Origin of the sequence: Mesorhizobium sp. M0894 (genome assembly GCF_040319725.1) — a bacterium.
Taxonomy (GTDB): Bacteria; Pseudomonadota; Alphaproteobacteria; order Rhizobiales; family Rhizobiaceae; genus Mesorhizobium.
Map to the genome: position 1 here is coordinate 162,249 of NZ_JAMYOG010000010.1, position 54,158 is coordinate 216,406.

64 protein-coding genes and 1 pseudogene (2 of these 65 cut by a window edge) are annotated in these 54,158 nt (G+C 62.5%); 52 read left to right on the forward strand and 13 right to left on the reverse strand.

Translation table 11 applies throughout. The annotated features are described in order from the left end of the window. Together NKH91_RS20475 and NKH91_RS20480 are read right to left on the reverse strand one after the other, a co-directional pair. A protein-coding gene (locus NKH91_RS20475; protein WP_023718152.1) for a type II toxin-antitoxin system HicB family antitoxin crosses the window boundary here: on the reverse strand, positions 1-304 show its 5' portion. The gene continues 98 nt to the left of window position 1, outside the view; only the first 304 of its 402 coding nucleotides appear in the window; its start codon is at positions 302-304; its stop codon lies beyond the left edge, outside the window. 4 nt (positions 305-308) lie between these two features. Next, the gene (locus tag NKH91_RS20480) at positions 309-497 is read right to left on the reverse strand and encodes a type II toxin-antitoxin system HicA family toxin (protein WP_352496017.1); all 189 of its coding nucleotides are present in this window, start codon (positions 495-497) and stop codon (positions 309-311) included. 110 nt (positions 498-607) lie between these two features. Here NKH91_RS20480 and NKH91_RS20485 point away from each other — a divergent pair, with 110 nt between their 5' ends. The 14 genes and pseudogenes from NKH91_RS20485 (at position 608) to NKH91_RS20550 (ending at position 17,266) form a co-directional block, all read left to right on the forward strand. Further along, positions 608-1,180, forward strand: a complete 573-nt coding sequence (locus NKH91_RS20485; RefSeq protein WP_352844574.1) for a hypothetical protein — start codon at positions 608-610, stop codon at positions 1,178-1,180. 277 nt (positions 1,181-1,457) lie between these two features. Continuing rightward, complete coding sequence (locus tag NKH91_RS20490; protein WP_352844573.1) at positions 1,458-2,366, forward strand: hypothetical protein; 909 nt, start codon at positions 1,458-1,460, stop codon at positions 2,364-2,366. An 86-nt stretch (positions 2,367-2,452) separates the two neighbouring features. After that, the gene (locus tag NKH91_RS20495; protein WP_352496020.1) at positions 2,453-3,442 is read left to right on the forward strand and encodes a Coat protein; all 990 of its coding nucleotides are present in this window, start codon (positions 2,453-2,455) and stop codon (positions 3,440-3,442) included. A 213-nt stretch (positions 3,443-3,655) separates the two neighbouring features. After that, a complete protein-coding gene (locus tag NKH91_RS20500; protein ID WP_023718157.1) occupies positions 3,656-3,901 on the forward strand; it encodes a hypothetical protein in 246 nt (81 codons plus the stop codon). 287 nt (positions 3,902-4,188) lie between these two features. After that, positions 4,189-4,791, forward strand: a complete 603-nt coding sequence (locus NKH91_RS20505) for a phage connector family protein (protein ID WP_352496021.1) — start codon at positions 4,189-4,191, stop codon at positions 4,789-4,791. After that, positions 4,788-7,244 (forward strand): phage tail protein, encoded by a 2,457-nt coding sequence (locus NKH91_RS20510; RefSeq protein ID WP_352496022.1) that lies wholly within the window; start codon positions 4,788-4,790, stop codon positions 7,242-7,244. The genes NKH91_RS20505 and NKH91_RS20510 overlap by 4 nt, the downstream gene beginning before the upstream one ends. 246 nt (positions 7,245-7,490) lie before the next feature. Continuing rightward, complete coding sequence (locus tag NKH91_RS20515; RefSeq protein ID WP_352844572.1) at positions 7,491-8,156, forward strand: hypothetical protein; 666 nt, start codon at positions 7,491-7,493, stop codon at positions 8,154-8,156. 2 nt (positions 8,157-8,158) lie between these two features. Continuing rightward, positions 8,159-8,650: a hypothetical protein gene (locus NKH91_RS20520; RefSeq protein WP_352589734.1), complete on the forward strand. Its 492-nt coding sequence runs from the start codon at positions 8,159-8,161 to the stop codon at positions 8,648-8,650. Beyond that, positions 8,650-11,178, forward strand: a complete 2,529-nt coding sequence (locus NKH91_RS20525; protein ID WP_352844571.1) for a hypothetical protein — start codon at positions 8,650-8,652, stop codon at positions 11,176-11,178. Before NKH91_RS20520 ends, NKH91_RS20525 begins: the two co-directional genes overlap by 1 nt. Continuing rightward, a complete protein-coding gene (locus NKH91_RS20530; RefSeq protein ID WP_023723056.1) occupies positions 11,178-11,618 on the forward strand; it encodes a hypothetical protein in 441 nt (146 codons plus the stop codon). Before NKH91_RS20525 ends, NKH91_RS20530 begins: the two co-directional genes overlap by 1 nt. A 958-nt stretch (positions 11,619-12,576) precedes the next feature. Next, entirely contained in the window at positions 12,577-12,951 is a 375-nt protein-coding gene (locus tag NKH91_RS20535) for a hypothetical protein (protein ID WP_352844570.1), read from the forward strand. A gap of 157 nt (positions 12,952-13,108) precedes the next feature. Beyond that, positions 13,109-16,462 (forward strand): SGNH/GDSL hydrolase family protein, encoded by a 3,354-nt coding sequence (locus tag NKH91_RS20540; protein ID WP_352844569.1) that lies wholly within the window; start codon positions 13,109-13,111, stop codon positions 16,460-16,462. 89 nt (positions 16,463-16,551) lie between these two features. After that, positions 16,552-16,830 (forward strand): annotated as a pseudogene (locus NKH91_RS20545) (class I SAM-dependent methyltransferase); the annotation flags it as partial. Positions 16,831-16,927: 97 nt separating this feature from the next. Then, the gene (locus NKH91_RS20550; RefSeq protein ID WP_352844567.1) at positions 16,928-17,266 is read left to right on the forward strand and encodes a hypothetical protein; all 339 of its coding nucleotides are present in this window, start codon (positions 16,928-16,930) and stop codon (positions 17,264-17,266) included. On the opposite strand, the gene NKH91_RS20555 is transcribed toward NKH91_RS20550, so the two are convergent. From NKH91_RS20555 to NKH91_RS20575, 5 genes are all read right to left on the reverse strand, one after another. Further along, positions 17,249-17,803, reverse strand: a complete 555-nt coding sequence (locus NKH91_RS20555; RefSeq protein ID WP_352844565.1) for an acyltransferase — start codon at positions 17,801-17,803, stop codon at positions 17,249-17,251. The genes NKH91_RS20550 and NKH91_RS20555 overlap by 18 nt on opposite strands. A 167-nt stretch (positions 17,804-17,970) precedes the next feature. After that, complete coding sequence (locus tag NKH91_RS20560; protein WP_023723043.1) at positions 17,971-18,144, reverse strand: hypothetical protein; 174 nt, start codon at positions 18,142-18,144, stop codon at positions 17,971-17,973. A gap of 159 nt (positions 18,145-18,303) precedes the next feature. Next, on the reverse strand, positions 18,304-18,471 hold the full coding sequence (locus tag NKH91_RS20565; RefSeq protein ID WP_352844564.1) for a hypothetical protein: 168 nt from the start codon (positions 18,469-18,471) through the stop codon (positions 18,304-18,306). A 180-nt stretch (positions 18,472-18,651) separates the two neighbouring features. After that, entirely contained in the window at positions 18,652-18,801 is a 150-nt protein-coding gene (locus tag NKH91_RS20570) for a hypothetical protein (RefSeq protein ID WP_352844563.1), read from the reverse strand. A gap of 169 nt (positions 18,802-18,970) precedes the next feature. Next, positions 18,971-19,156, reverse strand: a complete 186-nt coding sequence (locus NKH91_RS20575; protein ID WP_023723040.1) for a hypothetical protein — start codon at positions 19,154-19,156, stop codon at positions 18,971-18,973. Between the two features lie 151 nt (positions 19,157-19,307). Here NKH91_RS20575 and NKH91_RS20580 point away from each other — a divergent pair, with 151 nt between their 5' ends. The 6 genes from NKH91_RS20580 (at position 19,308) to NKH91_RS20605 (ending at position 21,564) form a co-directional block, all read left to right on the forward strand. Beyond that, positions 19,308-20,099: an N-acetylmuramidase family protein gene (locus tag NKH91_RS20580; RefSeq protein WP_352844562.1), complete on the forward strand. Its 792-nt coding sequence runs from the start codon at positions 19,308-19,310 to the stop codon at positions 20,097-20,099. A gap of 1 nt (position 20,100) precedes the next feature. After that, entirely contained in the window at positions 20,101-20,313 is a 213-nt protein-coding gene (locus tag NKH91_RS20585) for a hypothetical protein (protein ID WP_023723038.1), read from the forward strand. Beyond that, positions 20,313-20,582 (forward strand): hypothetical protein, encoded by a 270-nt coding sequence (locus tag NKH91_RS20590; protein ID WP_023723037.1) that lies wholly within the window; start codon positions 20,313-20,315, stop codon positions 20,580-20,582. Before NKH91_RS20585 ends, NKH91_RS20590 begins: the two co-directional genes overlap by 1 nt. Further along, complete coding sequence (locus tag NKH91_RS20595; RefSeq protein ID WP_023723036.1) at positions 20,567-20,770, forward strand: hypothetical protein; 204 nt, start codon at positions 20,567-20,569, stop codon at positions 20,768-20,770. The genes NKH91_RS20590 and NKH91_RS20595 overlap by 16 nt, the downstream gene beginning before the upstream one ends. After that, the gene (locus NKH91_RS20600) at positions 20,770-21,093 is read left to right on the forward strand and encodes a hypothetical protein (RefSeq protein ID WP_352844853.1); all 324 of its coding nucleotides are present in this window, start codon (positions 20,770-20,772) and stop codon (positions 21,091-21,093) included. Before NKH91_RS20595 ends, NKH91_RS20600 begins: the two co-directional genes overlap by 1 nt. 171 nt (positions 21,094-21,264) lie before the next feature. Then, positions 21,265-21,564, forward strand: coding sequence for a hypothetical protein (locus tag NKH91_RS20605; protein ID WP_023723034.1), 300 nt, complete (start codon positions 21,265-21,267; stop codon positions 21,562-21,564). Between the two features lie 63 nt (positions 21,565-21,627). Here the strand turns inward: NKH91_RS20605 and NKH91_RS20610 are convergent, their stop codons facing one another. After that, on the reverse strand, positions 21,628-21,903 hold the full coding sequence (locus tag NKH91_RS20610; RefSeq protein WP_023723033.1) for a hypothetical protein: 276 nt from the start codon (positions 21,901-21,903) through the stop codon (positions 21,628-21,630). 170 nt (positions 21,904-22,073) lie between these two features. Between NKH91_RS20610 and NKH91_RS20615 the strand changes: the two genes are divergently transcribed. The 4 genes from NKH91_RS20615 (at position 22,074) to NKH91_RS20630 (ending at position 23,703) form a co-directional block, all read left to right on the forward strand. Then, the gene (locus NKH91_RS20615) at positions 22,074-22,370 is read left to right on the forward strand and encodes a hypothetical protein (RefSeq protein ID WP_023723032.1); all 297 of its coding nucleotides are present in this window, start codon (positions 22,074-22,076) and stop codon (positions 22,368-22,370) included. Positions 22,371-22,747: 377 nt separating this feature from the next. Continuing rightward, entirely contained in the window at positions 22,748-23,053 is a 306-nt protein-coding gene (locus NKH91_RS20620; RefSeq protein ID WP_031195423.1) for a DUF1236 domain-containing protein, read from the forward strand. A gap of 123 nt (positions 23,054-23,176) precedes the next feature. Continuing rightward, positions 23,177-23,389 (forward strand): hypothetical protein, encoded by a 213-nt coding sequence (locus tag NKH91_RS20625; protein WP_352524156.1) that lies wholly within the window; start codon positions 23,177-23,179, stop codon positions 23,387-23,389. Positions 23,390-23,472: 83 nt separating this feature from the next. Continuing rightward, positions 23,473-23,703, forward strand: coding sequence for a DUF2934 domain-containing protein (locus tag NKH91_RS20630; protein ID WP_352546988.1), 231 nt, complete (start codon positions 23,473-23,475; stop codon positions 23,701-23,703). A 124-nt stretch (positions 23,704-23,827) separates the two neighbouring features. On the opposite strand, the gene NKH91_RS20635 is transcribed toward NKH91_RS20630, so the two are convergent. Further along, a complete protein-coding gene (locus NKH91_RS20635) occupies positions 23,828-24,142 on the reverse strand; it encodes a hypothetical protein (protein ID WP_023723028.1) in 315 nt (104 codons plus the stop codon). 437 nt (positions 24,143-24,579) lie between these two features. Between NKH91_RS20635 and NKH91_RS20640 the strand changes: the two genes are divergently transcribed. Continuing rightward, a complete protein-coding gene (locus tag NKH91_RS20640; RefSeq protein ID WP_352546993.1) occupies positions 24,580-25,281 on the forward strand; it encodes a hypothetical protein in 702 nt (233 codons plus the stop codon). 143 nt (positions 25,282-25,424) lie between these two features. Here the strand turns inward: NKH91_RS20640 and NKH91_RS20645 are convergent, their stop codons facing one another. Then, a complete protein-coding gene (locus NKH91_RS20645) occupies positions 25,425-25,757 on the reverse strand; it encodes a hypothetical protein (protein WP_023721299.1) in 333 nt (110 codons plus the stop codon). A 274-nt stretch (positions 25,758-26,031) separates the two neighbouring features. Between NKH91_RS20645 and NKH91_RS20650 the strand changes: the two genes are divergently transcribed. From NKH91_RS20650 to NKH91_RS20695, 10 genes are all read left to right on the forward strand, one after another. After that, positions 26,032-26,286, forward strand: coding sequence for a hypothetical protein (locus NKH91_RS20650; RefSeq protein WP_023721298.1), 255 nt, complete (start codon positions 26,032-26,034; stop codon positions 26,284-26,286). 166 nt (positions 26,287-26,452) lie between these two features. Further along, the gene (locus NKH91_RS20655; RefSeq protein ID WP_023721297.1) at positions 26,453-27,178 is read left to right on the forward strand and encodes a GntR family transcriptional regulator; all 726 of its coding nucleotides are present in this window, start codon (positions 26,453-26,455) and stop codon (positions 27,176-27,178) included. Between the two features lie 3 nt (positions 27,179-27,181). Further along, positions 27,182-28,222, forward strand: coding sequence for an ADP-ribosylglycohydrolase family protein (locus tag NKH91_RS20660; protein WP_023721296.1), 1,041 nt, complete (start codon positions 27,182-27,184; stop codon positions 28,220-28,222). Continuing rightward, a complete protein-coding gene (locus NKH91_RS20665; protein ID WP_352481613.1) occupies positions 28,219-29,193 on the forward strand; it encodes a PfkB family carbohydrate kinase in 975 nt (324 codons plus the stop codon). Before NKH91_RS20660 ends, NKH91_RS20665 begins: the two co-directional genes overlap by 4 nt. Positions 29,194-29,246: 53 nt before the next feature. Continuing rightward, entirely contained in the window at positions 29,247-30,308 is a 1,062-nt protein-coding gene (locus tag NKH91_RS20670; RefSeq protein WP_352481612.1) for an ABC transporter substrate-binding protein, read from the forward strand. Positions 30,309-30,374: 66 nt separating this feature from the next. Then, positions 30,375-31,244, forward strand: a complete 870-nt coding sequence (locus tag NKH91_RS20675) for an ABC transporter permease (RefSeq protein ID WP_352481611.1) — start codon at positions 30,375-30,377, stop codon at positions 31,242-31,244. Beyond that, positions 31,244-32,032, forward strand: coding sequence for an ABC transporter permease (locus NKH91_RS20680; protein WP_031194613.1), 789 nt, complete (start codon positions 31,244-31,246; stop codon positions 32,030-32,032). The genes NKH91_RS20675 and NKH91_RS20680 overlap by 1 nt, the downstream gene beginning before the upstream one ends. After that, positions 32,032-33,099 carry an ABC transporter ATP-binding protein gene (locus NKH91_RS20685; protein WP_023721291.1) on the forward strand — a complete coding sequence of 356 codons (1,068 nt, stop codon included), beginning with the start codon at positions 32,032-32,034 and terminating at the stop codon, positions 33,097-33,099. The genes NKH91_RS20680 and NKH91_RS20685 overlap by 1 nt, the downstream gene beginning before the upstream one ends. Positions 33,100-33,179: 80 nt before the next feature. After that, the gene (locus tag NKH91_RS20690) at positions 33,180-34,427 is read left to right on the forward strand and encodes an aconitase X (RefSeq protein ID WP_352884869.1); all 1,248 of its coding nucleotides are present in this window, start codon (positions 33,180-33,182) and stop codon (positions 34,425-34,427) included. Further along, a complete protein-coding gene (locus tag NKH91_RS20695; RefSeq protein WP_352496040.1) occupies positions 34,424-34,846 on the forward strand; it encodes an aconitase X swivel domain-containing protein in 423 nt (140 codons plus the stop codon). Before NKH91_RS20690 ends, NKH91_RS20695 begins: the two co-directional genes overlap by 4 nt. Here the strand turns inward: NKH91_RS20695 and NKH91_RS20700 are convergent. Together NKH91_RS20700 and NKH91_RS20705 are read right to left on the reverse strand one after the other, a co-directional pair. Then, positions 34,843-35,925, reverse strand: coding sequence for an SIP domain-containing protein (locus tag NKH91_RS20700; RefSeq protein ID WP_352496041.1), 1,083 nt, complete (start codon positions 35,923-35,925; stop codon positions 34,843-34,845). The two genes, NKH91_RS20695 and NKH91_RS20700, sit on opposite strands and share 4 nt — an antisense overlap. Positions 35,926-35,927: 2 nt before the next feature. Beyond that, a complete protein-coding gene (locus NKH91_RS20705; RefSeq protein ID WP_352589779.1) occupies positions 35,928-38,060 on the reverse strand; it encodes a TonB-dependent hemoglobin/transferrin/lactoferrin family receptor in 2,133 nt (710 codons plus the stop codon). 250 nt (positions 38,061-38,310) lie between these two features. Between NKH91_RS20705 and NKH91_RS20710 the strand changes: the two genes are divergently transcribed. From NKH91_RS20710 to NKH91_RS20720, 3 genes are read left to right on the forward strand one after another with little or no spacing between them, the layout of a single operon-like run. Then, positions 38,311-38,592, forward strand: a complete 282-nt coding sequence (locus tag NKH91_RS20710) for a hypothetical protein (protein WP_352481605.1) — start codon at positions 38,311-38,313, stop codon at positions 38,590-38,592. Further along, positions 38,568-38,933 carry an ABC transporter substrate-binding protein gene (locus tag NKH91_RS20715; RefSeq protein WP_352481604.1) on the forward strand — a complete coding sequence of 122 codons (366 nt, stop codon included), beginning with the start codon at positions 38,568-38,570 and terminating at the stop codon, positions 38,931-38,933. Before NKH91_RS20710 ends, NKH91_RS20715 begins: the two co-directional genes overlap by 25 nt. After that, positions 38,924-39,193: a hypothetical protein gene (locus tag NKH91_RS20720; RefSeq protein WP_352481603.1), complete on the forward strand. Its 270-nt coding sequence runs from the start codon at positions 38,924-38,926 to the stop codon at positions 39,191-39,193. Before NKH91_RS20715 ends, NKH91_RS20720 begins: the two co-directional genes overlap by 10 nt. Positions 39,194-39,256: 63 nt before the next feature. Here the strand turns inward: NKH91_RS20720 and NKH91_RS20725 are convergent, their stop codons facing one another. After that, a complete protein-coding gene (locus NKH91_RS20725; protein ID WP_023721287.1) occupies positions 39,257-40,288 on the reverse strand; it encodes a LacI family DNA-binding transcriptional regulator in 1,032 nt (343 codons plus the stop codon). A 373-nt stretch (positions 40,289-40,661) separates the two neighbouring features. Here NKH91_RS20725 and NKH91_RS20730 point away from each other — a divergent pair, with 373 nt between their 5' ends. The 14 genes from NKH91_RS20730 to NKH91_RS20795 form a co-directional block, all read left to right on the forward strand. Then, on the forward strand, positions 40,662-42,275 hold the full coding sequence (locus tag NKH91_RS20730; RefSeq protein ID WP_352481602.1) for an extracellular solute-binding protein: 1,614 nt from the start codon (positions 40,662-40,664) through the stop codon (positions 42,273-42,275). A 76-nt stretch (positions 42,276-42,351) separates the two neighbouring features. Beyond that, positions 42,352-43,212 (forward strand): carbohydrate ABC transporter permease, encoded by an 861-nt coding sequence (locus NKH91_RS20735; RefSeq protein ID WP_023721285.1) that lies wholly within the window; start codon positions 42,352-42,354, stop codon positions 43,210-43,212. Then, positions 43,209-44,168 carry a carbohydrate ABC transporter permease gene (locus tag NKH91_RS20740; RefSeq protein ID WP_352481600.1) on the forward strand — a complete coding sequence of 320 codons (960 nt, stop codon included), beginning with the start codon at positions 43,209-43,211 and terminating at the stop codon, positions 44,166-44,168. The genes NKH91_RS20735 and NKH91_RS20740 overlap by 4 nt, the downstream gene beginning before the upstream one ends. Further along, positions 44,165-45,256: an ABC transporter ATP-binding protein gene (locus NKH91_RS20745; protein WP_352481599.1), complete on the forward strand. Its 1,092-nt coding sequence runs from the start codon at positions 44,165-44,167 to the stop codon at positions 45,254-45,256. Before NKH91_RS20740 ends, NKH91_RS20745 begins: the two co-directional genes overlap by 4 nt. A 1-nt stretch (position 45,257) precedes the next feature. Next, on the forward strand, positions 45,258-46,331 hold the full coding sequence (locus NKH91_RS20750; RefSeq protein ID WP_352844561.1) for an ABC transporter ATP-binding protein: 1,074 nt from the start codon (positions 45,258-45,260) through the stop codon (positions 46,329-46,331). Positions 46,332-46,366: 35 nt separating this feature from the next. Continuing rightward, positions 46,367-47,470, forward strand: coding sequence for a Gfo/Idh/MocA family protein (locus NKH91_RS20755; protein ID WP_352844560.1), 1,104 nt, complete (start codon positions 46,367-46,369; stop codon positions 47,468-47,470). 26 nt (positions 47,471-47,496) lie between these two features. Continuing rightward, positions 47,497-48,411, forward strand: a complete 915-nt coding sequence (locus NKH91_RS20760) for a sugar phosphate isomerase/epimerase family protein (protein WP_023721280.1) — start codon at positions 47,497-47,499, stop codon at positions 48,409-48,411. Between the two features lie 37 nt (positions 48,412-48,448). Further along, positions 48,449-49,390 (forward strand): sugar ABC transporter substrate-binding protein, encoded by a 942-nt coding sequence (locus NKH91_RS20765; RefSeq protein WP_352844559.1) that lies wholly within the window; start codon positions 48,449-48,451, stop codon positions 49,388-49,390. Between the two features lie 61 nt (positions 49,391-49,451). Beyond that, positions 49,452-50,456 (forward strand): ABC transporter permease, encoded by a 1,005-nt coding sequence (locus NKH91_RS20770; RefSeq protein WP_245278679.1) that lies wholly within the window; start codon positions 49,452-49,454, stop codon positions 50,454-50,456. After that, positions 50,453-51,235, forward strand: coding sequence for an ATP-binding cassette domain-containing protein (locus tag NKH91_RS20775; RefSeq protein ID WP_352481708.1), 783 nt, complete (start codon positions 50,453-50,455; stop codon positions 51,233-51,235). Before NKH91_RS20770 ends, NKH91_RS20775 begins: the two co-directional genes overlap by 4 nt. Before the next feature lie 34 nt (positions 51,236-51,269). After that, positions 51,270-52,451 carry an aldose 1-epimerase family protein gene (locus tag NKH91_RS20780; RefSeq protein WP_023721276.1) on the forward strand — a complete coding sequence of 394 codons (1,182 nt, stop codon included), beginning with the start codon at positions 51,270-51,272 and terminating at the stop codon, positions 52,449-52,451. A gap of 91 nt (positions 52,452-52,542) precedes the next feature. Continuing rightward, positions 52,543-53,631: a fatty acid desaturase family protein gene (locus NKH91_RS20785; protein ID WP_352844558.1), complete on the forward strand. Its 1,089-nt coding sequence runs from the start codon at positions 52,543-52,545 to the stop codon at positions 53,629-53,631. Positions 53,632-53,673: 42 nt separating this feature from the next. Further along, positions 53,674-53,988: a MocE family 2Fe-2S type ferredoxin gene (locus NKH91_RS20790; RefSeq protein WP_352481591.1), complete on the forward strand. Its 315-nt coding sequence runs from the start codon at positions 53,674-53,676 to the stop codon at positions 53,986-53,988. 37 nt (positions 53,989-54,025) lie between these two features. Beyond that, positions 54,026-54,158: the 5' portion of a 3-methyl-2-oxobutanoate hydroxymethyltransferase gene (locus tag NKH91_RS20795; protein ID WP_352496048.1), read on the forward strand. It continues 668 nt past the right edge of the window; only the first 133 of its 801 coding nucleotides appear in the window; the start codon lies at positions 54,026-54,028; its stop codon lies beyond the right edge, outside the window.

Genomic DNA, 54,158 nt, shown 5'->3' on the forward strand with positions numbered 1-54,158 from the left:
GGATATCTTCCGGAATGGTGACATTGACGCGCACGACTTTCGCCGCTTCGGCTTTCAAGGGAACCAGGATGGCGACACCGCTCAGATTGTCCTTGTCCGACATCACTTCCTCCAGGGACGACGGCTCGGGAATTGCTTCGCCATCCTCGACCAGCCCCTCGACATGAAAGGCCAGTGCTTCCTCGGCCATGGCGCGGGCATCATCCAGATTGACGCCTGCTGTCACCAGGCCCGGAAAATCGGGGAAGGAGACGCCGAAGTCGCTGTCCGCTTGCTTGTGGATCAGTCCGATGTAGTTCCGCATTTCTCTACCTCAGCTTCAAGCCGGATTGTTTTTCAATGCTCTTCAGAGTGCCGATCGGGATGTCGCGCTTGGGATGCGGAACTGTCACGCGGCCCGGCTTGGCTTTGTGCTTGAACTGGGCGTGACTTCCTTTTCGAGCCACTTCGTACCAGCCATCCGCCAGCAGCCTATGAATGACATCGGCGCTCTTCATGTTGTGTATAGATACACACAGAAGGCCTAAATGTCCATGAGATTTGCGGCAGATTACGTGCCGCGGTCCAGTTGAACCTTCCTCAAATCCCCAAAAAATGGAGATACCAGATGACCCGAGGTCTTCCCCGGACGCTTTCGCGTGCCGCCGCCAGAGAAGCCGGCCTTGCCCCGCCCAAGGCGGGGCTTACCGCCAGGACGACCGGGCAGGGCGGCGCCTACCGCACCGTCTTCTCCTTCAATGCCATGCCGGTGCCGGTCACCGATGCACTGGCCTATGCCAGTCAGAAGCTGTTCGATTTCATCGATGGCAAGATCCGTATCAAGGGCGGCACGGCAAGATTGCAGTTCGCGGTGCTGACTACCCGCGCGTCGACCATCAACGACAATGCCGCGCTAACCTGGTCGCTCGGCTCGACGGCGGCGTCGAGTGCTGCGCTCGCCGGCACCATGGTCAATGTGCTGGGCGCGACCGGCCGTACGCTGGATGGCGCGGGTGCCGCGCTGTCGAGCGCATCGATTGCCGATGTTGCCGCAGCCGCTACGCTCGACGGCACCGTGACGCCGGTCGACCTCTATCTCAACCTGGCGTTTGCCACCGGCACGGATATCGACGCTGACGGCACGGTTGCCGTCACCGGCACTATCACGCTGCTCTGGGAGAACTGGGGCGACAATATCTAGGTTCCCTCCAGATATGGGTGATTGGCGAAAGCGGAAGTGACGGCCAATCTCCCCCCGCGTGGGGGAGATGCCCGGCAGGGCAGAGGGGGGCGCTGTCCCGCCGGCTTATCCAGCTGATTCGTGCTTGCAATCTTTCCCGGGGCGTTGGTGACGAAGTGCACCGGATCCTCGCGTTCCTTCGCGCCCCCTCTGTCCTGCCGGACATCTCCCCCACGAGGGGGGAGATTGGCAGCTTCGCCGCTGGCTCTCTCTAAACCTCAACATAAGGAATCTTTTCATGACAGATATGGCAGACGCCGGGTCCGCGGTGGCGGCGCCACCGGCGGGCAACCTTGCACGGCCACCGGCCAACGGGGACAACGGGTCCGCCCCGCCTGCGGCCAAAAGCTGGTTTGACGGTCTTTCCGAAGGCAACCGCAAGCTTGCTGAAACCAAGGGCTGGACCAAGCCTGAAAGCCTCGATCGGGTTTTCACCTCTTATGCGGAGCTGGAGCGGCAGCAGGGTGAGAGCCTGCGCGTTCCGGCAGCCGATGCAGCCGCGGAAGACTGGGACAGGTTCCATGCCCGACTGCCCGAGGCGATGCGTCCGCTGACCTCGCCCGACAAGGTCGAGTACAGCCGCCCCGACGGGCTCCCCGAAAACTTCGCCTATTCGGACGAGCTCGCCAATGCGTCCAAGGCCTGGGCGGTCGAGGCAGGTGCTACCCCGAAGGTGGCGCAGGCCTATCACGACCGCTTCGTCGGCTACATGGCCGAGCAGGCCAAGGCACAGCAAATCGCCGTTGCCCGCTCGGTCGAGACGACCCACGACGACCTTGTGCGGGATTGGGGACCGACCGGCAGCGATGGCTTTCGCAAGAAGCTCGAGGTCGCCAACAGGGCGATGAAGAAGCTCGGCCTGGTCAATGCCTATAAGGCGAAGGGCATCCTTCTGCCGGATGGCGCCTTGACCGACCCGCAGATCGCCAAGGCGTTCCACGCCATCGGCGAGGCGATGTTCCGCGAAGACACGATCGACGGCGGCGCGGCCTTGAGTGGAGGCAATCCCTTCAAGCGCAATGCCGCCGGCGAGCGCAACCTGACTGGCATCTCAGCCCTGGTCAAAAGCGACCCCGCCCGCGCCCGGCGGCTGGCACGCGAGGCCGGCGAAAACCCCGATCTGTGGATGCCCAATAATCCTCTCTGAAATTGGACCATGATCTTTTCCGAAACCGGTTTCCACTTTTCTGGATCATGGTCTGCCAATCCCCACAAACCTGAAGGAAGACAAAAATGGCAGACGCCTATACCCGCATCGCGGACGCGATCGTTCCGTCCGTCTATGCGCAATACTCGTTCGAGGAGCACGTCCAGTCGCTGGAGATCTACCAAGCCGGAATCCTGTTTTCCGACCCGGCCATCGCCTCGAAGCTCAGCCTGGGCGGGCGTTCCGTCGACATGCCCGGCTGGAAGGATCTCGGCAACGATCCCTCGGAGCCGGTCAATGACGACCCGGCCGACTCGATCGAGATGAAGAAGATCGGCGCGCGCCGCGAAGTCGCTGCCCGCAATGTGCGCGCGCAGGCCTGGGGCATCCCGGACCTGACTTCGATCCTTGCCGGCGACGATCCGCAGAAGCTCATCGTGCGTCGCCAGACCGACTACTGGCAGCGCGCCAACAAGCTGACGCTGCTCGGCATCCTGAAAGGCGTGCTGGCCGACAACATCGCCAATGACGGCAGCGATCTGGTGCGCGTTACCGGTGCTTCCATCGTCGACACCGACATCATCGAGGCCGCCTATCTGATGGGCGACCGCGCCGACAAGTTCAAGACGATCTGGATGCATTCGAAACAGATGAAGGCGCTGAAGCTCGCCGACCTCATCGACTATGTGCCGTCGTCCGAGCAGGGCGGGCCGCTGATCCCCTATTACATGGGGCTGAGGGCCGTCGTCGACGACGACATTCCGGTCGCCGGCGGCGTCTACACCGCCTTCATGTTCAAGGACAAGGCGATCCTGTGGAACGAACTGCCGGTCAATACCGAAGGCGGCCCGCTCGAGTTCGACCGCAAGCCGCGGCAGGGCCATGGCGGCGGCGTCACCGAAATGGTCGGCCGCCGGCATTTCGTGCCGCATGTGCCGGGCACCCGCTTCCTCGACGCGTCCTCGGCCGGCGAATTCGCCACCGATGCCGAGCTGGCACTGGCGGCAAACTGGGACCGCACGGCGTCGAGCGTCAAGCACATGACGTTCATCGCGCTGAAAACGATGGAGGCCTGATCCGGCCGGAAGGGGCGGGCATCAGACGTCCCGCCCCTTCTGGACACCAGGTCGGCCGGTGTGGCGAATCCCAAGTTCACCCGCTGCGCCGCGCCGGAGTGATGCGAATTTTGCGGTTCGCCGCAACGTTCATGTTGCTCGTTTGGCCAATCGACGGCACCAAACAGTTACAAGAAAGGGCGATGCTGCCTTGTCTGAGCAAGGGAGGTAACTATGAACGTGAAGTACAAAACAGTTCAGGAAGTGCTCCGAAAAGCGGGCATTGTCATGAGCAAGAAGGGGGAAGTTCATCGCATAAACTTCTTCAGCGGTCTGGAGGACACCGCCTACTACACACCAAGTCTTCAAGATGCCCTGGACAAGGGCTTGGCTATGGCGGGAGGTATCGGAAGGGTGAAAGCAAGCGTCTTTGCCAAGTCAGCCGAAACAGGGATCTCGACCAGCGCACGCATCGGCTGACTCAATCCAGGCAAGACATCGCCGCATTGTGCGGCGGTGTCGTGAAACCGCAATAACCGAAGCATTGCCGTCTTCCTTGCTCGAATGGAAAAAAGACGGATCACGCAGCACGTGCCACCCATTCCCTGACGGGCGGCTGGCATCGTGACGGCTCCCTGCACGAGACGTGCAACGTTCTGCCCAAGCCACAATCACAAGAAATCCCCAGCCGCCTTGAAGCGGCTTTTTGCCGTGGAGGCACCATGCCCCGTTTTCCCCGACCAACCACACAGACAGAGGCCTGAGCCATGGCCATCACCCCGCTCGACATCGCCAACATGGCGCTCGCCGTGCTCGACGAGGCGCCGATCGACAGCCTCGACCAGGACGCCAAGGCGGCGCGTCTGCTCAATCTGCACTTCGACCTGACCCGCGAGGCCGAATTGACCAAGCACGCCTATGTCTTCGCTATCCTGGCGGCCTCGGTCGCCGGCTTCGACACCGGCAGCGGCGCTGGCACGCTGAACTTTGCCTATGAACTTCCCGCCGACTGCCTGCGGCCCTTGCCGCTGACCCATAATGGCGAGCCGGACGGCGTGCCGCTCTCATGGCGGCAGGAGGCCGGGTTGGTCTATTCCGATCAGGCCGGGCCGCGCATCATCCGCTATATCGCCAACCTGACCGACCCCAACGACTGGGACGCGCTGTTCACCGAGGTGCTGATTGCGGCGCTCGCCATCAAGATCGCGCATCCCTTGACCCACAAGTCCGGCATGATCGACGTCGCCCGCAGCGCCTATGACAGGGCGCTGGATGCCGCCTACTCGGCCAATGCCATCCAGCGCGGCGGCAGATTTTCCAATATGTCTTGGGCTTTCCAACGCGGCGACAACAGGTTCGTCGGCCGATGACCACGCTCTATCCGGTCCAGGACGCATTCATCCGCGGCGAGATTTCTCCCCGCTTGCACGCTCGCGCCTCGCTCGAGCTCTACCGGGCGGCGCTGTCCAAATGCACGAACTTCGTCACGCTGCCGCATGGCGGCATCAGAAAGCGTGGCGGCACGTATTTTTGCGCGGAGGTGAACAACTCGTCGAAGGCGACACGGCTGATCCCGTTCATCTTCTCGGCCGATCAGGCCTATGCGCTCGAATTCGGCGATCTTTACATCCGCGTCTACGCCTATGGCGCCCGCGTCGGTACGGTCGAGGTGGCGGCCCCTTATCTCGAGGCCGATCTCTTCGACCTGCAATTCGTCCAGTCGGCAGACCAGATGTGGATCACCCACAAGGATTATCCGGTCAAGGTGCTGACGCGCACCGCGCACACGACTTGGACGCTCGCCGATTTCGTCTTTCTCGACGGCCCATACGACAAGATCAACACCACCGCCACGACGTTGACGCCGGCCGCAACCGGCAACGCCATGCCGGTCATGACCTCGAATACGCTGCCAAGCGGCACGGTCAGCAACAGCAACGGCTCATCCGACGTGTGGCAGGTGTTCGACGGCGACAAGCAGGAGGGGGTGGACATAGCGGGATTTCCGAGCGGGTATCTGCGCTACCAGTTCGGCGGCGGCGAGGCCAAGACAGTCGACGCCTACTGGATTACCGCGACGAATGATCACTCAGACACTGTCTCGCCGACCCAGTGGCAATTCCAGGCCTCGCACAACGGCACCGACTGGACGACGCTCGACAGCCGGGACGGAGAGACCGGCTGGTCCAAATCGGAAACCCGCTTCTTCGACGGCTTCAACAACACGGTTGCCTATGAATATTATCAGCTGCTGTTTTCGGGCGGCGACAGCGACGGAACCGCTATCGCCGAACTGGCCCTGCACGAATACGCGCCGTCGCAAACGCCGTTTGATCTCTCGGCCTCCTCGATCGTCGGCATCAATGACGGCACTGGTTTTCAGACCAGCGATGTCGGCCGCGCCATTCGTCTGCTTGGCGCGGATGGCTTCTGGCGCTGGGCAAAGGTCACTGCCCGCACCAGCATGACGGTGGTCACGGTCCAGTTGTATGGGCATGCTCTGCCCGATCTCAGCCCGATCATCCGCTGGCGTCTCGGCACGTTCGTGCCCGGCAAGTACGTGCAGAGCGGTTCGCTTTACGAGGAGCGCCTGGCGTTCAGCCGAAAATTCTCGGTCTATGCCTCGCAAACCGGCGATTTCGACAACTTCGCCACCGGCGAGAAAGACACCGACGCGCTGGAATTCGTGCAGGCCGGCGGCGGTCAGGCCAATGACATCACGTGGGTGGCGGAATCGGACGGTGCGCTGATCATCGGAACGCTTGGCGGGGTGAGGGCGCTGTCCGGCTCTGGCATCGACGAGGCGCTGACACCGTCCTCGTTCAAGAACCGCCGGTCGCGGACCTTCGGCTGTGCCCCGATGCGTCCTGTCGATGCGGGGCAGTCGTTCCTCTATGTCACCCGCTCCCGCAAATCGATCGCCGAGCTGACACAAAACGCCACCGGCCGCTTCACCTCCGACGACGTCGGTCAAATATCGGAGCACATTCCGAAGAAAGGCGTCGTCGAACTCGCCTTTCAGACCGACCCCGACCCGCTGCTCTGGTTCCCGCTCGGGAATGGCGAACTCGGCGGCTACACGCACCAGCCGTCGCAAGACGTGCGCGGCATGCATATCCACCAGATCGCCGGAAGCTTCGCCGGATCGAACTGGGCCGTTGTCGAAAGCGCCGTGGTGACGCCCGGCCAGGACGGCAATGACGACCTGTGGCTGATCGTCAAGCGCACGATCGGCGGCGTGACCAGGCGCTATATCGAAATAAAGACCGTGCCGTTCGAATATGCGGCAATCGAGGACGCTTTCGAGGTCGACTGCGGGCTGACCTATTCGGGTGCTGCCGTCAATGTCGTCTCCGGCCTCGATCATCTCGAAGGCCAGGCGGTCGACGTGCTGGCCGGCGGCAAGGTCTACAAAGGGCTCACGGTCGCTTCCGGCCAGGTGATGCTGCCCGGCGGCGCCACCGCCGCCAAATGGCAGGTCGGGCTCGGCTACCAGTCCGAGGCCAACACGCTGGAGCTGGACGTCGGCGGCCGCGACGGCTCGATCGTCGGCCGGCGCAAGAAGGTCGCCAAGCTCATTCTTTCGCTGCTGGAAACCGACATCGCCGGGCTTCAGGTCCAGTCGTTTATCCGCGGCCGATGGGAGCAGGTTCGCATCCCGTCCGTGGTTGCTCCGGGTGCCATGGCGAAATTGTTCACCGGCAATGTCGAGGTGCCGATCGACGACAGCTGGGAAGGGCAGGGGCGGGTGAAGATCCGCCACGTCAATCCGACGCCCTGCACGATCAGGGCGATGACACCGGTGTTCGACGCCGAGCCTTAGACGCATTGCAGGTTGGCGAAACTCTTGACGACGGCCGATCTCCCCCCTCGTGGGGGAGATGTCCGGCAGGACAGAGAGGGGCGCTGTCCCGCCGACCAATCGTAATTACGTCCTTATCCATTCTGGCCTGACCGCAGTTAGCTAAAGCCGCGATCCTTCGCGCCCCCCTCTGCCCTGCCGCGCATCTCCCCCACAAGGGGGGAGATTGGCAGCTGCGATGTCCTCCCTCAAGAAGGAAATTCTCCAGTGACCCAACTCCCCCATGCCGAAGACCTCGGCAGGGCGCGGACGGCTGCCGATTTTGCCGCCGTCATCGCCTTGCTCGACACCGACCTCAACAATGCGATCGCCCGCAAGGGCGAGCTGGAAACGGAAAAGTTTCACGCGATCTTCGGCGCCGGCAATTTGACGGCGGCGCGTGCCGCATTGGACGACTGCACCGCTGAAATTGCGCTGATCGAGAAAACCATCGAGGACGCGGACGAGCGCCGCGTTGGCGCCCCCCTGGACGAACCCCCCGCCGAACCCTGCGCTGACACGCCGCCGCACGGCGACGAGGTCAGGACAAACGCCGAGGCGCTCGGCGAGCGCTGGCGCACGGTCCACTGGCTGATCGAGCAACTGCGCCAGGAGCTGTTCGCGGCCGATGCCTTGAGCCGCGCCGTCACCGCCGCCAACGGCATGTTCGATGCCGAAGGTGGGGTCAAAGTCAACCTGACCACCATCCGGCGCACGGCCATGGCCGGCCCGCGGGCCACAGCACCCACGCGGCTCAGCCGCCCGGCGATCCAGGCCGACCGGCTGCTTTTGTCCTTCCTCAGTCCCGGCGGCGTGCTCGACCGGCGCCCTTCGATCGGCGCGCCGGTCGACGGCATCAAAAGCAAATTCATTCCCGCCGGCGAACGAGGCTGACCATGTGCACACTAGCTCTTATCGGCACGGCGCTTTCGGTCGGCGGCGCGCTGGCGGAAGGCCAGCAGTCCAGGCAGATGGCCGACTACCAGGCCAAAGCCTATGAACAGCAGGCGCGGGCCGACGCTCAAAGCTCGGCCTTCGAGCAGGGCCAGGAGCGCCACAAGCAGGACCTGCTGCAGGCGCAGGCGCGTGCCCAGGCCGGCGCTTCGGGCGTCGCCATGGCGGGATCGCCGACCGAGGTGCTGGCCGCCAATGCCAGGCAGGGCCAGCTCGACCTCAAGGCGATCCAGTACGGCTCGCAGCTGCGCCAGAACGGTCTCGGCACGCAGGCGGCGATCGCGCGCTTTTCCGGCAGGCAGGCGGTGGGCGCCTCGATCTTCAAGGCCGGCGGCAATCTCGTATCGGGCATCTCCGGGCTCTACGACCCGGCCAAGGCGGTGACGTTCGGCAGAAGCGCCTTCCCGCCGGCGCCGGGCGGAGGCCTCTACTGATGGCCACCATCCCGCTCCAGCTTGCCCAGCGCCGGCTCGATACCGGCACTGTGGCCTCCTATCCGAACGGCTCGCCGGTGGGCGCGGCCATGCAAGGCTTTGGCGACGAGCTCTCGGCGGTGGCCGAGCGCTTTCGGCAGCAGAAGCAGCAGCAGGATGCGTTCGACGCCGACATTATCGGCCGCGAGCTGAACGCACGCATCGCGCACGCCGAGGCCGTGGCGGTGCAGACCGCGCCGGCCGACGGCGGCGGCCTGCACGACTTCATGTATGGCCAGCTCGATCCGCGCAGCGACGGCGTCGTCAAGCCCGGCCTGTTCGACCAGATCTTCGACGACACCGCGGCCAAAGTGCCGGAGGGTGAACGCGCCAATTTCCTCGCGCAAAAGCAGGCGTTGCGGCTCGCCGGCTCGGCGCGCATGGCCGCGCAGCAGCACGCGCGGCGCCAGAACTACGAGCAGGCCGAATGGACCAAGGTCGAGGACGGCTACACAAGCGCCATCGCGCAGGGCGACCCGGACGATAGCGACACGTTCGAGGCGATCAGGCAGAGCGGGCTCGAACTGATCGGCAAGATGGGCAACCCGGCGGCCCGGCAGGCGGCCGAGGCTGCCTGGCGCGGCAACACCGCAAAGGCGCTTGCCCAGGCGATGATCGCGCGGGACCCGAAGCGCGCTGCGGAGGTGCTGGGGGCGGTGTTGGCCGCAACGGACGGCAAGACCAAGGACGATACCGTCGAGGCTGTGAGTGGGCCTCCGGCGGATGGAACTGCCGCACCGGCTTCGCTCCGTGACCGGGTAGGCAAGCTTACGCCGGACGAAAGGTCGGCGCAGGCCTTTGGGGACGACATTGCCCCCGAAGAGCGGCCAGGGTTGGTCCAGCAGGCCCGAGCCGCCGACGCGATGCGGCAAGTCGAAAAACGCACAAACATTATCCTGGCCGAGCAGAATGCGCCGGCCGACATCAGGGACAGTGGAACCTATTCCGGCCCGATCCCAACGCCGGAACAATTCGTCGCTCTTTATGGCGCTACCGAAGGCGCCGGGCGCTTCGAGGCGTTCAACAGGACCGTTGAGGTTAATCGCCAATTCCACGGCATGCGCGACCTATCGAATAACGCCGTGCGGGCCATGGTCAAGGACGCCGACCCCACCGCAGATAGTTCAACGCCGGAAGTGGACAAGGCACGCCATGACGCTATCGCCGCCGCCGCGGACCTGACGTTCAAGGCCAGGCAGGCCGATCCGGGCGGCTATGTCCGCGAGGCATTCGCGAACCTTGATGCGGCCTGGAGCAACCTGTCGAAGCCGGGAGACTATCGGGCGGCGATCATTGGCTCCATCGCCGCCCAGCAACAGTTGGGTTTTGAGATCGCCCAGCCGCTACCCAACTCTGTCGCTGAGGACATTGTCGGCAGACTCAAGGCCCAGCCGCAACACCAGACCGCAGAGCTGCGCAATGTGTTCGCCGCGCTACCGAATCAAGCCGCGCGCGAAGCGGTGCTGAGCCACCTGTTTCAGACCAGCGCGTCCCAAACGGACAACAGCATCGCGGACAGGTCGGTCCGGGCAGCTGTAGTCGACCCGATGATGCTGCTCGATTTAGCCAACACTGTCGAGCCAGGACGATCGGTATCAAACGCGGAACTCACCAACTACTTACCGACGAATCAAGAGTGGCTCGGGAGATTGATAGCCGGCGACAGTGAGCGGGGGAGCCTATGGCGTCTTCTCGCGCAAAAACTCGTGGGCTCCGATGGGCTTGGCGAAGACAGCATCTCGGTGGCCGACTTCACGCCGTTGGGGACGTCATTTGCACTGGAGAAGGCTGGAAATGCAGCGCTGGAAGGCAACTACGACCAAACACTGCTCAATGCCGCGGGCGCAATTCCTGGCGATAGGTTGGCGGTGGTGGCCCTGGAACGCGCCGCGGCGAAGATTGCCAAGCCCTGGGTAGAGAAACTCTCAATATTTTCGAGGCGGTCGACTGACCTAGTCGAAGGCGGCGAGGCACTTGTTCGTGGGGTCGATGCCGAAACCCTTAGGCACCAGCAAGCGCTTGCGCGCTCGGTCTCGCCACCAATCCCACGCCGGAAGACGCGAGCCGGTGAAATGTCCGATAGTGCCTTTGATACCGCGTTACTAGGTGCGATGCTTGCTAGGGATACGTCCAAAGTTAAACATGCCGGGGCGAAGGTTGGGTGGGCTCCATCCAAGGACTATCGAAAAACCTTTTTCGACGCGAATCCTAGTCTCAACAAAAGCGACTATATAGTGCATCATGGCGTCGAGCAGGGAGTTTTTAAAAGGTATCCCGGGCTTTTTGCAGAGCAAGAGCTGCATTCAATCGAGAATCTTCGTGGAATCCGGAACGAGTTCGACATAAATTTTCACCAGAAGGTCATTCGGAACGAGTGGGAATATTTCTATAAGAAAAACCCTCATGCTACTCGCCAGAAGGTCCTTGACTATGTTACTGGAATCGACAAGAAGTATGGACATTTGTTCTATCTACCAATAGGTGACTGATGAGATACTTTGACATTCTGCCCGATGTGGCCGGCGGATTGGGCGACGGCACTGTCATGGATACCAGTGTCCACCCTCCTATCGTGAGCAAGCTTGTGTACCAGATGGAGGGATGGATCGGTGATGTTCTTATAACAAGCTTTCCATGTTTCCTCGTGACGGAAGAGGCCGCGCACGCATTGTCAGAAATCGGCTTCACCGGAGCGGCATTCGCCCCTGTTGAAGTCATAACGTCCGAAGATTTTCGCGAACAGCAGCCCGAGGTAGAGCTTCCATCTTTCGTGTGGCTGAAGGTGAGCGGGAAGGCGGGTCACGATGACTTCGGCATCGCCAAGAACCTTGACCTCGTCTTATCAGAGCGAGTCTTCGATGTGTTTGATGAACGAGGTCTCCCTTCAGCTACCATCAAGCCGTTCGACATTTGGCATGAGCAGCGTTGAGCTTTGCGAGCCCATTCCGGTAGAGCCGTGCAGCGCACTCGCGACAAGCCTGTGCAGCGCTGAATATGGATGTGTCTCACGAGAAAGCGCTGGCCGACCGGGGGCACGCATCGTGCGAGAGCAGATCATATTAAACACCATAGCGATGCAGGAGACTATGCTCGCTGGGCAAGAAGAAGATGGCTCAAGCAAGAAATGAAAGGGAACACAAGTGGTCGAGCGAAATTATAGCGACGTCAAACCCGACTTGACTAGCGTCACCCGCTTGCCGTCGGCTGACAAAAGCACAGGCGATGAAGAGCTTGATGCTGCACGTCTGGAAGCCCGAAAATATCTTGAGTTTTATGACTGGTTTCAGACATCAAGGGAGAATATCTTGGGTATGGGCCGACGGCATAATATATATTTTCCTTTTCGAGATTGTACCTGGCAGGCCGGAAGTGGATCCGTGGGTATGGGTGATCGTAGGCGATGTGCCTCCGACATACCTGACTTGTGAGGACGCCAAGACTCCATACGAGGCGCTGGATGGATATATCGGCGCCATGGAAGAGTGGGTCGAAGCTGCGCGACGGGGGGACCCGGTGGCGGATCTAATCCCGGTCGATGTGCCGGCTAGCCCAGCCAACGCCGAAATGTGGGTAGCCGTCTCAAGTTCCTTGATGAGAATGTGCTTCCGTTACTTCCGAAGTGATGTATCGGCGCTTCTCTGCAAGCGCCGTCAGCTAGCTAAAGGTTCTACCGTGCGGTGATCATCGGCAAGCCCCGAACTCGAGCAGCAAGCAGGCGCATTGCCCAGACTTCGATCGCAAAGAGCCGCGGCAAAGCAGCTTGGTTCAACCAGCTATACTAATCTTTTAGTGCTTTCACGATGCTGGCTTATGGCCCGCTAACCGCAGAGCGGTCAGTTGGCGGTGCCTTTTGGATCGCCCCCTGTTTCAGATGAAGGATTGACCTGTTGCGTACCGACTCTTTTCCGACCATGGCAAGGATCGCTTTTCTGCTTACCTTGGCCGCTGTTCTCCTGCTCGCGCTTTCGCCGGTGCGGTTCCTGCAGGAGCTGGACATGGGCTTCACCTTCCGCCATGACAAGCTCAACCACGCCGCGGCGTTCGCTGCGCTGGCGGCGCTCGGAAGCCTCGGCTGGCCGGAACACAAGACGAGGCTGGTCGTGCTCCTCGCCATTACCGGCGCGGCGATCGAGCTGCTTCAGGGCGCGCAGCTGATCGCGCGCGACATGGATATCCTCGACTGGGTCGCCGACTGCGCCGGCATGGCCTGCGGGCTGGCGGCGATCGGCGGCACAAGAAGGCTTGTTGGCGGATTGCTATAGCCTGGACCGCGTTGCTCGCTGTCCGCAAAATCGTCAGTGAATACACCGGCCGCGCCGGATAACGCGGTGTCCGGGCGCGCAGCTTAGATTTCCCACCGCCAGCACCGAACCCCTTCCAGCCTCGCTTATGCGAGGCTTTTTTATGGAGCAAGCCCTCATGTCCCGCCCTGCAACTGCCGCCGTTCGTCTCCTGACCGGCGAACGCGAACCCGTGCGCCTCGCAACCACGGCCGACATCCTCCTGCACGGCCTGCAGGCCATCGACGGCGTGCCGGCCGAAATCGGCGACCGCGTGCTGGTCAAGGACCAGGCCGACCCGACGCAGAACGGCATCTACACGGCGAGCGCAGGCGAATGGTTCCGTGCCGCCGACGCCCGCACGACGCGCACCCTGCAGAAGGGCACGACGGTTCACACCCAGATCGGGTCGGTCAATGCCGACCGCGTGTTCGAATTCACGGCCGACGAGCCGGCCGTCGGCGCCGATGCCATCACCATCGCCGCATCCGTTCCGCCCGACATCGCCGACGTGGTCGAAGAGGTCGAAGCGCTGCGCGATGAAACCCAGGCCTTGAAGGATGCTGCGGAAACCAGCGCCGGCCAGGCATCGGCCAGCGCAGCCGCTTCCGCCGCGAATGCCAGCCAAACCACGGCCGACCGGGCTGCCACCAATTCCGATGCAGTCGCCGCGGCGGCCGCAGTCATCAGCGCCCAGGCCGCACGCGACGCTTCGCTCTACGGCAAGGGCATTTTCCCGACGACTGCGGCGGCAATCGGCTTCGGCGTCGTCGGCAACGGTGCGATCACGGCAGGCTCGGGCGGCGCCAATGGCACGTTCGACCTGGCGTTTGCCGGCGGCACAGGTTCGGGCGCGGCCGGCCGCTTCGTGGTGGCGGGCGGGGCGCTGACGCAGATACTGATCACGGCGCCGGGCTCCTACACGGTGGCGCCGACGTTCAGCTTCGGGGCGTCGGCGGGGCTGGCCGGCGCCGCGGCGGTGGCGGTAATGGGCAGGAATGTCGATGTCGGCGAGTATTTCTGGACGGAGGTCAGCGCCGGCTTGCTTGGCCTCCACAGCGTTGCGGCGGGACCGGTCGCGGCCGACACGGGGGTTAGGTCTCTGCCTACCATTGATGCCGCCGTCGCTGATCGGCTCGCCAATCGGCTCGCCTACGAAGACAGTGGCGCCGCATTCCTGTTCGCGGAAAGCACGCCGGCCGTCTTGATCAAGGATGCCGAGAACGCAACCAAACGCTTCATCGGACAGGCGGCCTCGAAGATCGCTGTCGTGAATGCCGGGGTCACCTATCGCTTCAATGCGCTGGGCTTCATGGAAGCCGTGCCAGCCAACACGTTGCGTTTCGACCACGACCCAATCTCGCTCGCTCACAAGGGACTTCGCGTCGAAAGCGCGCGCTCTAATGTCGTGCTGCAGAGTCGGTCGTTGCGCATCACGCATCAGCTGACGGTGACTGGCGGCGCTGGGTCGTTCGTTGACGGCGAGGCGGTGACGGCGACCGGCGGCGGCACCGGCGTCTACCGCGCCGGCAACTCGACTTCGACGATCTTCGGACTGTCCGGCGGTGCTGGCACCATGACCGGCACGCTGACCGGCGGCACAAGTGGCGCTACAAAGGCGATCTCTTCGTCGGCCTTGGTCTGGGTCGCAACCAACATGACTGTGGCCCAGGATCAGGTCGGCCTTGATGGGATTGCCGGCTCGGCTTCGTCTCTGACCGCGACGGCCGCCGATGCGACGATTTCGCAGGCCGTCACGCAGGCATCTTTTCCCAGGGCGCATGACGCTTACCTGAAGCGCGTGACCGGCACCGGCGCTGTTTCGATGTCGATGCATGGCGGCGCGACATGGACAGTTGTCACGCTGACCAAGCGCTGGCAAAGGCTGGCGATCCCCAATCAGACGCTTGCAAATCCGACAGTGATGATCAAGCTTGCGACAAGCGGCGATGCCATAGCCGTCGACTGCGTGCAGAACGAGCCAGGCACGGTCACCTATCCATCCTCGCCCATTCCGACCACGATAGCGGCCTTGGCGCGCGCCGCCGACATCATCACCATGCCGACGTCCGCGCTGCCCGGCGACTTCTCCACCTTCAGCATCTATGCAGTCGTCTCGACCGAAGCGCCGAACAGCGCGACGCGCGGCATCTGGTGCCTGGACGACGGCACGACCAACAATCGCGTCATGGGCATGCTATCGTCGATCACGTCCGGCGCCTTGCAGATGTACTCGGGCAACGTGCTGCAGATGAATATTCTGGCCGGCGCCGGCGATCCCGATATTCGCCATCGCGCGATGGCCAGTATTGCGACGGGCGCAGCCAAGTTCGGCATGGACGGCACGCTCGGCACGCCTGATGCGGTCTTCACCGAGCCGGCCGTCTCGATCTTTCGGTTCGGTTCGATCGGCCCAGGCGGCCTGACCCCACTTGGCGGCTGGATCGAGGAAATTATCATTGTTCCGCGCGCCGCGGCCGATGCCGAAATAATCAACGTCAACGCGTTCGGTTGGCCCGGCAACGAACCGACCATCAACATCGCGCCGAACGACAGCCGGATCGAGTATAGCGACTATTTCGGCACCCTGTCCCTGTCGGCGAGCGCGGCGAGCCTCGTGCGGCCGGTCGTGGATACCACCTATCAGTACACAACACCCGGTTGGCGCCCACATTTCAACACGCGAGCGAAGGAACTGACTCTCCATTTCCATAATCCCGGTCTCTCCGGAGCGTCGACCAATGGGATAGGTTCTATCTATGTCGACGGTGTTTTCTTCCAATCGTTCGCGATCGGAGCGGCGATAGGCAGAACTTTCGTGCCGTTAACTTTCGCGTCGGCTGCTGACAGGCACATTGAAATCGAGATGCCTTATGCCATGAGCACTTGGTTCCTAGGCGCCACGATCCCCAATGGAGCGACAATCACGGCGCCAGCCACACGTTTGACCATGCCGCGAGCGGTGATGGTCGGCGACAGCCGAGGCGTCGGCTATAATGCCTCGGCCTCGCGTTTTACGGGATTCGCGATCCTGTGCCGGATGAAAGGATGGCAGCAGATCAATCTGGCCGCCGGCAGCCGGCGTCTAAATACCCATACCGACGACGGCACCATGCTCGCTCAGGCCAACCCAGCGGTCGCGTTTTCCCTTTATGATTATAACGACCGCACAGATCAGGTCCCACTCCTCACCCACAAGAACAACGTCAAATCGCTCTGCAATAAGTTTCGGACCGTTTGGCCAACGGTCAAGCACTACGTCCTCACCTCGAACTACATCGCACCCGCCCAAGATAGTCTGCCGCTCAAAATGATTGATTATTTCCAGGCTACGTCCGACGGGGTGGCGGAACAGGCAGACCCCTACACTGTCCTCGTCAACGGTCTTCCGCTGACCAATCATGACGCCATCGATGTGCCGGATGGCATTCATCTTGGAGACGTGGGTTGGACGCGATGGGCGACCAATATCGCGCCTCTGGTGAGTGTCTAGTCAAAACTGCTGCACGCAACGGCGTTGGCCTGCTAGACGCCTTCAGACGAACGTGGCAGGGTCGTCAAAGACCGAAGGGGAGAATTCCAATGTCAGGCGCCGACAGCATTATTGCGATATACGATAACTACTATGCCGGCGACAAGGTGCACGCGAAACGCGAGATCGCTTCTGTTCAGTCAGTCGACCACGTCGAGGACTTTGTTCAAGGCGAAATCTTCGACACGATACTCGATATCGGCGGCGGCGAAGGCGCCGTGCTGGACAAGCTCAACAAGCGTGGGTTCGGAAAGACCTTGGCGGCGGTCGAGATTTCTTCCTCGGGTATCGAGGTGATCAACTCGCGGAAAATTCCCAATCTCGAAAGCGTCTTGCGTTTTGACGGGTATCATATCCCACATCCCGACAAGTCATTCGACCTGGGATTGGCAATCCCACGTGGTCGAGCATGTCGAGCACGAACGGATGTTTCTGAGGGAGGCGGCTCGGGTTTGCAAGAAGCTCTATATCGAAGTGCCTTTGGAACATACGCGAGATCTCAGCAAAGCCATTCGGATGTCGGGGCCGTATGGGCATATCAACTTCTACACGACCCAGACGTTTGAAAACCTTCTTAAAACATCCGGCCTAAAGATCGAACGGCTAAAAGCATTTGGCCAAAGCCTGCCCTACGAGCAATATCTGGCTGGCCGCTCAAAAGGTTGGCTAAAGTACCAAATCCGAACGGGGTTGTTGAAAATTGCGCCCAAAACCGCGATGCGCAGCATGGCCTACATGGCTGGGGCGCTATGCTCGACCAGCTAATGGATTTTTCGCGCCAATAGGTTTTGCTGGATTGCCCCCGACCATAGTTAAGGGGGCCACGTCTTTGGTTACGAAAGATCCCGCACCGACGACAGCTCCTCTGCCGATCGTCACACCTTTGAGAATGATAACATTGAAACCGATGAAGACGTTGTCTTCGATTTTGACCGGCGCCATCGTGATGTTCGTCCAGTCCTTCTTGCCCTGATGCCAGTCAGCGACGTCAGTCGTCCGATTTCGCCATGCTGTCGCATAGGAGTTGTGGTCAACAATCGTTGTCCCCCAACTTATGATCACGTCATTCCCGATCTCGATGCGGTCTGCTGCCACAAGATGGCTCTTGCCGATGTAGGTTCCATTTCCGATAACGATCTGCGCGTCAGGCCGGTCGAACGAAAAATACGAGCTTAAGATGCAACGTTCGCCGATGGAGTGACGGCCGCGCCGAGCGGTGCGTACGCTGCGCAGGTCCATCTTCGTGCCGGCACCGGCCTGGATGCCGGCTAAGCGCTGCAGGAACGGTGGCACGAAAGGCATTTATCAGTTTTGCCCGAAACGAGATAGCGATGTGCGACCGGTCTGGATTATCTCGATCGCGCTGTCAACCAATGGGCACTGCCGAGCATCCAGCAGAGTGCGAAGGTAGCGAGTTCGCAAGGCAAGATATTCGCCGTCACCGAGACTTCGCCGACCGGACCTAGCAGCTACCGTCTGCTGTCCTGCGGCTTCTCGTGCGGTTCCTGGCCTTTCGACCACCAGACAAAATACAGCGATCCCATCTTCATCACAGGCACGCGGCGGTCGCGTTCCCGGGCTCGCAACTCACGATAGGTCTTCATCTTCAGAGTGCCGCCCGGCAACCTGATACGCACCGCCATCGGTCCAACTCCCGTTGTGCAACGCAGCAATTGTGTGCAATGCGGTAAGTAGAGACCTTCCGTTACGGAAGAGTCAACAGCAGCATCATCAACTTATTTTGCGAGCTGCGCAGGCTTCGCGGTGCCGGGCGGGCACGCGCATGCCCGGACGAAGGAGCTTCATCCTGGCGACCGATCGTCAATCAGGCGCTGGCGGTTCGACCACCATGTGAAATAGACCCGGCCGAGCCTGACGACGGGTATGCGGCGGGCGCGTTCGCGATCGCGCAATTCGCGATACACCTTCACCTTCAGCGTGCCGCCAGGCATCCTGATACGCACCGCCATCGATTCCGCCACCCCATTGTGCAACGCAGCACAAGAGACCTTCCGTGGCGGAAGAGTCAACGCCTGCCCGCTGACTATTTTTGGGATTTGGCGAGCGATCTTCGGAGGTTTCGGCGCGCAGGCGGTTCTTGATCCCGCATGGAAGCGTCAGCGCCCAATCGGGGATCGTCGGGTGCGCGGCTATTTCCTGGGCGGGGATTTTTTGGGCGAGGATGGACGATCGGACATGCCGCTCGGCCACCAGATGACGAAGTAATTGCCGACCTGCCAAACCGGCACCTCGCGATTCTGCTCGCGGCGCCGCAGCTCGTCGCTTTTCTTGATCTTCAAAGTCCCGCCTGGGAGTCTGATTCTTATCGTCACGTGTCCTCCCGCACCCGCTACAGGTACGAACGATATACGCGAACAGTTTCATCCCGGCTAAGCAATTTCATCCAGGCCGAGCAATTTCGGGGCCGATACAGCGCGCCGGACCGGCGCGAGATCGCCGAAACCGGCTCTATTTGAAGAAATCCGCAATGCCGTTGATGGCCAGCACCGCATAGACGATCGGTCCGGCGATAAACGCACAATAAAGGCAGAGGATCGCTGCCAGCACCGCGAGCAGCGGCTTGTCGCGACCGACGGCGCGGAGCTCGGACCTCACCGACCAGCGCGCCGCAGCGGTTTGTTCATCATCAGGCATATGCACCATCCCGCGGCCATTTCACACGGCGGGTCGAAAACATCAACCTTCCTTGCCACATCGGCACGCGCTGCCGCCCAATTCTGCTTTGCCGCCACGCATCTGTTTTTTCAACCTCAAAACCCTGCCCGCAAGGGCGGAAAGGAAACCCATGGACCTTTCATTCAAGGGCGCCGCGAGGCGCCTCGATGACATAGACTTGCCGAAACTCGGCGCCCGGATCGGCGTCGGCGAGGACGAGATGCACGCGTTCCTCGATGTTGAAACCAGCGGGCACGGCTTCGACGCCGTTGGCCGGCCGGTCATCCTGTTCGAACCGCACGTCTTCTACCGCAACCTGTCTGGTGCCAAGCGGGCAAAAGCGGTAGCCGCCGGTCTCGCCTATCCGAAATGGGGCGAGAAGCCCTATCCAAGGGATAGCTACCCACGGCTCAGGGCAGCTTGTGCGATCGACGAAACCGCGGCGCTCAAATCCGCCTCATGGGGCTTGGGCCAGGTTCTCGGCGAGAATTTCAAAGCCGCCGGCTTTCCTACCGTGCAGGCGATGGTCGAGGCGATGATGGCGGACGAGGCGCTGCAGCTCGGCGCGGCGATCGATTTCATCGTCGAGAAGCGGCTCGACGACAATCTGCGCAATCACGACTGGGCGGGATTCGCCAAGGGCTACAACGGCGCCGGCTATAGCAAGAACGCTTACGACACGAGGCTTGCCGAGGCCTATCGCAAATGGTCGCGCATCAAGGATACGCCGTGGCCGTCTGCCGGTCTGGTGGTCCTTCGGCCTGCAGCTCCGCTAGAGCCCGCAAAATCGATTCCCGTTCCACCGCCGGCCGCCGCGCTCTCTGCGCCTCCTGTGCCTGTCGCCAAGCCCGGCTTCCGGGCAGCGCTGATCGCCGCCGTCCTGAAACTATCAGCCATCCTCAAACTGTTTGGAAGGAAATGACATGTGGACCCGGATCAAGAGCTTTTTCTGCGATAGCGAGACAATATTCTGGGCGCGGCTTCAGGCCGCCATCGGCGTCATCGCGAGCATCGTCACCTATGTCGACCCGCAGGTTCTTTCGCCGATCATTCCGGGCGAATGGTTCCCCTGGTTTCTTGTGGTCAACGGCGTTTTGACCGAGTTCCTGCGCCGCCGCCGCGCGGAGGATTTGTGATGGCCGCACTCCTCGCCATTCTCGGCGCCATCATCGGCAACAAGCTCGTCATGACGATATTCGCTGCTGTGGCCGGCGGCATCGGCCTTTATGTTGCGGGCGGCATCAACCGGGCGAAGAAGGAGGCGGCCAAACAGGCCGAGGCAAAAGTCGCGGCCGGAGAAGATCGCCTCGAAATGAACCGCGAGGCCGCCGCAGAAGAGCGCAAGGCGGCCGGCATGACCGATGCGGCAGCACGAGCGGAGGCTGGGAAATGGGCAAAGCGCTGATCCTCTGTCTGGTGCTCGCCGGCTGCACGACAACCGCGCCGGCCGGCAATCCGCGCCAGGTCTGGTGCGACCACAACCAGCCGCGCCGGCCATCGGCGGCCATCGTCGCCGCCGTGACCCGGCCCGAGCTCGACGAGATGAACGCCTTCAACGGGCAGGGTGCCAGATGGTGTGGGTGGACGCCATGATGCATGAGCTGCTCGACGTTCTGGGCATCAAGGCGCCGGTGCTGGTCGCCGGCCTTTCCGGCGGTATTTTGCGGGCTTTGTCGCGTCATCGCTACAAGGTCCGCGAAATGGTGGCCTCGCCGATCTGCGGCGCGCTGGCGGCGGCCTATCTGACGCTGCCGGTCGTGCATTATTTCCGCGCCGCCGGCCTGCCCATTCCTCCTCCGGACGACGACACCACGACGCTCGCCGCCGCGTTCCTCATCGGCGTCTCGGCGATGTGGATCTCGGATATCGTCTTCGAGGTGATCGTGCGCCGGTTCGGGCCGGTGAAGGAGGAGTAAGCCGCCCAAGCTGACAAAAGAGTGACGTTCAGTTGAAGCCCGCGGCGCCGAAAGGTGCGGCGGGCTTTTGCATTTTCCCTGGCAATCTGTACGATCTTTTCTCTGCGAGGGCGGCTCGATCCGGCGCTTGCGAAACCAAGATACGCTTTAGGCCTCACGGGAGATGGTGTCATGCTTGCCAGAGTCCTGACACAAGCGGCAGTCCTGACAGCCGGGGCGCTTCTGTTTGCCGCGACGGCCCATGCCCGGCCGGACAGCCGCGCGATGACGTGCGAACAGACACAGCTTCTGATCCAGAGGCACCGCTCGGTGGTGCTGACCACCGGACGGAACACCTACGACCGATACGTGCGCCAATTCGGCAATGAATGCGACTGGCCGCAGATGCCGCGCGTCGCTTATATCAAGACGCGTGACGGTCAATGTCTGGTCTATCGCTGCCAGGAGCCGGTCTTCGACCTCCCGAATTGAAAGCAGGGGCTTTTTCATCCGGCCGCCGACGCGGACAGCGAGGGCAGTGCGAAAGGCGGTGGCTCATTCTTCGTCGAAAGGACCACCTTCGCGTGCGAGATCGCGTGAAATAACGCGTTCATCGGTATCGTCCGGCAACGCCTCGTCGCTTTCCTGGTAAGCGTTATCGTCATCCTCCTCCGGCAGTTCGCCGTCTTTCTCGACGTCGTAACGGATGTCGCCGTTTTGCGGCACGCCGTCTGGGAGAATTCTCCCGCTCCGGATGGCGTCCCAGTCCTGCTGCTGGATGGTCGGGCTCTCCGTCTCGTCGTCGGTTCGTTCTTTCCTGCGCGGTTCCATCGCTGGTTCTCCATAATGTCGGCGGCCCTGAACTGGCTCAGTGGTTGAACTCATAAGTCTGGCGGCCGGTTCCCGGGCCACTGCGGTCCGGGCGCATTGCCGCACGACGGAACCAATCGCGCCTGCCTGCCTTCACAAGTCAGACGATCCTGGCGCGAAAGGAGCTCGACATGAGACCGCTCATTTTCTTGCCGTACATGCTAGGCGCGCTGGTGCTGGCGGTGCCGGCGTCCGCGCAGCCGGGCGAACAGTCGCAATTCGACCGCTGCAAGGTCGAGCCGCCGGACAAGAACAGCCAGCAGCAGCAGCCGGCCGGCAACAATTTGTCCGATATGCTCGAGCCATGCGGTGGGGTGCTGAAGCCGCCGCCAACGGGCGATCAGGGCATGGCGGCACCACCGGCGGATGAGGGCAGGACCCCGGTGATCAAGCCTGGCGAGGTGCCGCCACAGCCGCCCAAGCAGTAGCCGCTTCAATTGCTGCGACAGAGGCTGCCCATGGGGCTGCGACGGGCGGTAACGCCGCGCCGCTCGAGCCGGCAGGTTAGTTGCAGTCGCCTAGGAACATTAGCTTGTCCTAAATGTTGTTTTAGACGCAGCCGATATCACCCCCTCCGGTATCGCTGCTGATCGGGAGACCGATCGGCCCGCGTCTTGCGACGCGGGCCACCGCAGCTCATCCGCAGTCCATTCGCCGCACCGCACGGGCACTTCACCGCTATTCGATTAGCCGCCACTTACGGAACAACAAGGTGGCCTGGGCGTTTGCCTAGAGGGTTCGCCGCTTCGACCGGAATGCCGCGTCGCAACCGTAAAGGCGAGGCCCGTAACAACAGGAGTAGACGATGAAAATCCACCTTGTTCCTGCTGCGGCGGGATTGGTGTTGCTCGCCGGCGTCGGCGTGGCCACCGCAGACCAGGTGATTGTCACGCCCGAACAGCAGACGGTCATCCGCGAATACGTCCACAAGCACCCGTTGGCGTCGATCAATCTTCTGGGGGTGGAGCTCAATATCGGTTCCACGTTGCCCGATACGGTCGAGCTGCAACCGATCGATGTTCCCGACGTGCAGTACAGATACGTCGTCGTCGACGGTCGCACCGTGCTCGTCGACCCCGGCACGCGCAGGATCGTGCACGTCATCGAGTGACCGGCGTTCCCAAACCGCGAACCGGATTTGGAAAGGTCACGGTCTAAATTATCAAAAGAGCTCCATCCCGAAGGATCGGGATGGAGCCGCTGTCGTCTCGAAACAAGGAAAGGAGCCATTCCCATGCTGCCGCATGTCGAGCCGACCAACGTGGCCGCAGCCGTCGACAAATTGCTTGCTGAACGAGGCGATGGCCTGCTGTCGATGAAGGCAGCGATTGCGCTGTTGCGCGAACGCACCGGAACGGAGCGCTCGGACGCCGATCTTGAAGGGCTGATCATCAAGAAGGCGGCGCTCCTCGGCGTTGCTGTCCTGTGTGACAGAGAGGCTCAATAACGGTGCCTGCCGCTCAAGACGCGGGTCGAAATTTCAGCTAGAACAAAGTTGCTTACGCATGAACCGAGCCGACGGAGGCAACAGTGACGGACAGGCAGGAACGGATTCGCCAGCGGGCACACGCGATCTGGGAACAGGCAGGCAGGCCCGACGGGTCGCATCAGCAGCATTGGGATCAGGCTACCGCCGAGATCGACGCAGAAACCGCCGCGCAGGAGACCGCCAGCCGGCCGAAGCCGAAAGCACGCCAGCCTAAGCCGACGCCGGCCGCCAAAGAGGGAACCAAACCCAAGGCGCGACCGCGCAAAGCGTGAACTCGAGCGGATTTGATTGCATCGCTGGATCTCGTGGTTCGGTTGGCCCATCGTAAGGCGGGACCAGTCCTAACCAGTCCCGCTGCCGCCCACCCGCGATGGTAAGCCGGATTGTCGTGGCTTACTACTTACCGCAATTGTTGTCGTTGACAGTCGGGGAAACCGTCCCGGCAGGCTTGTTGGACGCATCGGGTTGGGCACCTTGCGGGGTTGCAGGGCAGTTTTGATCCGCATTGGAGTTCATGGCACCCGTCGTGCCCATCGTGCTGCTGGTCGTGCCAAGGTCGATGCCATTCGGCTTGGGCTGGACGACGATGCTCTTCTCACTGCCAGGCGCATTGTTGTCCGAGCCGGCATTCTGGGCCATCGCCGCGGTCGCCAGACCGGCTGCAAGTATGGAGGCTGTCAGGATTTTCGTAAGCATGTTGATCTCCATCATTCGGTTGTCGTCGCATGGCGACTACAGAGAAAACAATGCGGGCGACGGAAAGGTTCTGGCAAAAATGGCGCAGCACGGCGAAGCAAACACGCGCATGGCGGACCTTCTCGGCCCGTTTTCTATTGCCTCGTGTCGGATTGATATAGTCGTTTTCAGATTTAAGAATTCGCCTTATTTCGATCGCCGACCGTTGGGGCGACGTTCGTCTATCGCGGCGCCCATCAGTTGACGCTCGCATTGCTTCACCCGGCAGAGGACCTTCCCGAAGTAAAACTTTCGGAAAATTTCACTACAAACTTCACTCGGCTGTTGTGTGAACAGATACCATGAGGCCAGTAAGTTGATCGGCAAAGAAACCGATAATCTTCTTGCAAATTAGTAGGTATGCAACCGGCGATGTCGCGGGCTGTTCAGCGCAATACAGCAAGGAGAGTGTTATGACCATCATAATCAAAACAATCACCGATGCGGTGGCGGGCAGCGCAGTTGTTTTCATGCTCTCGATGCCCGTGAATGCCGCGGACGGAATTGCCGTTGGTGTTGGCACTTCCATTGGCGGCAACGGCGGCATCAAAGCCGGCCTCGGCGCGACGGTTGGTGGCCGCCAAGGCATCAACGCTGGTGCCGGCGCAACGGTTGGGGGCAGCGGCGGCATCAAGGCCGGCCTCGGTGCGTCGCTGGGCGGCAGTCGCGGCATCAACGCCGGCGCCGGCGCAACGGTTGGCGGTTCCAGCGGCATTGCCGCGGGCGCCGGCGCGTCGGTCGCGGGCAGAAGCGGCATCAACGCCGGTGCCGGCGCCACGATCGGCGGTTCCGGTGGCATTGCCGCCGGCGCCGGGGTAGGTATCGGCAGCGGCGTCAGGGCCGGCGCGGGGGTCGGGATCGGCAGCGGCATCAATGTCGGCGCCGGTGTCGGGATCGGCGGTGGTACCAATTCGAGCAATCCGTCCAACCCGGGCAGCCCGTCCAATCCCAACAATCCCAACAATCCCAGCAATCCCAACTTACCCCAGGTCGTCGCCGACATGTCGAGCGACAAGTTGGCCAGGATGAAGAGGCGCTGCGTCGACGTGCTCAGCAGCGAAGGCACTTATGACAGCGATTTGCGCCAGTTGTGCCTGCTGATCGCGCGCCGCTAGGGCGAATACATCGGAATGAAATGTCCGACCGGCCGAGAGGCCTTCGTCCACCAAACCTCCATCAGTCCAAAGCCCGCCATTATGGCGGGCTTTTTGCCGAGCACGTGGCGGCAGCATGACGGGGGCTCACAAGAGCACGCGCCTCAATGCGTTTGACGGCCAAAATCCGGCGAAACGGTCACCCCGCCCTCCAAGGCGTCCCGACCCAGCGCGGGACTGCTTTGCATCGGTTCGGGGCACGCGAACTCCGCCAGATCGGTTTCCGCGAAGCCGTCGAACTCGATAGCTGCGCCTTGGAGCTGGGCTGCTTGCATGACGAGCCATTCGATGTCTTCGCGCGCAACATTCTCGGCAAGGTTCTGCAGTCGCGCGGCTTCGGCGACAGCAGTCAGATTGATGGCAATCCCGGACCGCAATGTAGCTCGGACTCGGGAACTGACGTCTTCGTGCAGGCGAACCGAAAATCCGTAGCGCATGGAAAACCTTCCTTTCGGGAGCGGTTTGTCCCTCGTGTTCTACCATGCGCCCAGGGTCCGCGATTGGCAAGCGAAAATCATCAAAAATCGTGTTGTGCCAAGTAGTTAGCGTATTTTGTTGATTGCCCATTTGATGCTTAATCCGCTTCATCGGACTTCTGCACGGATCATGCATCTGGAGGTCTTGACGTACTCTGCCAATATACCTAACTCTACAAAGAATTAGGAACATACTAACTCAGCTAATTTTAGCCTGGTATGGCTGGAGGCCGAGATGTCCGAACTGGAACGCCCGGAACGATTGCAGATCATGCTGACCGTCGATGAACTGGCGGCATTGGAGAACTGGCGCTTCGACAAGCGCATGCCGAGCCGGTCGGCTGCGGTACGCGAACTTTTGAGGCGAGGCCTCACAGCCGATGGCTTCCTGACGGCGGCGCATGGGACCAAGTCGCGCGACTTCGGCATTCTGCCGCATTCTGCCGATGGTGACGGGGCAGCCGAGGGGTCTTCCAGCAGCGAACAGTGAATCTCCAGCGACCCCGTTCGCCCGCCGCACCTCGCTGGCCTTCACGGCCGCTGGGTATCATCAAGCAGCTTGGTTTATCTGTGTGGCCCCTCCGCCGTCGGTTGACAGAGCTGGCGTTGCAGATACATTGCACAGGACTATACAGGTGCAATGAACAGGTATGCCTATGGTCCGCCGCGTGGTCCCATCGTCTCCCGGTACGGGCAAGCCCGAACAGATCGCCACGGTTCTCGAACATGAAATCCGCTCCGGTGTTCTGGGCTTCGGCGACCGGTTGCAAAGCGAGAACGAGCTCGTCCAGCGTTTCTCCGTCAGCCGCAACACCGTTCGCAAGGGCCTCGAGGAACTGTCCAGCCGCGGGCTGATCACCACCAAGGTGGGCATCGGCTCTTTCGTCACCTTCGATGGCAAGCCCGTCGATGACTCAATCGGTTGGTCGCGGGCGCTCGCCAACGCCGGCGCAAATGCCGAGACGCGGACGCTGCGGCTCGAGGTGATCGAGGACCCTGATCTTGCCGCACTGCTTGGTATAGAAAACCCGTTTTTCATCGCTGTCGATCGGGTGCGCACCAATGCCAGCGACGGCCACGCTATCTCCATTGAGCGCAGCCGCCTGCCATTGTCACCCGAACTGGAGGACGTGCCGTTACGCGGTCTGCGCGAAGGCTCGCTCCACCAGACGCTCCGCGGCGCCGGTCTCATTCCAGACCATGGCGAGGAATGGGTCGGCATCGAAATGCTCAACCCAGAGGACGCCGCAATCCTCGGCTGCCCGCAAGGCACGCCGTTCCTGCGCGGTTGCCGCTTGACCCGCGCCGCCGATGACCGGCCGATCGAATATGTGACCAGCCTGCTCAACCCGGCGCATTTTGCGCTGCATATGAGGTTCTGAGTGATGCCGGACGACACCGGGAACATAACCGATCGGGCCATGGGAGCGCTTGTGGGCGGGGCACTGGGAGATGCGCTGGGAATGCCGACGCAGCTTTTGTCGCCGGCGCGGATTGCCGAACTCTACGGTCATGTCGAGGACTTCATTGCTCCTTTCGCCGACCATCCGGTGTCGAAGGGACTCCCGGCCGGGACGATCACCGACGACACAGAACAGGCGCTTCTGCTTGGCCGTATCCTGGTCGAATCCGGTAACCGGTTCGACCATGCGCGGTGGGTCAACGCGCTGCTCGACTGGGAACGCGATGTCAAGGCGCGCGGCAGCTACGATCTGCTGGGACCATCAACCAAACGCGCCATCGACGCCATCAATAACGGTATGCCAGCCGAGGAAGCGGGACGCAGCGGCGACACAAATGGTGCAGCCATGCGCATCGCGCCAGTCGGCATCATGATGCCGCCAGAGCCGCTTGACGCACTGGTCGGCAAAGTGGCCGAAACTTGCAGGGCGACGCACAACACGTCAATCGCAATCGCTTCGGCCGCAGCGGTCGCTGCCGCCATCAGTCGCGGCATCGCTGGCGGTGACTGGCGCGCCGCTTCCGACAGAGCCATCGCCGGGGCGAGGCACGGGGCAACGCTCGGCTATTGGGTGACCGGCGGTGACATCGCCGCGCGCATTGGGTGGGCGCAGAAGCTCGTACGCGGCAAGGAGACGAGCGACGCGATCCGGCTGATCACCGATTTGGTCGGCACCGGCGTCGCCAGTCAGGAGTCCGTTCCGGCTGCATTCGCGGTGCTGGAAGTCGCCGGCGGCGATCCCTGGCAAGCGGCAGTCATCAGCGCCAATCTCGGTGGCGACACCGACACGATCGGCGCCATCGCGGCCGGCATGGCCGGTGCCTGCACCGGCTTTTCCCGATTGCCACAAAAACACATCGCCCGGATCAAAGGCCTAGACATTGGGCGGGTGCGCGCGCTCGCCGCCGACTTGGTCGCCCTGCGGACGGCGAAGAGCAGGTCCGGCAAGGATGCGGCAGCATGAGCGGGCGTCTCGTCCACATCGGCAGCGCGGTAGTCGACTATGTCTACCGCATCGATGCCTTGCCGGCACCGGGCACGGAGAAGACCGCATCGAGCTTTGCACAAGTCGCCGGCGGCGGCTTCAACATGATGGTCGCGGCCAGCCGCACCGGCATGAAGGTGGTGTTCGGCGGCCAGCTCGGCAGCGGACCCAATGGCGACTTCCTGCGCGCGGCCTTAGCCACGGAGGGGATCGAGACACTGACGCGGGCATCGCCGGTTCTGGACAGTGGCAATTGCGTCGCCATGATCTCGAGCGATGCCGAGCGCACCTTTGTCTCGTGGCCTGGTGCAGAGAGTTTGCTCAGCCTTGACATGATGGCGCTCATTTCGGTCGCACCGGGCGACTGGGTGTTCACCTCCGGCTATACGGTTAGCTATCCGGGAAGCCGAGAGGCGCTTGTCGACTGGATCGAGGTGCTGCCGGCGGAAATTCCTTTGGTCTTCGATCCGACGCCGATCATTTCAGACATTCCGCGCACCATTCTCGACCGGGTGCTGGCGCGCACGAGCTGGCTGAGCTGCAACGCCGCCGAAGCGGCTGAGATCGCCGGCACCGGCGATGTCGAGGCTATTGCTGCCCGGCTGCTGGCCAGCCACTGCCCCAACGCGGCAGGCGTGGTCGTCCGCGCTGGCGCAAAAGGCTGCTTCGTGCGGCTGGCCGACGGCACCGCCCAAGATGTGCCCGGGTTCAAGGTCGCGGCGGTAGACACCAACGGCGCCGGCGACACTCATATCGGCGCCTTCGTCAGCGCGCTCTCGCACGGCGTGTCGCCGTTCGAAGCGGCGCGTTACGCCAATGCGGCGGCGGCGCTCTCGGTCACCCGCCATGGCGGGTCGATGGCGCCGAACGACCAGGAGATCCAGCGATTCCTCAGCCATGACGATCGACCGACGACCGTGCATGGCCGGAAACAAGAGGCCCATTTCTGACAGCCTAATGGGATAACAAGCCCGCCAACCGGGCAACAATGAGAGGAACGAACATGCGCATGCCCAAACTGACTGCTTTTCTGACGGCAACCGCTGTCTTCGCTTCGGCGCTTACGCTGGCCGCCAGGGCCGACGAGGTGCACGTACTCAACTGGAAGGGCTATGGCGCCGACGAGCCCTGGGCCATAGCCGCCTTCGAAAAGGCAACCGGCAACAAGGTCGTCAACGACTTTTTCAATTCCGAACAGGAAATGCTGACCAAGCTCAGGACCAATCCCGGCCTTTACGATGTCGTCATGATCAATGCCGCCTTCAACGATCAGGCGATGGCGGAAAAGCTCATTCAGCCGATCGACACGTCCAAGCTGGCGAACTATGCCGACATCAGCAAGGACAAGGCCGGATCATCGATGCTTGTCCATGACGGCAAGGTCTATGGGGTGCCGTGGGTTTGGGGGCTGACGGCGCTCGCCATCAACGACAAGTCATTCGACAAGCCGCCGACCAGCATCGCCGAAATGTGGGATCCCGCCCACAAGGGCCGCGTTACCATCCGTGACGATGCCGTCGAGGCCGTGCAGTTCGGCGCCATCGCTACCGGCCAGAACATCAACGACGTCAAGGACATGGAGGCGGTCAAGGCGAAGCTGACCTCGCTGATGCCGCAGATCAAGACGTTCTGGAGCTCGGAGAACGACTGGAACCAGATGGTTGCCTCCAACCAGATCGACATCGGCACCTATTGGAGCGGCTCGGCCGACCGCGCCAAGACGCATTTCAAGCTGCCGGTCTCGCTGGTCATTCCCCAGGAGGGTGCCGTCGCCTGGCTTGACGCCTTTTCCATTCCGGTCGGTTCCAAGAACGTCGCCGGGGCGCAAGCCTTCATCAACTACATGATCGACCCAAAGTTCTATGTCGAATGGGTTACCAAGGTCGGCGCGCCGGTGTCGGCCAACACCAAGGCGGTCGAAGCGCTGCCAGAGGGTTCCTTCAACCGCAAGGTGATGGGCGACCCGGCAGTCGCCAAGCGCATCCAGTTCCAGGCGCCGATTACTGACGCGCAGCGCGAGACCTATCTGGCGCTCTGGCAGCAGCTCAAGGTCGACGTGAAGTAACAGCAGAAGCCGCGATCAGCCGACCATCAATGTCGGCTGATCCTTCCTATCCTGGGAGGAGATGTCATGGCAGTACAGATCGCAGCCGCGTCGCGCAGCGGGCTGAGATCGGCCTTGCCGCTGTTGGCGCCTGCCTATCTCTGGCTGACGGTTGCAATTTTCCTGCCGCTCTCGGCCATGGTCTTCTTCTCCTTCATGACCGATCTGCCGCTATCGGGAAAGCCGTGGGCATTCACGCTCGAAAACTATGCCGCCTTCTTTTCACAAAGCCTTTACCTGACATTGCTGGTGGCCTCGCTGCGCCTCGGCCTCGAGGTGACGCTGTGGTGCATCGTCATCGGTTATCCCGCCGCTTACGTGCTGGCCAAGGTGCTGAAAGGCCGCAGCCGCGAGGCGATTTTCCTGCTCGTCATCCTGCCGTTCTGGTCGAACGGGCTGGTGCGCATCTTCTCGTGGGCGATGGTGCTGCGTGAAGGGGGCATTCTCGACACAGCGCTCAACGCCGTGCTGCCGTTCAAGATCAACATTGATCTCATGTATTCCTATCCGGCCGTCATCATCGGGCTGGTGCACTCCTACGTGCCTTACATGGTGCTGACCTGCTATCTGACCCTGCAGGCCATCGATGACTCGCTGATCGAGGCTGGGCGCTCGCTCGGCGCCTCGCGGCTGCAGGTGCTGAAGCGGGTCATCATTCCGCTGTCGATGCCGGGGCTAGTGGCGGGCGCAGTACTCATCTTCGTGCCGGTCGTTGGCTCGTTCATGGAACCGCGCATCCTCGGCGGCCGCACCGGCACCTTCTACGGCACTGTCATCGAGGACCAGTTCGTTGCCGTGTTCAACTGGCCGCTGGGTGCCGCACTGTCCTTCATCCTGCTGGCTGTGGTGCTGGTCATCCTGGCGGTTACTTCGCCGGTGCTGCGGAGGGCCGCTTAGTGGCGACGACCCGAATCCTGGAATGGCTCGGCCGGGTCTACATTCTGATGCTGCTCGCCTTCCTGTACCTGCCCATCATCATCATGGCGCTGATGTCATTCAACGTCTCGCCCTTTTACCAACTGCCGTTCGAGTGGACGACGGAATGGTATGCCTCGCTCTGGCAGAACAATCAGCTGATCGCGGCCACGCGAAACAGCGTCGAGATCGCCGTCATCACTACCATCATCTGCACCGCGCTCGGCACCGCGGCGTCGCTAGGGCTCTATCGCTACGACTTCCGCGGTAAGAAATTCCTGCAGGCGCTGCTGTTTCCGCCGATCGCCATACCGTGGCTGATCACTGGCACGGCGATGCTGATTTTCTTTTTCGGCGTTGGCATCGGCCGCGGGCTGCATGCCATCCTGCTCGGCCACGTGGCGTTGGCGCTGCCCTATGTCATCGTCGTCGTCTCGGCCCGGCTGCAGACATTTGCGCCAGAGCTCGAAGAGGCGGCGCGCTCGCTCGGCGCCAATCAATGGCAGGTGACGAACCGCGTCACGCTGCCCTGGATCATGCCGGGCGTCATTGCCGGCGGGCTGTTCGCCTTCGCCGTGTCCTTCGACCAGTTCGTCGTCTCCTACTTTCTGTCGACGCCCGGCCAAACGACGCTGCCGGTCGAAATCTACGCGGCGATCCGCAAGGGTTTCACGCCCGAGATCAATGCTGTCTCGACGATCATCATTGTTGTGTCGATGGCGCTGATGCTGCTGACGGCGCGCTTCTTCAAATTCGGCGGAGAGAAATAATGGCGGGCGTGCAGGTATCGAATGTGTCGCGCAGTTTTGGCGCGCACAAGGCGCTGGACGATGTCTCGATCGATTTCGCCGACGGCGGCTTCTACGCCCTGCTCGGTCCCTCCGGCAGCGGCAAGACCACGCTGCTGCGCCAGATCGCAGGCTTCGACTTTCCCGACTCTGGTCGCATCTCCATAGGCGGCGAAAGTGTTGAGCGGGTGCCGGTGGAGAAGCGGCGCATCGGCATGGTGTTCCAGAACTACGCGCTCTTTCCCAATATGAGCGTCTCCGACAATGTCGCCTTCGGACTGTCGGTGCGCGGCGAGCCCAAGGCGGTGATTGCCAGCGAGGTGCAGCGCGCACTCGACCTCGTGCAACTCGGCACGCTCGGTGGTCGCCGGCCGCACCAGCTCTCCGGCGGCCAGCGCCAACGGGTGGCGCTCGCTCGCGCGATCGTCACCACGCCGCGCGTGCTTCTCCTCGACGAGCCGCTCGGCGCGCTCGACAAGGCGCTGCGCGTGGACATGCAAATCGAATTGAAGCGTATTCAGCGCGAGATCGGCATCACCACGATCTTCGTCACCCACGACCAGGAAGAAGCGCTGACGATGAGCGACCGCATCGGCATTCTGCGCGATGGCAAGCTGGTGCAGGAAGGCCCGCCCGAGGAGATCTACGATCGGCCGAAGAGTGAGTTTGCCGCCACCTTCCTGGGCGACGCGAACATCCTTCGCGGCAACGCCACTGGTACGGGCATCCGGCTGCCTGACGGAACGGGGATTGCCGCAAGCGCGGGGGTTACGCTTGTCGCCGGCATGAAGGCGAGCTGCGCCGTGCGGCCCGAACGAATCCGCATCGCCACCAATGCCGGCGTTCCGGACCGAGCCCATGCCAACATACTCACGGGGCGGGTCTCCAAGCGTATCTTCGCCGGCAACAACAGCACATATTTTGTCGATCGCGATGGCCAGACAATCAAGGTCATCGTGCAGAACACCGGCATCGAAAAGCTGGCGGAAGGACAACAGGTGGTGCTGCGCTGGTCGTCCGAGAGTACGGTGCTGATCGACGCGAGCTAGCAGATCCAATCCTTCAGTCTTGCCAGGCGGTCGGCAATCGGGGAAAGCATGGTCGGGCAAACTCCGAAGCGGAATGCTCGATGCCCCTTGAATTGAATGCGGGCGACCAGTCGATGCTGCATGGCGAGCAAGGCTCGGCAGCGGCTGCCGCCATGAAGATCCTGGTCGCCTTCGCGAAGGCGGTCGACGCGCGCAAATTGCTGGACATTGCCGGTGCCCATATCGACGGCTGCCTCTATCACGGCCAGGCCAGCCTCGATTTCGTCGAAAGGCTGATCGAGGGCGGCGGCCGCGTTCGAGTGCCAACGACGCTGAATGTCGGCTCGTTCGATCTGATCCATCCTGGACTGGTGAAGATGACAGCCGCGGAAGAAGTGCCGGCGCGCCGTCTGATGAAGGCGCATCTGGAACTCGGCTGCCAGGCGACTTTCACCTGCGCGCCCTATCAGACGCGGTTTCGGCCAGGGTTTGGCGAGCAGATTGCCTGGGGTGAATCCAACGCCATCGTCTTTGCCAATTCGGTGATCGGTGCGCGGACCAACCGCTATGGCGATTTTATCGATTTGTGCTGCGCAATCACCGGGCGCGCGCCAGCCTGGGGGTTGCACCTGATCGAAAACCGGCGTGGCCAGGTACTGTTCGAGCTGACTGGCGGCCTCGAGCCTACCGACGCCCTGTTTGTCGGCGTCGGGCTGATCGTCGGGCAAAGGAGTGGCGACCGCATTCCGGTGATATCGGGCCTGCCGCCGCCGCGCGACGAGGACCAACTGAAGGCGCTGGGGGCGGCGGCGGCAACGACGGGCGCGGTGGCGCTATTTCATGCCGTCGGCATCACACCGGAGGCGAAGACCCGCGATGAGGCGTTGCACGGCCTGGTGCCGGAGCAAAAAATCCGTATCAGCTGCGCCGACATCGACCATGCTCTGGCCAGGCTATCGAGCGTCCCCGACGGTGTGCTGCTTGCCGCCGTCTCGTTAGGCACGCCGCATTTCTCCTACGAGGAATGGATGCGCCTGTTGCCGTTGCTGCGCGAGGTCGCGCCGGGCAGAGGCGTTCCGATCTATGTCAACACAGGGCGTGCCACCCTGGCGCGGCTGCAGGACGAAGGCGCACTGGCCGGCATGGGAGCATTCGGCCTCGTTCCGGTCGCCGACACCTGCACTTACGTCACCACGATCATCGAGCGGCTCGACGGTGTGGTGATGACCAATTCGGGCAAATGGGCGCATTACGCACCTGGCAATATCGGTGTCTCGGTGGCCTTCGGTGACATGGAAAACTGCGTCCGCTCGGCTGCTGCCGGCCGCGTCGTGCGAGGCGCGCCATGAGGGGGCCGGACAGAACAGGTACATTCCACCTTGCCGGCTCGGCACAAGGCCCGGCGCTGGTGCTTTCGCAGGCGCTCAGCTTCTGGGGTGGAATCGACGTCGAAACGGGCGACATCATCGACCATTCGCACCCGAACCTCGGCGGCAACATCGCCGGCAAGATCCTGGTGATGCCGAGCGGGCGGGGGTCGTCGTCCTCGTCTTCGGTTCTGGCCGAAGCGATCCGCAGGGGCACGGCGCCGGCCGGCATTATCCTGGAGCGGCCGGACCCGATCCTTGCCGTCGGCGCCATCGTTGCCGAATTCCTCTATGAAATCAGCATGCCGCTGGTCGTCTGCGAGATATCAGGCATTGTCTCCGACGACCGGATCGCAATCGATCTGGGCGAAGATGCCCAAGCGATGGTGAGCAAGATCTAGCCGGCCATCAGTCCCGCCGCGCCCCGCCGCCAGTAGGCTGCCGCCAATGTTTCGTTGCGGCCGAGCGTCAGCGTGCCACGCCAGTGTTCGCGCACGGTCCTGGCGGCGGCTGCTTCGGCCGCGAACCAGCCGAATGCCGAACCGGTCGGCCATGCGACCGACCGGATGGCGCGCGCCAGCCTGTCGTCGAGCCCGGCCGGCACGCTATTTCTCGGCAGCCAATGCAGCTCGATACCGGTCTTGTTGTCGATGGCCTGCCGTTCGCCGTCGTCGGCGATCTCTATGAAGGCCACGCCTTTGGTCTCGGCGGGCAGCGTCTCCAGCATGCGGGCCAGCGCCGGCAGGCCGGTTTCGTCGGCGCCCATGAGATACCATGATGCCGGTCGTACCGGACGGCCGACCGGCCCCATGATGCCGATCTTCATGCCAGGCGCCGCCTGCATGGCCCAGCAGGCGCCGACGCTGTCGCCGGGATGGATGAGGAAGTCGACGTCGATGATGCCGTTTTCGACGTCGAGGGCTCGAATGGTATAGACGCGCGCTACCGGGCGCCTGTCGTCCGAGGGCCAGGCCGGCAAGCCATTGCTGCCAAGCACGGGCCAGAGCGGATCGGGGACATCCCTGGTCGGGAACAGCATGCGGATATGCATGCCGCCGAATTTTGCGAAGCGCGTCAAATCCTCGCCGGCGAAGCGGATGCGGCGCATATGCGGGGTCAGGTCGCCGACCTGGGTGACGACCATCTCACGGAACTGCGCAAGGCGGGTTTCTTCGGCGAGATCGCCGGTCCAGACGATCTCGGGTTTTTCTTCCTTGGCATAGACTTCGACAGCGGTAGCCAGCAGGTCCTTGATGCGGGCCAGCCCATCGCGGTCGGCGGCGTTGGCCCGCATCACCAGCCGCTCCATGTCAAGGGACGCGTCGCCGAAGGCGAAGCGGAAGTCGAGCCGCTGCCCCTCGCGCGAGGCATCGGCATCGAAGCTTTGCAGCCTGTCGCTGATGCGGTCGATGTAATGCGGCAGGTTGCGCAGGTTCAAGCGCGCTTCGCAGGCCAGTCCGCTCGCTGATGCTTGCCTCATTCTCAACCTCCGATCCTGCCTGTGAGCGCCACCTTGAAGGTGCGGCCCTTGCCCTGTTCCGTTGCCGCCGTCGTCGACCAGGCGCTTTGCGGGTCGGTGTAGGCGGTGTTGAAGACGTTATCGACGCCGAAATCGAGCTTGGCATGGTCATTGATGCGCCAGTTGGCAAAGACGTTGACCAGGTCGAAGCCTTCATCGACCACGGGCGGCGCGTCGGGGTTGGTGCGGCTTGTCCGGGTGATCTTGCCGACGCTGAGATATTGCGCACCGACGGTGAACTGGTCCTCCAGCATGCGGAAACCGACGGTCGCCGAGAAGCGGTCGAGCGGCGTGTTGTTCAGCGCCTGGCCGGAGTAAACGCCGCTGACGACCTTGGCGTCGATCAGGGCGCCGGCGAGGTTCACGAAACCCCAGCCATAGTCGTAGACGGCCTCGGCCTCGATGCCCTTCAGCCGTGCGTCGCCGATGTTGATCGCCGTGCGCGGCAACACAGTGAGGTCGACGTCGATATAATCTTCGACGGCGGTGTGGAAGACGTTGACCTTGGCACGAAACAGGTCACCCGCGGCCAGCACATCGTCATATCTAAGATTGATCCCGGCTTCCCAGTTCTTCGCCGTTTCGGGCTGCAGAAGCAGGTTGGGCTGGTAGCTGTCGCCGCCGCCATGCGCGCCGCCGCCGCGGTAGACGTCCTGCAGGCCCGGCGCCCGGTAGCCTTCCGAATAGGTGCCGTAAAGCTGGAAACCTTCCAATGGCGTTAACCCGACGGTGAGGCGCGGCGACCAGCGGTCGCCGGAAATCGAGGCTTCCGCCGGCGGCACGGTCTTTGTCTCACCGTCGAGTTGATAGCCGTCATAGCGCATGGCGGCGATGAGCTGCAGCCAGTTCTCATAGTCGCCCTGCCATTGCAGGAAGCCACCATAGCCCTGCTGTTCGCCGGCGCCGAAATGCGCGGCGTCCGACGAAGCCTTCAGATAGTAGTAATCGAGGCCGTAGGTGAGGGTGTGAGCGATCTCCCAGGCATCGAAGCGTGAGGAGTTCTTCAGGTTGAAGCCGCTCGTGGCGACGTCGTAGTAGCGGAAGTTGCCGATCGCCGTTGCCGGCCAGACCTGCGTCTGCTCGGCGCGCGTGCGGTTGTGGTAGGCGTTGACACTGAGGTCGACCAGCTCGTTGTCGTCCGGCCTCCACGTATAGCCAGCCGTGTAGGTCTGGTTGGTCGTGTCGGTGTCGTAGCGGCTCAGCGTCGGCGAGGTCGAGCCGCTCGATCCGGTGACCTGGTCGCTGTAGCGCTGAAGGATCGCGCCGAGCTTGAGCTCGTGGCCGTCGGCGGGCCGCAGGGTCGCCTTCACATAGCCGCTGGTGATGCTCTCTCCGGTCCATGGCACGGTGTCGCCATTGCCATCGGTGTAGCTGTCGCGGTCGCGGTAAATGACGTTGCCGATGATGTCGGCGTCGTCGCTGAAACGGTAGGCACCGGTGGTGCTGGTGGTGAAGCCGTCGCCATTACCCTCATAGCCCAGCTTTTCGCTCAGCGCCCAGCGTTCCTCCTGCTTGAGGAAATCGCCGGCATCCCTGGTTTCGAAGGAGACGACGCCGCCGATGCCGCCCGAACCATAGGCATTCGAGACCGGGCCGCGAATGACGGTCGCTTCCTTGATCAGTTCCGGCTCGACATAGAATGAGCCCGAGCCGTGGCCGACGCGCCAGTAATCCTGGCGGGCGCCGTCGAGCGTCACCACCACGCGGCCATATTGTTCGAGGCCGCGAATGTTGATGGCGGTCGCCGGATCGTCGCCGTTCATCGAGGCGGCAACGCCGGGCGTGGTGCGGAACATGTCGGCGGCGGTGTCTGGCTGGATGCGTTCGAGTTCTTCCTGATCGACGGCGCTGATGGCGGCCATCGATTCGATGATCGCCGTCTTGATCATCGTCGCCGAGATGGTGATCAGGTCGAGCACGGTCGGCTCGTTCTGCCCAGTCCTGGCCTGCTGGGGCGGCTTGACCGGCCGGTCGGCCTTGGCGGCGGCGCCCTTCTTCTCCGGCTCCTGTGCTGCGGCGGGCGGCGCGGCACACAGGCCGAGCGCGAAGGCGAGCGCGGTGCACGCCATCAAGGTTTTGTTGCTTGTCAGTTTCATGCGTGCAGCCCCGGAAAAGCAAAGATTGCTGGCGGCGGCCGTTGGCCCTGGCTGGCATGATGGAGAAGCCTCGACACGCGGGCCGGGCAGGGCTACTTATTAAAACATGATGATAATAGTCAACTTAATTTTACAGGCCGCGACCATGACCGAATTATCTAAAATGGAGCAGCGAAACGGCGGGGTCTGCAGCGGTAGACGGTGGAGGCAGACGCGCTGGTTTCAATTGGGCGGGATGGTGGCGGTGCTGATGCTGGCGCTTTCTGCTCTTGCGCCGTCTTGCGGCTTCAAGGCGCTGGCCGCCGAGACGATTGTCGATGCATCGGGGCGCACCGTCGCGACCGGTCCGGGAACCAGGATCCTGACACTCGGTTCCGATGTTACCGAGATCGTCGATGCGCTGGGTGCCGGCGAGCGGATCATCGCCGTCGATCGCGGCAGCAAATATCCCGCTTCCGTCGCGCAAAAGCCCAATGTCGGCTACCGGCGCAGTTGTCCGCCGAAGGCTTGGTCGCGCTTCGCCCGGACCTGATCCTGGCGGCCGAAGACAGTGGGCCGCCGGAGGCGATCGAAGTGCTCAAATCGCTGGCGATCCCGATTGTTCTTGTCCCGGAAGACAACAGTCCTCAAGGCATCGACCACAAGATTACGTTGATCGCTGCCTCGCTCCACCTCGAGGACAAGGGCAGGAAGGTTTCAAGGCAAGTGCTCGACGCCTTCCAGGCCGCTGCCGACCTGGCCGCGAAAATGCCGGCCGAGCGCCGCAAGAAGGTGGTGTTCTTCCACGGCCTCGTGCGGCTGAGTGCTGCCGGTGCGGGCACTGCGGCCGACGCGATCATCCGCTATGCCGGCGGCATCAATCGATGGCCGTAATGCAGGGTTACAAGGCAGCGTCGGAGGAGAAGCTGATCGAAATGGCGCCCGACGTCATCCTGATGATGAGCGACGGCAAGGGCGGACCCACCGCCGAGCAGGTGTTCGCCACGCGCGCGCTGAGCGCCACGCCGGCGGCGAAGGCAAAGGCGCTGATCGTATTGGACGGCGCCTATATGGTCGGCTTTGGCCCGCGCACCGCCGATGCAGTCCGCGACCTGGCGCAGGCGCTGTATTCGGAGACAGCAGACGCCGACTAAGTCATGAACTTTATGACGTCATGTTCAGTGGGTACTCGCGCCCCATCTGCCCCAAGCTTCCGTTCAGATCTCCGGGATGCTTTCCCTAAAGATCACCTGCAGCCTTGGCTGGTGCAGTTCGTAAGGCAATCCCCTGACCGCATGGGTCAAGGTGTTGAGCGCTTCGCGGGCTTCGACGCGCGGGTTCTGGTCGATGACCGCGTCGAGCGTGCCGTCGAGCAAAAGCTCCTTGGTGCCTTCCGTTACTTCATGGCCGAGAAAGACCGTCGACAGTGCACGCCCGCGTTCCCGTAGCGCGCGGGCGATGCCGGTGTTGCCGGCGCCGACATTGTAGATGGCGGCCAGGTCCGGGTGCCGATCCAGCAGGGCGGAAGCCTCCGAATAGGCCTTTTCCCGATCGTCGAGCATTTCGCGCATCTCGACGATCTGCAGATTGGGCGATTCTTCCGTCAGTATGTGGCGGAAGCCCATCTCGCGCTCTTCGTGGCCGCGGTAGGAGAGCGAACCGGCGAACAGCGCGACCTTGCCCGGACGCCCTGCACCCATGAAGCGGTTGAGCAGGTAGCCGGCGAGCCGGCCGGCGGCGCGGTTGTCGATGCCGATATAGGCGACCCGCGGCACATGCAGGATGTCGGAAGCGATGGTAACGACCTTGACCCCGCTGGCCGAAAGCGAGCGGATCGCCTCGCGCACCGTCGGATGGTCGAGTGCGATCACACCGACGCCTTGCGTCTGTCCGTGCAATTCCTGCAGCAGCCGGGCAAGCCGGTCCGGATTGAAGCCTTCGATAGTGGCGACGCGGACGTCGAGGTCCGGCCGCGACTGCGCCTGCGCCTCGATCTGGCGGTGCAGCATCTTGATGAAGGAATTGGTGCCGGCGGGCAGGGCGAAATCGAGCCGTATAACCTCACCAGGTATCGCGTTGCGCGAGTTCGGATTATTCGAATTTTCAGCGATATAGCCAAGCCGTTGCGCCGTTTCGAGCACGACCTCGCGGGTGCGCGCCCTGACCCCGGCGCGGTTGTTGAGCACACGGTCGACCGTAGCGGCGGAAACGCCGGCTTCCCGGGCTATGTCTGTCAGGGTGGACCGCACTGTCGATCACCTCATTCCAAAATGCGCCAAGGGCGCATCGAGATTACGCATTTCATGGGTCCGCTGTCGAAGCGGCAGCTTCATCGCCAGCCGCGATTCTGATGGGAAATGATGTAACCAGCCTTGGCCGATACGCAAGCTGCCGCGCTACACCAAAATGCCGAAACGGACCAAAGCGGGGAGGTGGGCAGCCTGGCTCCCTCAAATTCAAGCACCGGCTTCAGTGTGAGTGCCTTGATACACGCCATTCGTCCCCTCCCATGAGATGTTATGAGGTGTCTTGATTATTTATGATGTTGACAGGCTTCGTATAGTGCCGTCAATATCCATCATAAGGGCCGTGGAGGAACAAGGCCCTGAGGGAGGAGTTCCAATGTCGAATTTGATCCGCGTGTCGCGGCGCCGTTTGCTGGCGTCCGGTGGAAAGGCGGCAGTCCTTGTTGCTGCCGCAGGTATCGCACCGAAATTCATTCGCCCAAGCCGTGCCTATGCGGCCGATGCCCTGGCGCCCGGCATGATCGGTGGCCCGACGGGCTTCGACGGCTCGGAGCGCTATCAATATGGCGCCGACACGCCCGAGGGCCGCGCCATTGAGGCGGCCAAGGCGATGAAGGGCGCCGGCAAGGCGCCGGCCAAGATCGTGCTTGGCCTGTCCGATGGTTCGATCGGCCAATTGACACAGCCGTTTCCGGCCGGTGCGCCGTCGATCAAGGATCTCTGGGAGAAGGAAACCGGTATTCCGCTCGAGATCGTCGGTGTGCCGAATGGCCAGGAATTCACCAAGACGATGCAGGACATCTCCACCAAGGGTGGGGCGTATGACATCTACGCGGTCGAATGGAACCGTCTTGGCGACCTCGCCGAAACCGGGGGCATCCTCAAGCTCGACGACTTCGTCGCGCAGTACAAGCCGGAATGGGACGATCCCGAGCGCGGCTATGTCAATGGCGCCAAGGGCGTCTCGCTGCTCAATCAGTATCGCGGCTCGACCTATGGCGTGTCGCTGGATGGCGACTTCCAGACCTGGGTCTACCGCACCGATCTGTTCGGCGACGCAGCCGAGAAGAAGGCCTTCTCCGACAAATACGACTATGAACTGGCGGCGCCGAAGACCTGGAAGCAGCATGACGAGATCGCAGCCTTCTTCCAGCGCCCGGACAAGGGCCTGTTCGGCTCGACCGATCTGCGCAACCAGGGCTGGGGCTATACCAACTGGTATCAGCGTTATGTCTCAATGGCTTCGCCCAATCAGTTCTTGTTCGACGATACCGGCAAGCCGCTGATCAATTCGGAGCAAGGTATTGCGGCGACCAGCGAGTACATCGCGTCGCTTGCGCACCATTCGCCGGATGCGATCTCCTGGGGCTGGCCGGAGCAGTACGGCAATTTCGCAAAGGGCGGTGCGGCCATGACCTGCGCCTTCTCCAATCTGCCGAAATTCCTCGATAATGCCGGCAACAAGGATTCAGCTGTCACCGGCAAGATCGGCTCGATGCTGCCGCCCGGCCGCGAGATCGACGGCAAGCTGGTCAGCCGTTCGGTGCTGTGGCTCAATCTGTCGGCGTCGGTGTCTTCGCAGGCCAAGAACCCGGAGGCCTGCTACCTGTTCCTGCAATGGCTGGGATCTAGTCGCATCTATGCGTGGATGACCGCCAACCCGGGCGGTTACTTCGATCCGTTCCGGCTGTCGGATTTCTCCGATCCGCTGGTCCGCCAGACCTATCATGCTTACCACATGGACGTGGTGCGCGAGACGGTCGCCCGCACCGTGCCCACCATCAACTATCCCGGCGCCACCGCCTTCCACAATGCGCTGGACGAGAACCTCGTCGCCGCGCTGACCAAGGCCAAGACAGCAGAGCAGGCGATGGCCGACACCGAGGCCGAGTGGAAGAAGATTGCCCGCCGCACCGGCGAGGAGAAGCTTCTCGAAGCCATCAAGACCAACAAGGAGGCCTGGCCCACCGTTCTCGATCCGATCGCCTGATCCTCCCGGATCTTACCAAGAGGGGAGGAGTGATTGCTCTTCCCCTCGATAACGAAGGACCCAGCAAAGCCGCAAGATGAAGCGTTCAGTTCCTTTCGAGATATTCCGCTATGCCGCGATCTTTGCGGCAATGGCGGTGACGCTGGTGCCGATCCTGTGGATGATGTCGATGGCGTTCAAGCCGATCGCCGAATGGTCGGCGACCGGCGCCGACCTGACCTGGTGGCCGAAGAACCCGACACTCAGCAATTTCCGCTTCGTCTTCGGTGAATCGACCAACAATCTTATCGTCGCGCTCGACCGCACAGCTTTGAAGCCGATCCTGTCGTCGCTGCTGTCGGCCACGTTCGGCACGGCGATCGCCATGTCGGCGGGCACAGCGGCGGCCTACGGGCTGTCGCGCTTCAACTCGGGCCAGAACCTGCCGCTGGCGCTGATCCAGCTTCGCCTGTTTCCGCCGATGGCGGTCATGACCCCGGTGATGATCATGTGGGCCTTCCTCAACTTCACCGACAGCTGGTGGGGGCTGTCGCTGATCTACGGCATCGTCACGCTGCCTTTCGCCTTCTGGCTGATGAAGACCTTCTTCGACGACATGCCGCGCGAGATCGAGGAGGCGGCACTGGTCGAGGGCTGTTCGCGGTGGCGCGTCTTCACCCGCATCACGCTGCCGATGATGCGGGCGCCGCTGGCCAGTGCCGCGCTGTTCGTCTTCATCCTCAACTGGTCGGACTATCTGATTGCGCTGCTTCTGACGACGCGCGAATGGGTCACGGTCCCGGTCTACATGGCCTCGCTGTCCTCCTCGATGACCGGACAGCTCTACGGCGCCAAGGCAGCTCTCGGCCTGATCGCCGCGGTGCCGCCGGTGATCATGGGCATCGCCATCCAGCGTCATCTGGTGCGCGGGCTGACCTTCGGGGCGCTCAAGCAATGAGCTCGGTGACAGCCACGATTTCGGAGGGCGACATGCAAGCCTCCAAGGCGGCGTCGGTGTTGCCGGACGAGGGCGCGCGGCTCGGATTCCGGCTGACCCTGCCGGCGCAGATCCTGGTGCTGTTCATCGCCGTCTTCCCGCTGCTGATGCAGCTCTACATCAGCCTGACCGACTGGTCGCCGCTGTCGGGCACCGGCTGGTGGAATGCCTGGTCGATGTGGAACAGTTTCGCCAATTACACCGACCTTGCCGCGGACGCGCGCTTCTGGAGCGCGCTGAAGCGCACGGCCATCGTCATGATCGTCTGCGTGCCGGCGGAGTTCCTGCTCGGCCTCGCGCTGGCGACGCTGTTTGCGGACGAATTTCCCGGCAAGCGGATCTTCTATTCGATCCTCTTGATGCCGATGATGGTGGTGCCGGCGGTGGCCGGCTACATGTTCTTCATGCTGTTTCAGTCGGGCGGCCCGGTCAACGACATCCTGTCGGCGATGTCAGGCTTTCCCGTCACCATCGCCTGGCTCTCGGATCCGACGCTGGCGCTGATCGCGGTGATGGTCGCCGACATCTGGCAGTGGACGCCGCTAATGTTCCTGATCCTGCTTGCCGGCCTGGTCGGCGTGCCGGAGGACCAGATCAAGGCGGCGACGCTGCTCGGCGCCAACCCCTGGCAGCGCTTCGTCACCATCGTGCTGCCGAAGATGAAGACGATCATCATCATTGCGCTGGCGATCCGGGTGATCGAGAACTTCAAAATATTCGACACCCTCTACATCATGACCGGCGGCGGTCCCGGGGTCGCTACCGAAACCATCTCCGTTTACATCTACAAGCTCACCACGCAGGACCTGATCTGGAGCTATGTGGCGGCAATCGCGCTGGCCATATTGATCGTGCTGTCCATCGCCGCTGTGTTTGCCATGAAACGCATGGCCCGGGTACGCGAGGTGGCGGCATGAGCACGATCCATCTGCAAAACCTTGTCAAGAAATTTGGCGACTTCACTGCGCTGCAGACGATGGATCTGGCCATTGCCGACGGCGAGTTCATGGCGCTGCTCGGGCCGTCCGGCTGCGGCAAGTCGACGACGATGAACATGATCGCCGGCATGGAAGAGCCGACCAGCGGCAAGATCCTGTTCGGCGAACGCGACATGGCCGGCGTGCCGATGGGGCGGCGCGGCGTCGGCTTCGTCTTCCAGAACTATGCGATCTTCACTCATATGAGCGTGCGGCAGAACCTCGCCTACGGCCCGAAAATGCGCGGCGCACCAAAGGCCGAGATCGACCGCCGCGTCGGCGCCATTGCCGAGATGCTGCAGCTGACGCCGCTGCTCGACCGCAAGGCCGACCGGCTTTCGGTCAACATATTGCAGCGGGTGGCGATTGGCCGTTCGGCGATCATGGAGCCGGCGATCTTCCTGCTCGACGAGCCACTGTCCAATGTCGACGCCGCCTTCCGGGCGGTGATGCGGACCGAATTAAAGCAACTGCAGCGGCAGTTCCGGCAGACCATGGTCTACGTCACCCACGATCAGCTCGAAGCGATGACCATGGCCGACCGCATCGCGGTGATGGACCACGGCGTGCTGCAGCAGGTCGGCACGCCACTGGAAGTCTACAACAACCCGGCCAACGTCTTCGTCGCCCGCTTCATCGGTGCGCCGGGCATGAACCTGCTCAAGGGCTGGTTGGCGGAAAGTGACCGTGGCCTGGTCGTCGATCTTGGCCCACTCGGGGCGACGCCGCCGCTGCCGGTCGAGATCGCCGATGCCGCCAGCCGGATGCGCGGCGAGGTGTTTTATGGCTTTCGACCGGAGCAGGTGACGCTGGCCGAAAGCGGCCGTGGCCTCTGCATGCCGGTGAGTTTCGTCGAGCGGATCGGCGCGCGCACCATCATCCATCTTGGCGAGGGAGAGACCGCGGTGAAGGCGGTGTTCGACAATGATGTCGGGCTGGCGATCGGGCAGACAGCCGTCGTCGCGCCTGCGGCGGAGGCGGTGCGCGTCTTCGACGCCGCTACCGGCCTTGCGTTGAGAGCAGGTTGAGATGGCCGATATCGTTTTCCGTAATGTGACAAAACGCTATGGCGGCACGCTGGCTGTCGACGATGCCTCGTTCGCGGTCAACGACAACGAGTTCTTCTGCTTCTTCGGGCCGCCGCTGTCGGGCAAGTCGACGATACTCCGTCTGGTGCTCGGGCTGGAAACCCCGGACACGGGCGAGATCCTGATTGGCGGCAAGCCGGTCAACACGGTGTCGCCGGCGGAGCGCAATGTCGCCATGGTGTTCCAGAATCTGGCGCTGTTCCCGCATATGAGCGCGCGCGACAACATCCGTTTTCCTTTGGTCGAGCGGAAGGTGGCAGAAGCCGAGATCGAAAAACGCGTCGCCGATGTCGCGGCCAAGCTGCATATCAGACATATCCTGCACAAACCGCCGGCGCAGCTTTCCGGCGGTGAGCGGCAGCGCGTCGCGATCGCCCGCGCGCTGGTGCGTAATCCCGCCGCGTATCTGATGGACGATCCGATCTCGGCGCTCGACGCCAGGCTGCGCGAGGAGACGCGCGTCGAGCTCAAGCGCATCCAGCGCGAGCTCGGCAAGACGCTGATCTATGTCACGCACGACCAGGAAGAGGCGATGTCGGTCGCCGACCGCATGGCCATACTGGAGAGCGGCAAGATCAGGCAGATCGGCGCGCCTGCCGAGATCTATGACCGGCCGGCCAGCACCTATGTGGCGCGGCTGCTCGGGTCGCCGATGATGAACATATTGAAGTCGGTGCACGGCGCGGAAGGCGTGGAGGCGGCCGAAGGCACGATCCGCATCGCGGACAAGGCGGCACCGGCCGATGCCGTCGAGATCGGGCTCAGGCCGGAAGACATCAAGGTCAAGGCCTGGTCGGATGGAATCTCGGAGGGGGGCGCGGGCCGCCCGGCGCGAGTGTTCGAGGTCGAGCCGCTCGGCGGCTACACCGTGGTGACGCTCGCCGCCGGGCAGGCGCGCCTGCGGGCGCTGCTGCGCGGCCAGCCGGACATCAGGCCGGACGCAATGGTGGCGATATCCTGCGAGCCGGGCAGGGTGCATTATTTCGGGCAAAGCGGGGGAGCGCTGGCAAGATGACGGCGGCTGCAAGAAACGAGCTTCGGGAGGAACATATGGCAAGCGAAGAAATAGCGGGCAACGGCTTCGAGCCGGACGTTAAAGTCCGCACCAGGGAATACAGGATCGGCTGCGTCGGCGCCGGTATGATCATGGCCGAATGTCACCTTGCCGCCTACAAGGAAGCCGGTTTTCCGGTGGTGACGATCGCCTCGCGCACCAAGGCCAGCGCCGAGAAGGTCGCCAAGCGCTGGGATATCCCGACCGTCCATAACACGCCGGAACAACTCATCGAGGACAAGAACGTCGAGATCATCGATCTTGCCTTTCCGCCGGACCAGCAGCCGGCGCTGATCCGCCATGCGCTGAACCAAGCACATATCAAGGCGATCCTGGCGCAGAAGCCACTGGCGCTGTCGCTCGATGAAGCCGTCAAACTGCGCGACGAGGCGGCCAAGGCCGGCAAGATCCTCTCGGTCAACCAGAACATGCGTTACGACCAGTCGATGCGCGTCTTGAAGCAGATCATCGACAGCGGCGCGCTCGGCGACATCGTCTTCGCCCAGATCGACATGCATGCGATCCCGCACTGGCAGACCTTCCTCGAGGACTATGACCGGCTGACGCTCGCCAATATGAGCGTCCACCATCTCGACGTACTGCGCTTCCTGTTCGGCGATCCCCTGGAGATCACCACCCTGACCCGCAAGGATCCGCGCACCCGCTTCGATCATTCGGACGGCATCATCGTGTCGACGCTGCGGTTCCCGTCCGGCGTGCTCGCCGTATCGCTGGAGGATGTCTGGTCCGGTCCGCGCCAGGAGGGCTACCAGGACGACCAGCACATCAACTGGCGCGTCGACGGCACCAAGGGTGTCGCCAAAGGCACCATCGGCTGGCCGACGGGCGCTGCGTCGACGCTGACCTACGCCTCGACCGAGACCACCGATGGTCAGTGGGTGACACCCAGCTGGGACACGATGTGGTTCCCGCATGCTTTCATCGGCGTCATGGAGCAGCTTCAGCACGCGGTTAAGACGGGCGAGCCGCCAGCGCTGTCCGTCGCGGACAATGTCAAGACCATGGCGCTGGTCGAAGCCGGCTACCGCTCGATCGACAAAGGCCGGACGGTCAACCTTTCCGAAATATCAACTGACTGAATCACTTACAGGGAGGAATTCACACCATGATGCAGGCAGGTATTTTCACGGGTTATTTCCCGTATGGCCTCAAGGAAACCGCGCAGAAGATCCGTGCGCTCGATTTCAACACCGTGCAGCTCGACCTGCATTTCAGGGATATCGACCTGTCGTCCGGGCAGATCACCAAGGACAAGGCCAAGACCGTCCGCGATACGTTCCGCGACCACAATCTGCCGATCTGCTGTGTGTCGGGCTACACCAACATCATCCATCCGGATATGGGCGAGCGCGAGAGGCGCGTCGGCTATTTGAAGGAGATCATCCGCAACGCGCGCCATTTCGGCACCCCTTACGTGATCTCGGAAACGGGTACCTACAACACCGAATCCGACTGGGTGCATCACCCGAAGAACAAGACCGAGGAAGGGTTCGAGGAATGCCGCAAGGTCATCGCCGACCTTGCCCAGACGGCCTATGACCACGGCGCGGTCTTCCTGCTCGAAACCTATGTCAACAATGTCGTCGGCTCGGTCGAGGAGACGGTGAGGATGTTCGCGCAGGTCGACCACCCAGGCCTCGGCCTGTTGATGGACCCGACCAACTATTTCGAAACCCACAATATCGACCGGATGGATCAGATCCTGAACCAGGTGTTCGACACGCTGACCGACAAGATCAAGATCGCCCACGCCAAGGACGTCAAGCGTTCCGGCGGCGACAAGTCGGAGAAGCACGCAGACATTGGCGACGAGGACGCGCTGGAGAGCCACACTTTCCGCGGCGTCGGTGAGATCGAGCTGCCGGCGCCCGGCCTCGGTTCGCTGAACTACGACCTTTATCTCAAGCGGCTGGCCGAAAAGCACCCGAACATCCCGGTCATCATCGAGCATCTTTCGGAAGACGACGTGCCGCGCGCCAAGAAATTCCTCGATGGGAAATTTCGCGCCAACGGACTGTGATGGCGCGGTTTAGCTACGAAACAAGGGAGGAAGAGAAATGTTGAAATTCGCGTTGAAAATCGTGGCCGCGGCGACGGTTCTCGCCGGTGTGGCGCTGGGTGCGCCGGCGCTGGCGCAGGACACTCAGAAGACGTTCTACCTGCTGTCGCATGGCGGCCCGTCGGATGCCTTCTGGATCGACTGGAATGCCGGCGCGACCAAGGCCTGCGACCAGCTCAAGGTGACCTGCAAGATCTCGTTCAGCGGCGGCGACATGGCGGCGCAGAAGGAAGCCTTCAACTCGGCACTCGCCGCCAAGCCGGACGGCATCGCCACGACTTCGGCGCAGCCCGGCCTGTGGACCGAGGAGGTCAAGGCAGCGAAGGCGGCCGGCATCCCGATCGTGTTCTTCAACACCGACGATCCGGCAACCGGCCGGCAAGCCTATGTCGGCGCCGACCTTAGGGAAGCCGGTGTCATCTGGGCGAAATATCTGGTCGACCACAAAATGGTGAAGCAGGGCGACAAGGTGTTCCTGCCGGTCGAAGTGCCGGGCGCCAGCTACCAGCAGCTCGAGACCGAAGGCATCGCCAGCGTCTTCGATCCGCTCGGCATCAAATATGACGTGGTCGATTGCGGCACCGATCCGGCCGGCATCATCGCCAAGATGACGGACTACATGGTGGCCAACAACCCGCCGGCGATCATCGCGCTCGGCGATTCCGTCGCGGCCAGCGTCAAGAGGGTGTTCGATGGCGCCGGCGTCCCGGCCGGCAAGATCCCGGTCGTCGGCTGGGGCAATTCGAAGGAAACGGCCGAGTCCGTCAAGGCCGGTTTCGTCAACGCGGCTGCCTGGCAGTTTCCCTCGGCGCAAGGCTTTATGCCGGTGGCGCTGCTCGGTCTGGCCGCCGCGGGCGAACCGATCGGCTACGACATCCACACTTTCAGCCTCTACGACGCCTCGAGCGTCGAACCGATCCTGAAACTCTACAACAAGTGATTGGAACTGACGCTCGCCGCGCAGGCGGCGGGCCTCACCCTGGCGTATGGTTCGAGCTGTCATGACAATTGCCGCAGAAGAGGAAATGCCGCGTGCCAAACGCAGGTCGAGCCTGATCCGCTCGCCGCAGTTCTCGTCGCTCGTCATCCTGATCGTCCTGCTGGCGGTGTTCGCGATCGCCGATGCGAACTTCCTGTCGCCGCTCAACATCTCCAACATGATGGCGTTCCTGCCCGAGCTCGGCATCATCGCGCTCGGCATGACGCTGCTTCTGACGGCGGGCGAGTTCGACCTTTCGGTCGGTGCTGTGTTCGGACTGGCGCCGGTTGTCGTCATGCTGCTGGTGCAGAACGGCGGGGTGGATATTGGCGTGGCGCTGCTGGCCGGCCTGCTGCTCTGCATAGCGATCGGTGCGATCAACGGGCTGATCGTCACCAAGATCGGCATCTCCTCCTTCCTGGTGACGCTGTCGATGCTGCTGGTGGTGCGAGGCGCGGCCCTCTACATCACCCAAGGCTTTCCGCTGAAGTCCTGGGACCAGCCAGGGTTCTTCGTGACGCTGCTGGCCGGCAGCTTCAATATCGGAACGTTCCGTTTCTATACCTCGCTGTGGTGGTTCATCGGCCTGTCGCTGCTGGCGATCTATGTGCTGCGCTACGCCAAGCTCGGCAACTGGATCAGCGCCATCGGCTCGAACCGTAACGCCGCCGTGGCGCGTGGTGTGCCGGCCGATGCGGTCAAGATCTGGCTGTTCATCCTGACCTCGGTGCTGGCCGGTCTCGCCGGCATGATCAGCGCCTTCCGCATTTCTGCCGCCTCGCCGGTGGCAGGCACCGGCTACGAGCTCGAAGTGATCGCCATGGTGGTGGTCGGCGGCACCGCGCTGACCGGTGGGCGAGGCACCATTTTCGGCACCATCGTCGGCGCGCTGATGCTGCGCAGCATCCGCAACGGCATCGTGCTGATCGGCGTGCCTGGGCTCGCCTACAACATCTTCGTCGGCGTCATCATCCTTGCCATGCTCATTCTGCACGCTTTGCTGCAGAAGAACGCCGCCAGGAGCTGACCATGGAAGTGCTTCGGCTGCACAACCTGCAAAAGTCCTTCGGCAGCGTCCGCGCCCTGAAGAGCGCCTCCTTCACGCTCAACGAGGGCGAAGTGGTGGCCTTGCTCGGCGACAACGGCGCCGGCAAATCGACGTTGATCAAGGCGATCTCCGGGGTGTTTCCGGTCGACCGCGGCGACATCTATGTGCGCGGCCAGAAGGTCTCCATCCGCTCGACGCGCGATGCGATGGATCTCGGCATCGAGACCATCCACCAGGACACCTCGCTGGCACCGGACCTCAGCATCGCGCGCAATCTTTTCCTCGGCCGCGAGCCGGTCAACCTCAAATGGCTGGGTGTGTTCGCGCCGCTCGATCTCGCGCAATTGCGCGATGCCGCCTCGGCTCTTTTGAAGCGCGTCGGCATCTCGAAGAAGCTCGACGCCGATGCGCTGGTCAGCACGCTGTCGGGCGGCGAACGCCAGTCGATCGCCATCTCGCGCGCCATGCAATTCGCCGCCAAGGTCATCATCCTCGACGAGCCGACCAACAATCTCGGCGTCGAGGAAACGCACGGCGTGCTGCGCTTCGTCAAGGAAGTGCGCGACGCCGGTCACTCGGTGCTTTTGATCACCCACAACATCCATCACGTCTTCCAGGTCGCCGACCGCATCATCGTCATGCGGCGCGGCGAGATCGTCGCCGAGCAGACGGTCGCCGACACCGACCTGCTGACCGTGGAAAGTATCATCACCGGCGCCGACATGTCGGCCCTGCTCAAGGAGACGAGAGCCAAGTGAAGGACGGGAGCAAAGTGAAGGAACTGGCCGTCACATGGTAGAGCTTTACGGCAAGACGCTGTCGCGCCGGCAGGTCTCGGAACGCTCGGGCATGCTGTCGCAGTTCGCCGGCGTGCGACTGATGACGCTTGGCGACGGCGTCGAGCGCGGCATCCGCATGCTCGAATTCCGCACCGGCTCGGGCCTGCGCTTCACCGCGCTGGTCGACCGGGCGCTCGATATCGCCGATTGCGACTTCAAGGGCCAGGCGATCGGCTGGCATTCGCCGAGCGGCTTTCGCAATCCCGGCCTGCACGAGTATGAAGGCGAGGACGGGCTGGCCTGGGCGCGGTCGTTTTCCGGCCTTCTACTGACCTGCGGCCTCGACCATATATTGTTCATGAACGAGGTACCCGCCGACACCTACAACTATCCGCCGAAGAAGACGGTGCGCCATTCGCTGCATGGCCGCATCAGCACCATCCCGGCGCGGCTGAGTGGCTACGGCGAGACCTGGGACGGCGACCGCTGCGTGTTGTGGGCCGAAGGCATCGTCCAGCAATCGACTGTATTCGGCGAGGATCTGCATCTATTGCGGCGGATCGAGGCCGATGTCGGCGGCAACGAGATCCGGCTTTCGGACCGTGTCGTCAATCACGGTTTCAACCGAACACCGCATATGTTTTTCTACCACATCAATGTCAGCCATCCGGTGCTTGACGAGGGCGCGCGCTATCTGGCGCCGATAAGGGATGTCGTTTGGGCCGGGCATGCCGGCGAGCGTTATGAGGCGCAAAAGGTCGGCTATCGCACGGTCCCGGCGCCGCAGCCGCGTTTCAGCGAACAGGTCTGGCAGCACGAGCTCGGCGCTGGCAGCACCGGCGAAGTCCCGGTGGCGGTGGTCAACGATAGGCTCGGCCTCGGGTTCGAGGTGGTCACGCGCAAGGACCAATTGCCCTGCACCTACCAATGGCAGAATTTCCAGGCTGGACAGTACGCGCTTGGCATCGAGCCGTCGACGCATCATGTGCTGGGAAATCTGGCGGCGCGCGAACGCGGCGAGATGATCTGGCTGGAGCACGGCGAGAGCCGCTCGTACGATGCGGTGTTCCGGGTTCTCGACGGCGCCGGCGAGATCGCCGCCGCCGAGAGCCGGATCGCGGCAATCGCCAGGCAGCCGCAGCAGGATTATCCCCAGCCGTCGGGCCGTTTTCCTGTTCTTGGAGGCAGGTCGTGATAATGGCTAGGACGATACGAGACACCAGTTGGGAGGCTGGTCCCGGCCGGAGCGGGGAGGGTTCGCGGCCGAGCTGGAATTGGAGGTCACAATGGCTGGCACGGTAAAGCGCGATTACAGCCTGGTCGGCGAAAGCACGCGCAGGGCGATCGAGACGGGACTGGCCTCGGCGGAGTGGTACCACACCGATGTCCCCCGCAAGGCGATCAAGGAGTTGATGCAGCGCTCAGACGGCCCGGCGATCCGCGACACGATCATCTGGATCATCGCCATCCTCGGCTCCGCCGCCGGCGCCATCTATTTCTGGGGCACCTGGTGGTGCGTGCCGTTCTTCTTCGTCTACGGCGTGCTCTACGGCTCCTCCAGCGACTCGCGTTGGCACGAATGCGGCCACGGCACGGCTTTCCGCACGCGCTGGATGAACGATGTCGTCTACCAGATCGCCAGCTTCATGCTGATGCGCAATCCGGTGACCTGGCGCTGGAGCCATGCCCGGCACCATACGGACACGATCATCGTCGGCCGCGACGCCGAGATCGCCGTGATGCGCCCGCCGGACCTGCTGCGTGCCGCGCTGGCTTTCACCGGCATCCTCGATTTTCGCTATTCGCTTCCGGCGCTGATACGCCAGGCGTTCGGCAAGCTGACGCCCGACGAGAAAAGCTACGTTCCCGAGATGGAACAGCACAAGGCCGTCATCGCGGCGCGCTGGCATATCGCGATCTACATCGCGACGATCGCGCTCGCCGTGTTCATGCGGTCGTGGATACCGGTGGTGCTCATCGGCGTGCCGCGCCTCTACGGCACCTGGCACATGGTGCTGACCGGCCTGCTGCAGCATATCGGTCTGGCCGACAACGTCGTCGACCACCGGCTCAACACCAGGACCGTCTACATGAATCCGATCAGCCGGTTCATCTACTGGAACATGAACTACCACGTCGAGCATCACATGTTCCCGATGGTACCGTATCACGCGCTGCCCAGGCTGCATGAACTGATCAAGCACGATCTGCCCGAGGCGAACCCGTCGATATGGCATGCCTATCGCGAGGTCTGGCCGGTCCTGCTCAGGCAGCTCAAATACGAGGATTATTTCCTTAAGCGCGAACTGCCGCCAACGGCACGGCCCTATCGTGGCGAGTTCCACGAAGTGAACATGTCGGCAGCGGCTGAGTAGGCACTGCACGAGCGCAACGCAGAAATTTCAGGAGAAGCAGAGATGGCCGATTGGGTCGAAGCGTGCGCCGTGGACGATGTCGAAGAGGAAGATGTCATCCGCTTCGACCATGGCGGCCGCACCTTCGCGATCTACCGTTCGCCGGACGATGAATTCTTCGCCACCGACGGGTTTTGTACGCATGAACAGGCTCATCTGGCCGACGGGCTTGTCATGGACGACATCATCGAATGCCCCAAGCACAATGGCCGCTTCAATTACAAGACCGGCCAGGCGAAGGGCGCTCCCGTTTGCGTCAATCTCGCGACCTATCCAGTCAAGGTCGAAGCTGGCAAGGTGATGATCCAGATCGCCTGACCGGCCTTCTGTCACGTAGCAAAGGGGACCAAAATCCATGAGCCGGAAAAGACCGACCGTCGCCGACCTGCGCGCCATGAAGGGCAAGCGGCAGCTGACCATGCTGCGCGTGCTGACGATGGACGAGGCCGAGGCCGCCGAACGCGCCGGCGTCGATATCGTCTCGGTGC

Coding starts and splice junctions, on each gene's coding strand:
- NKH91_RS20480 (WP_352496017.1), bottom strand. CDS start 497: ATGAAGAGCGCCGATGTCATTCATAGGCTGCTGGCGGATGGCTGGTAC.
- NKH91_RS20485 (WP_352844574.1), top strand. CDS start 608: ATGACCCGAGGTCTTCCCCGGACGCTTTCGCGTGCCGCCGCCAGAGAA.
- NKH91_RS20490 (WP_352844573.1), top strand. CDS start 1,458: ATGACAGATATGGCAGACGCCGGGTCCGCGGTGGCGGCGCCACCGGCG.
- NKH91_RS20495 (WP_352496020.1), top strand. CDS start 2,453: ATGGCAGACGCCTATACCCGCATCGCGGACGCGATCGTTCCGTCCGTC.
- NKH91_RS20500 (WP_023718157.1), top strand. CDS start 3,656: ATGAACGTGAAGTACAAAACAGTTCAGGAAGTGCTCCGAAAAGCGGGC.
- NKH91_RS20505 (WP_352496021.1), top strand. CDS start 4,189: ATGGCCATCACCCCGCTCGACATCGCCAACATGGCGCTCGCCGTGCTC.
- NKH91_RS20510 (WP_352496022.1), top strand. CDS start 4,788: ATGACCACGCTCTATCCGGTCCAGGACGCATTCATCCGCGGCGAGATT.
- NKH91_RS20520 (WP_352589734.1), top strand. CDS start 8,159: ATGTGCACACTAGCTCTTATCGGCACGGCGCTTTCGGTCGGCGGCGCG.
- NKH91_RS20525 (WP_352844571.1), top strand. CDS start 8,650: ATGGCCACCATCCCGCTCCAGCTTGCCCAGCGCCGGCTCGATACCGGC.
- NKH91_RS20530 (WP_023723056.1), top strand. CDS start 11,178: ATGAGATACTTTGACATTCTGCCCGATGTGGCCGGCGGATTGGGCGAC.
- NKH91_RS20540 (WP_352844569.1), top strand. CDS start 13,109: ATGTCCCGCCCTGCAACTGCCGCCGTTCGTCTCCTGACCGGCGAACGC.
- NKH91_RS20550 (WP_352844567.1), top strand. CDS start 16,928: ATGTTTCTGAGGGAGGCGGCTCGGGTTTGCAAGAAGCTCTATATCGAA.
- NKH91_RS20555 (WP_352844565.1), bottom strand. CDS start 17,803: ATGCCTTTCGTGCCACCGTTCCTGCAGCGCTTAGCCGGCATCCAGGCC.
- NKH91_RS20560 (WP_023723043.1), bottom strand. CDS start 18,144: ATGGCGGTGCGTATCAGGTTGCCGGGCGGCACTCTGAAGATGAAGACC.
- NKH91_RS20565 (WP_352844564.1), bottom strand. CDS start 18,471: ATGGCGGTGCGTATCAGGATGCCTGGCGGCACGCTGAAGGTGAAGGTG.
- NKH91_RS20575 (WP_023723040.1), bottom strand. CDS start 19,156: ATGCCTGATGATGAACAAACCGCTGCGGCGCGCTGGTCGGTGAGGTCC.
- NKH91_RS20580 (WP_352844562.1), top strand. CDS start 19,308: ATGGACCTTTCATTCAAGGGCGCCGCGAGGCGCCTCGATGACATAGAC.
- NKH91_RS20585 (WP_023723038.1), top strand. CDS start 20,101: ATGTGGACCCGGATCAAGAGCTTTTTCTGCGATAGCGAGACAATATTC.
- NKH91_RS20590 (WP_023723037.1), top strand. CDS start 20,313: ATGGCCGCACTCCTCGCCATTCTCGGCGCCATCATCGGCAACAAGCTC.
- NKH91_RS20595 (WP_023723036.1), top strand. CDS start 20,567: ATGGGCAAAGCGCTGATCCTCTGTCTGGTGCTCGCCGGCTGCACGACA.
- NKH91_RS20600 (WP_352844853.1), top strand. CDS start 20,770: ATGCATGAGCTGCTCGACGTTCTGGGCATCAAGGCGCCGGTGCTGGTC.
- NKH91_RS20605 (WP_023723034.1), top strand. CDS start 21,265: ATGCTTGCCAGAGTCCTGACACAAGCGGCAGTCCTGACAGCCGGGGCG.
- NKH91_RS20610 (WP_023723033.1), bottom strand. CDS start 21,903: ATGGAACCGCGCAGGAAAGAACGAACCGACGACGAGACGGAGAGCCCG.
- NKH91_RS20615 (WP_023723032.1), top strand. CDS start 22,074: ATGAGACCGCTCATTTTCTTGCCGTACATGCTAGGCGCGCTGGTGCTG.
- NKH91_RS20620 (WP_031195423.1), top strand. CDS start 22,748: ATGAAAATCCACCTTGTTCCTGCTGCGGCGGGATTGGTGTTGCTCGCC.
- NKH91_RS20625 (WP_352524156.1), top strand. CDS start 23,177: ATGCTGCCGCATGTCGAGCCGACCAACGTGGCCGCAGCCGTCGACAAA.
- NKH91_RS20635 (WP_023723028.1), bottom strand. CDS start 24,142: ATGATGGAGATCAACATGCTTACGAAAATCCTGACAGCCTCCATACTT.
- NKH91_RS20640 (WP_352546993.1), top strand. CDS start 24,580: ATGACCATCATAATCAAAACAATCACCGATGCGGTGGCGGGCAGCGCA.
- NKH91_RS20645 (WP_023721299.1), bottom strand. CDS start 25,757: ATGCGCTACGGATTTTCGGTTCGCCTGCACGAAGACGTCAGTTCCCGA.
- NKH91_RS20650 (WP_023721298.1), top strand. CDS start 26,032: ATGTCCGAACTGGAACGCCCGGAACGATTGCAGATCATGCTGACCGTC.
- NKH91_RS20655 (WP_023721297.1), top strand. CDS start 26,453: ATGGTCCGCCGCGTGGTCCCATCGTCTCCCGGTACGGGCAAGCCCGAA.
- NKH91_RS20660 (WP_023721296.1), top strand. CDS start 27,182: ATGCCGGACGACACCGGGAACATAACCGATCGGGCCATGGGAGCGCTT.
- NKH91_RS20665 (WP_352481613.1), top strand. CDS start 28,219: ATGAGCGGGCGTCTCGTCCACATCGGCAGCGCGGTAGTCGACTATGTC.
- NKH91_RS20670 (WP_352481612.1), top strand. CDS start 29,247: ATGCGCATGCCCAAACTGACTGCTTTTCTGACGGCAACCGCTGTCTTC.
- NKH91_RS20675 (WP_352481611.1), top strand. CDS start 30,375: ATGGCAGTACAGATCGCAGCCGCGTCGCGCAGCGGGCTGAGATCGGCC.
- NKH91_RS20685 (WP_023721291.1), top strand. CDS start 32,032: ATGGCGGGCGTGCAGGTATCGAATGTGTCGCGCAGTTTTGGCGCGCAC.
- NKH91_RS20690 (WP_352884869.1), top strand. CDS start 33,180: ATGCCCCTTGAATTGAATGCGGGCGACCAGTCGATGCTGCATGGCGAG.
- NKH91_RS20695 (WP_352496040.1), top strand. CDS start 34,424: ATGAGGGGGCCGGACAGAACAGGTACATTCCACCTTGCCGGCTCGGCA.
- NKH91_RS20700 (WP_352496041.1), bottom strand. CDS start 35,925: ATGAGGCAAGCATCAGCGAGCGGACTGGCCTGCGAAGCGCGCTTGAAC.
- NKH91_RS20705 (WP_352589779.1), bottom strand. CDS start 38,060: ATGAAACTGACAAGCAACAAAACCTTGATGGCGTGCACCGCGCTCGCC.
- NKH91_RS20710 (WP_352481605.1), top strand. CDS start 38,311: ATGCTGGCGCTTTCTGCTCTTGCGCCGTCTTGCGGCTTCAAGGCGCTG.
- NKH91_RS20720 (WP_352481603.1), top strand. CDS start 38,924: ATGGCCGTAATGCAGGGTTACAAGGCAGCGTCGGAGGAGAAGCTGATC.
- NKH91_RS20730 (WP_352481602.1), top strand. CDS start 40,662: ATGTCGAATTTGATCCGCGTGTCGCGGCGCCGTTTGCTGGCGTCCGGT.
- NKH91_RS20735 (WP_023721285.1), top strand. CDS start 42,352: ATGAAGCGTTCAGTTCCTTTCGAGATATTCCGCTATGCCGCGATCTTT.
- NKH91_RS20740 (WP_352481600.1), top strand. CDS start 43,209: ATGAGCTCGGTGACAGCCACGATTTCGGAGGGCGACATGCAAGCCTCC.
- NKH91_RS20745 (WP_352481599.1), top strand. CDS start 44,165: ATGAGCACGATCCATCTGCAAAACCTTGTCAAGAAATTTGGCGACTTC.
- NKH91_RS20750 (WP_352844561.1), top strand. CDS start 45,258: ATGGCCGATATCGTTTTCCGTAATGTGACAAAACGCTATGGCGGCACG.
- NKH91_RS20755 (WP_352844560.1), top strand. CDS start 46,367: ATGGCAAGCGAAGAAATAGCGGGCAACGGCTTCGAGCCGGACGTTAAA.
- NKH91_RS20760 (WP_023721280.1), top strand. CDS start 47,497: ATGATGCAGGCAGGTATTTTCACGGGTTATTTCCCGTATGGCCTCAAG.
- NKH91_RS20765 (WP_352844559.1), top strand. CDS start 48,449: ATGTTGAAATTCGCGTTGAAAATCGTGGCCGCGGCGACGGTTCTCGCC.
- NKH91_RS20770 (WP_245278679.1), top strand. CDS start 49,452: ATGACAATTGCCGCAGAAGAGGAAATGCCGCGTGCCAAACGCAGGTCG.
- NKH91_RS20780 (WP_023721276.1), top strand. CDS start 51,270: ATGGTAGAGCTTTACGGCAAGACGCTGTCGCGCCGGCAGGTCTCGGAA.
- NKH91_RS20785 (WP_352844558.1), top strand. CDS start 52,543: ATGGCTGGCACGGTAAAGCGCGATTACAGCCTGGTCGGCGAAAGCACG.
- NKH91_RS20790 (WP_352481591.1), top strand. CDS start 53,674: ATGGCCGATTGGGTCGAAGCGTGCGCCGTGGACGATGTCGAAGAGGAA.